Origin of the sequence: Oscillatoria nigro-viridis PCC 7112 (genome assembly GCF_000317475.1) — a bacterium.
Taxonomy (GTDB): Bacteria; Cyanobacteriota; Cyanobacteriia; order Cyanobacteriales; family Microcoleaceae; genus Microcoleus; species Microcoleus nigroviridis.
In genome coordinates this window covers 6511915-6569585 of record NC_019729.1, presented here as the reverse complement: position 1 = coordinate 6569585, position 57671 = coordinate 6511915, and the positions used below count along the sequence as shown (strand labels likewise).

47 protein-coding genes and 1 pseudogene (2 of these 48 only partly in view) are annotated in these 57671 nt (G+C 45.2%); 20 read left to right on the top strand and 28 right to left on the bottom strand.

Going from position 1 to position 57671, the window contains the following annotated elements:
- The 3 genes in view from OSC7112_RS27450 to mntA are tightly spaced (at most 60 nt apart) and all read right to left on the bottom strand, a layout consistent with a single transcriptional unit that may run on beyond the window.
- A protein-coding gene (locus OSC7112_RS27450) for a hypothetical protein (RefSeq protein ID WP_015178943.1) crosses the window boundary here: on the bottom strand, positions 1–2295 show its 5' portion. The gene continues 447 nt to the left of window position 1, outside the view; only the first 2295 of its 2742 coding nucleotides appear in the window; it begins with the start codon at positions 2293–2295; its stop codon lies off the left edge, out of view.
- 60 nt (positions 2296–2355) lie between these two features.
- Positions 2356–2784 carry a type VII toxin-antitoxin system HepT family RNase toxin gene (hepT, locus tag OSC7112_RS27445; protein ID WP_015178942.1) on the bottom strand — a complete coding sequence of 143 codons (429 nt, stop codon included), beginning with the start codon at positions 2782–2784 and terminating at the stop codon, positions 2356–2358.
- A complete protein-coding gene (gene mntA, locus OSC7112_RS27440; RefSeq protein ID WP_015178941.1) occupies positions 2781–3236 on the bottom strand; it encodes a type VII toxin-antitoxin system MntA family adenylyltransferase antitoxin in 456 nt (151 codons plus the stop codon). Before mntA ends, hepT begins: the two co-directional genes overlap by 4 nt.
- A gap of 424 nt (positions 3237–3660) precedes the next feature.
- Between mntA and OSC7112_RS27435 the strand changes: the two genes are divergently transcribed.
- A complete protein-coding gene (locus OSC7112_RS27435; protein ID WP_015178940.1) occupies positions 3661–4512 on the top strand; it encodes a helix-turn-helix transcriptional regulator in 852 nt (283 codons plus the stop codon).
- A 173-nt stretch (positions 4513–4685) separates the two neighbouring features.
- On the opposite strand, the gene OSC7112_RS27430 is transcribed toward OSC7112_RS27435, so the two are convergent.
- A complete protein-coding gene (locus OSC7112_RS27430) occupies positions 4686–4901 on the bottom strand; it encodes a hypothetical protein (RefSeq protein WP_015178939.1) in 216 nt (71 codons plus the stop codon).
- A 264-nt stretch (positions 4902–5165) separates the two neighbouring features.
- Between OSC7112_RS27430 and grxC the strand changes: the two genes are divergently transcribed.
- Positions 5166–5480: a glutaredoxin 3 gene (gene grxC, locus OSC7112_RS27425; RefSeq protein WP_015178938.1), complete on the top strand. Its 315-nt coding sequence runs from the start codon at positions 5166–5168 to the stop codon at positions 5478–5480.
- A gap of 121 nt (positions 5481–5601) precedes the next feature.
- Here the strand turns inward: grxC and menD are convergent, their stop codons facing one another.
- Positions 5602–7539: a 2-succinyl-5-enolpyruvyl-6-hydroxy-3-cyclohexene-1-carboxylic-acid synthase gene (menD, locus tag OSC7112_RS27420; RefSeq protein ID WP_015178937.1), complete on the bottom strand. Its 1938-nt coding sequence runs from the start codon at positions 7537–7539 to the stop codon at positions 5602–5604.
- A gap of 73 nt (positions 7540–7612) precedes the next feature.
- Between menD and OSC7112_RS27415 the strand changes: the two genes are divergently transcribed.
- Positions 7613–7912, top strand: coding sequence for an antibiotic biosynthesis monooxygenase family protein (locus OSC7112_RS27415; protein ID WP_015178936.1), 300 nt, complete (start codon positions 7613–7615; stop codon positions 7910–7912).
- A 52-nt stretch (positions 7913–7964) separates the two neighbouring features.
- Here the strand turns inward: OSC7112_RS27415 and OSC7112_RS27410 are convergent, their stop codons facing one another.
- The gene (locus tag OSC7112_RS27410; protein WP_015178935.1) at positions 7965–9398 is read right to left on the bottom strand and encodes an isochorismate synthase; all 1434 of its coding nucleotides are present in this window, start codon (positions 9396–9398) and stop codon (positions 7965–7967) included.
- Between the two features lie 449 nt (positions 9399–9847).
- Here OSC7112_RS27410 and menA point away from each other — a divergent pair, with 449 nt between their 5' ends.
- From menA to OSC7112_RS27380, 6 genes are all read left to right on the top strand, one after another.
- Entirely contained in the window at positions 9848–10744 is an 897-nt protein-coding gene (gene menA / locus OSC7112_RS27405) for a 2-carboxy-1,4-naphthoquinone phytyltransferase (protein WP_015178934.1), read from the top strand.
- Between the two features lie 142 nt (positions 10745–10886).
- The gene (locus OSC7112_RS27400) at positions 10887–11132 is read left to right on the top strand and encodes a hypothetical protein (RefSeq protein ID WP_015178933.1); all 246 of its coding nucleotides are present in this window, start codon (positions 10887–10889) and stop codon (positions 11130–11132) included.
- 5 nt (positions 11133–11137) lie between these two features.
- Positions 11138–11548 carry a retropepsin-like aspartic protease family protein gene (locus OSC7112_RS27395; protein ID WP_015178932.1) on the top strand — a complete coding sequence of 137 codons (411 nt, stop codon included), beginning with the start codon at positions 11138–11140 and terminating at the stop codon, positions 11546–11548.
- A gap of 27 nt (positions 11549–11575) precedes the next feature.
- Complete coding sequence (gene menH, locus OSC7112_RS27390; protein ID WP_015178931.1) at positions 11576–12376, top strand: 2-succinyl-6-hydroxy-2,4-cyclohexadiene-1-carboxylate synthase; 801 nt, start codon at positions 11576–11578, stop codon at positions 12374–12376.
- An 11-nt stretch (positions 12377–12387) separates the two neighbouring features.
- Positions 12388–13524 carry an o-succinylbenzoate synthase gene (locus OSC7112_RS27385; RefSeq protein WP_015178930.1) on the top strand — a complete coding sequence of 379 codons (1137 nt, stop codon included), beginning with the start codon at positions 12388–12390 and terminating at the stop codon, positions 13522–13524.
- A gap of 83 nt (positions 13525–13607) precedes the next feature.
- Positions 13608–15029, top strand: coding sequence for a 2-succinylbenzoate--CoA ligase (locus OSC7112_RS27380; RefSeq protein WP_015178929.1), 1422 nt, complete (start codon positions 13608–13610; stop codon positions 15027–15029).
- Between the two features lie 126 nt (positions 15030–15155).
- On the opposite strand, the gene OSC7112_RS27375 is transcribed toward OSC7112_RS27380, so the two are convergent.
- The 4 genes from OSC7112_RS27375 to OSC7112_RS27360 all read right to left on the bottom strand — a co-directional run bounded on the left by OSC7112_RS27375 (position 15156) and on the right by OSC7112_RS27360 (position 18887).
- On the bottom strand, positions 15156–16127 hold the full coding sequence (locus OSC7112_RS27375) for a putative 2-dehydropantoate 2-reductase (protein WP_015178928.1): 972 nt from the start codon (positions 16125–16127) through the stop codon (positions 15156–15158).
- A 191-nt stretch (positions 16128–16318) separates the two neighbouring features.
- A complete protein-coding gene (locus OSC7112_RS27370; protein ID WP_015178927.1) occupies positions 16319–16744 on the bottom strand; it encodes an acyl-CoA thioesterase in 426 nt (141 codons plus the stop codon).
- Between the two features lie 153 nt (positions 16745–16897).
- Positions 16898–17344: a tellurite resistance TerB family protein gene (locus OSC7112_RS27365; protein WP_015178926.1), complete on the bottom strand. Its 447-nt coding sequence runs from the start codon at positions 17342–17344 to the stop codon at positions 16898–16900.
- 238 nt (positions 17345–17582) lie between these two features.
- Positions 17583–18887 carry an ATP-binding protein gene (locus OSC7112_RS27360; RefSeq protein WP_015178925.1) on the bottom strand — a complete coding sequence of 435 codons (1305 nt, stop codon included), beginning with the start codon at positions 18885–18887 and terminating at the stop codon, positions 17583–17585.
- Positions 18888–19013: 126 nt separating this feature from the next.
- Between OSC7112_RS27360 and OSC7112_RS27355 the strand changes: the two genes are divergently transcribed.
- Positions 19014–19337, top strand: a complete 324-nt coding sequence (locus OSC7112_RS27355; RefSeq protein WP_015178924.1) for a TMEM14 family protein — start codon at positions 19014–19016, stop codon at positions 19335–19337.
- A 167-nt stretch (positions 19338–19504) separates the two neighbouring features.
- Here OSC7112_RS27355 and OSC7112_RS27350 read toward each other — a convergent pair whose 3' ends face one another.
- Entirely contained in the window at positions 19505–20530 is a 1026-nt protein-coding gene (locus OSC7112_RS27350; RefSeq protein WP_015178923.1) for a hypothetical protein, read from the bottom strand.
- A gap of 77 nt (positions 20531–20607) precedes the next feature.
- Between OSC7112_RS27350 and OSC7112_RS27345 the strand changes: the two genes are divergently transcribed.
- Positions 20608–22020 (top strand): hypothetical protein, encoded by a 1413-nt coding sequence (locus OSC7112_RS27345; protein ID WP_015178922.1) that lies wholly within the window; start codon positions 20608–20610, stop codon positions 22018–22020.
- A 243-nt stretch (positions 22021–22263) separates the two neighbouring features.
- On the opposite strand, the gene OSC7112_RS27340 is transcribed toward OSC7112_RS27345, so the two are convergent.
- A complete protein-coding gene (locus OSC7112_RS27340) occupies positions 22264–24807 on the bottom strand; it encodes a serine/threonine-protein kinase (RefSeq protein WP_015178921.1) in 2544 nt (847 codons plus the stop codon).
- Positions 24801–25208 carry a hypothetical protein gene (locus tag OSC7112_RS27335; RefSeq protein WP_015178920.1) on the bottom strand — a complete coding sequence of 136 codons (408 nt, stop codon included), beginning with the start codon at positions 25206–25208 and terminating at the stop codon, positions 24801–24803. The genes OSC7112_RS27340 and OSC7112_RS27335 overlap by 7 nt, the downstream gene beginning before the upstream one ends.
- Before the next feature lie 622 nt (positions 25209–25830).
- Here OSC7112_RS27335 and OSC7112_RS41315 point away from each other — a divergent pair.
- Both OSC7112_RS41315 and OSC7112_RS41310 read left to right on the top strand, forming a co-directional pair.
- Positions 25831–26103, top strand: coding sequence for a glycosyltransferase family 2 protein (locus OSC7112_RS41315; RefSeq protein WP_041622761.1), 273 nt, complete (start codon positions 25831–25833; stop codon positions 26101–26103).
- Positions 26104–26144: 41 nt separating this feature from the next.
- The gene (locus OSC7112_RS41310) at positions 26145–26309 is read left to right on the top strand and encodes a hypothetical protein (protein WP_223300704.1); all 165 of its coding nucleotides are present in this window, start codon (positions 26145–26147) and stop codon (positions 26307–26309) included.
- A gap of 149 nt (positions 26310–26458) precedes the next feature.
- Here the strand turns inward: OSC7112_RS41310 and OSC7112_RS27325 are convergent, their stop codons facing one another.
- The 10 genes from OSC7112_RS27325 to OSC7112_RS27285 all read right to left on the bottom strand — a co-directional run bounded on the left by OSC7112_RS27325 (position 26459) and on the right by OSC7112_RS27285 (position 47418).
- Positions 26459–28744, bottom strand: coding sequence for an FdhF/YdeP family oxidoreductase (locus tag OSC7112_RS27325; protein WP_015178918.1), 2286 nt, complete (start codon positions 28742–28744; stop codon positions 26459–26461).
- A 244-nt stretch (positions 28745–28988) separates the two neighbouring features.
- Entirely contained in the window at positions 28989–34196 is a 5208-nt protein-coding gene (locus OSC7112_RS27320) for a WD40 repeat domain-containing protein (RefSeq protein WP_015178917.1), read from the bottom strand.
- A 530-nt stretch (positions 34197–34726) separates the two neighbouring features.
- The gene (locus tag OSC7112_RS27315) at positions 34727–35086 is read right to left on the bottom strand and encodes a hypothetical protein (protein ID WP_015178916.1); all 360 of its coding nucleotides are present in this window, start codon (positions 35084–35086) and stop codon (positions 34727–34729) included.
- A 351-nt stretch (positions 35087–35437) separates the two neighbouring features.
- Positions 35438–35596: a hypothetical protein gene (locus tag OSC7112_RS40250; protein ID WP_190274278.1), complete on the bottom strand. Its 159-nt coding sequence runs from the start codon at positions 35594–35596 to the stop codon at positions 35438–35440.
- A gap of 106 nt (positions 35597–35702) precedes the next feature.
- Positions 35703–36395 carry a response regulator transcription factor gene (locus tag OSC7112_RS27310; protein WP_015178915.1) on the bottom strand — a complete coding sequence of 231 codons (693 nt, stop codon included), beginning with the start codon at positions 36393–36395 and terminating at the stop codon, positions 35703–35705.
- Between the two features lie 205 nt (positions 36396–36600).
- Positions 36601–37428, bottom strand: a complete 828-nt coding sequence (gene map / locus OSC7112_RS27305; RefSeq protein WP_015178914.1) for a type I methionyl aminopeptidase — start codon at positions 37426–37428, stop codon at positions 36601–36603.
- Between the two features lie 420 nt (positions 37429–37848).
- Positions 37849–39906 (bottom strand): hybrid sensor histidine kinase/response regulator, encoded by a 2058-nt coding sequence (locus tag OSC7112_RS27300; protein WP_015178913.1) that lies wholly within the window; start codon positions 39904–39906, stop codon positions 37849–37851.
- A gap of 7 nt (positions 39907–39913) precedes the next feature.
- Positions 39914–40639, bottom strand: coding sequence for a chemotaxis protein CheB (locus tag OSC7112_RS27295; protein ID WP_051041561.1), 726 nt, complete (start codon positions 40637–40639; stop codon positions 39914–39916).
- Positions 40593–41420, bottom strand: a complete 828-nt coding sequence (locus OSC7112_RS27290) for a CheR family methyltransferase (RefSeq protein ID WP_015178911.1) — start codon at positions 41418–41420, stop codon at positions 40593–40595. The genes OSC7112_RS27295 and OSC7112_RS27290 overlap by 47 nt, the downstream gene beginning before the upstream one ends.
- 181 nt (positions 41421–41601) lie before the next feature.
- A complete protein-coding gene (locus OSC7112_RS27285; protein WP_015178910.1) occupies positions 41602–47418 on the bottom strand; it encodes a HAMP domain-containing protein in 5817 nt (1938 codons plus the stop codon).
- On the opposite strand from OSC7112_RS27285, the gene OSC7112_RS40245 reads away from it, so the two are divergent.
- Positions 47417–47554, top strand: coding sequence for a hypothetical protein (locus OSC7112_RS40245; RefSeq protein WP_190274277.1), 138 nt, complete (start codon positions 47417–47419; stop codon positions 47552–47554). The genes OSC7112_RS27285 and OSC7112_RS40245 overlap by 2 nt on opposite strands.
- Positions 47555–47710: 156 nt before the next feature.
- Here the strand turns inward: OSC7112_RS40245 and OSC7112_RS27280 are convergent, their stop codons facing one another.
- Entirely contained in the window at positions 47711–49825 is a 2115-nt protein-coding gene (locus tag OSC7112_RS27280) for an FAD-dependent oxidoreductase (RefSeq protein WP_041622760.1), read from the bottom strand.
- A gap of 152 nt (positions 49826–49977) precedes the next feature.
- On the opposite strand from OSC7112_RS27280, the gene OSC7112_RS27275 reads away from it, so the two are divergent.
- The 3 genes from OSC7112_RS27275 to OSC7112_RS27265 all read left to right on the top strand — a co-directional run bounded on the left by OSC7112_RS27275 (position 49978) and on the right by OSC7112_RS27265 (position 52210).
- Positions 49978–50499, top strand: a complete 522-nt coding sequence (locus OSC7112_RS27275) for a hypothetical protein (protein ID WP_223300703.1) — start codon at positions 49978–49980, stop codon at positions 50497–50499.
- An 89-nt stretch (positions 50500–50588) separates the two neighbouring features.
- Positions 50589–51353 (top strand): HpcH/HpaI aldolase family protein, encoded by a 765-nt coding sequence (locus tag OSC7112_RS27270; protein WP_015178907.1) that lies wholly within the window; start codon positions 50589–50591, stop codon positions 51351–51353.
- A 188-nt stretch (positions 51354–51541) separates the two neighbouring features.
- A complete protein-coding gene (locus OSC7112_RS27265) occupies positions 51542–52210 on the top strand; it encodes a 2OG-Fe dioxygenase family protein (RefSeq protein WP_015178906.1) in 669 nt (222 codons plus the stop codon).
- Between the two features lie 72 nt (positions 52211–52282).
- Here OSC7112_RS27265 and OSC7112_RS27260 read toward each other — a convergent pair.
- Positions 52283–53651, bottom strand: a pseudogene (locus OSC7112_RS27260) (IS4 family transposase).
- A 721-nt stretch (positions 53652–54372) separates the two neighbouring features.
- On the opposite strand from OSC7112_RS27260, the gene OSC7112_RS41300 reads away from it, so the two are divergent.
- Both OSC7112_RS41300 and OSC7112_RS41295 read left to right on the top strand, forming a co-directional pair.
- Entirely contained in the window at positions 54373–54822 is a 450-nt protein-coding gene (locus OSC7112_RS41300) for an IS110 family transposase (RefSeq protein WP_223300700.1), read from the top strand.
- Between the two features lie 42 nt (positions 54823–54864).
- Positions 54865–55344 (top strand): transposase, encoded by a 480-nt coding sequence (locus tag OSC7112_RS41295; protein WP_223300699.1) that lies wholly within the window; start codon positions 54865–54867, stop codon positions 55342–55344.
- A gap of 135 nt (positions 55345–55479) precedes the next feature.
- Here the strand turns inward: OSC7112_RS41295 and OSC7112_RS27245 are convergent, their stop codons facing one another.
- Both OSC7112_RS27245 and OSC7112_RS27240 read right to left on the bottom strand, forming a co-directional pair.
- Positions 55480–55893 carry a nuclear transport factor 2 family protein gene (locus OSC7112_RS27245; RefSeq protein ID WP_015178905.1) on the bottom strand — a complete coding sequence of 138 codons (414 nt, stop codon included), beginning with the start codon at positions 55891–55893 and terminating at the stop codon, positions 55480–55482.
- Between the two features lie 76 nt (positions 55894–55969).
- Positions 55970–56788, bottom strand: a complete 819-nt coding sequence (locus OSC7112_RS27240) for a Uma2 family endonuclease (protein WP_015178904.1) — start codon at positions 56786–56788, stop codon at positions 55970–55972.
- A gap of 113 nt (positions 56789–56901) precedes the next feature.
- Between OSC7112_RS27240 and OSC7112_RS27235 the strand changes: the two genes are divergently transcribed.
- On the top strand, positions 56902–57480 hold the full coding sequence (locus OSC7112_RS27235; RefSeq protein WP_015178903.1) for a Uma2 family endonuclease: 579 nt from the start codon (positions 56902–56904) through the stop codon (positions 57478–57480).
- 28 nt (positions 57481–57508) lie between these two features.
- On the opposite strand, the gene OSC7112_RS27230 is transcribed toward OSC7112_RS27235, so the two are convergent.
- On the bottom strand, positions 57509–57671 hold the 3' end of the coding sequence (locus tag OSC7112_RS27230) for a helix-turn-helix domain-containing protein (protein WP_015178902.1). 1202 nt of this gene lie beyond the right edge of the window; the window shows 163 of its 1365 coding nt (coding positions 1203–1365); its start codon lies beyond the right edge, outside the window; it ends in the stop codon at positions 57509–57511.

The following is a 57671-nucleotide window of genomic DNA, read 5'->3' as shown; positions in this document are numbered from 1 at the left end:
TGACATGAGACTCCTCAGTAAAGTATTCAAAGGTTCTTTTATCCGAGACCAAACTGCCTCCAAGTTGGGGTCATCTTGTTCCCGCAGCAGCCAGCGCAGCAGGACGTAATAGAAACTCAAGGGACGAGTTGCCGCCCGCGCCAAGTCATACAAACAGTCATCTTTTTTCTGAATACTTGCCACCGAAATAGCTAGCTTTCCGATACAGCGCAGCCGTTCTAAAACTTGCTCTGCCGTTACTGCCGTGCGCCGTTCTTCCTTGGATAAATGACCGTTTCGCCGATACTGGCCGCTGCCTAATAGTGGCTGCAAAGATGACGGAATTCCTTCAACTTTTCCGAAAAAATCCCAAGTTGGTTCGACTTCCAGATTGGCACCCAAAACAAAGGGAAAACCCAAGTCAAAGGCCAAACTCATTTCCAACGCCAATCTGAGCGATTTTAGCAACGCCAGGGAGTTATTAACTTCTCCCCACAGTACGGGAATTGTCACCGTTGAGTTGATAAATTCAGGACGTTTTGGCAGTGCCAAGCCAACCATTTTGTTGGATTGAAAGACTATCTCGTTTTCGCGGTAAAGTTTAATTTCGTCAACTGTTACTGTCCCATCTTCATTTTGGGCTGCGGTATTCCTCAGAAAATTTTGCCAAATTATTCTGAGTTCAATACTCGATCCTTTTGGGAGGGCAAAGTGAAGATATAGCGGGTCTTGTTTGACAGAGTTCGGGAAATTTGCACCAACTGCCATCAACTGATAACCTAATGCCGATAAGTTATCTGCCCGCCGTTTGGGTTCAGCAATCATGCCGCCGGGAAGACGATTGGAAAAAGCTTGGACTTTGGTTCCCGGTGGCATTTTTGGGGAACTCAATTCGCCGATTTGTAGCGATGTCGTCCCCAAGGAACAGCGCTGGCGCGGGTTGGCTTCAACGTAGGCTGTGAGTTCGTTAAAGCCTTGCCAGTTCGCAGGTGTAGAAAAGTTGAGTAGTTGCCGAACGGCATTTACCAATTCTTCAGATACGTCTATCTCTTCGGCTTTGCCGCGCAGTTGAAATGAATCTTCTAAGGCGGCAAATACCTTTTCTAGCTTCTGTTCGCGATCGCCCTCAATGGATTTGGCAGCAAACAAACAGCGTCCGTACTGGGCGTTAAACGGTTCCAATGCTGCGCGCTGTTCTGGGGATAATCCGACTTGCGCGGCAATTCGATCCCAAACCTCCTTGGGGCTGAGTTCGGCGGCCCGATAGCTGAGGTAAGCGGTTTTTAGTCCTTCAGAAATGGCAAATTCATCGGCATTGGAAACTGGATGCAAGCCGACAGCAGCGGCTGCGGTAACGGCATTTTCTCCAGCATCTCCGCCATATTTGTCAATATCCTTGGCGACTTTTTCCACTTTGTAACCGCTGGCTTTTTTTAGCAGTAACTTATCTACTTCGTCTAAAGTTGCTTCGGGATTTTGTTGGATGGCTTGCGGGTCGATTTTGATGCCGTCTTTGGTGGCGTTCACGAGTTGTTCGACGTTGCTGCTAAAGACGCGATCGATCTTTTTTTGCCATTTTTGAGCGAGAATTAAGCTTAAATCGCCGTCGGGAAAGGCTTCTCCGACAAAAATTTGACCGTTGGGGTCAATGGCGAGAGTATGCAAATTGCGATCGTGCAAAACCTCTTCACAAGCTGACAGCAACAGCGAAGTCAGATAACCTCGGTCTTCGGAAAGAGTGACCTGAAACAACTTACTGTCACGCTGCAATGCAACTGTTAACTCATTTTCGACTTTGCGAATGCGTGTTTCTTCGTCAATTCCTAAGTCAAATAAGTCGCCCCCAATCAACATCGCGGCCCAACGTTTGATATTGGGGTCTTCTGGTAAAAAACGCATTGGATCGCTGGCGTTGTGGCCGGAATGGCGTTCTATCAGGCGGCGGACGAGTTCGAGTTCTTCATCAGTTTGGGCGAATTTGGAAACGCAAGCGCGATCGAGTTGTTGTAGCAAAAAAGGGCGATCGCGTGCCAACGTCTTAACATTGCGTCCGTCGTCTGCCAGCTTATTCAAATCGTGAACGGCAGTCGCGGCCAGAATACAAGCGCGTTTGTCATCGGGAACTCCGGCAATTTTGCTAACCGTTAAAACGAACTGACAAGCCGAATCGAGGTGTTCGGCAAGGGTGCGTCCTTGGCGAGTGCCATACTGTCCGTGATTGGTATGCAGTTGGTACAGTTTCGGACGAACTTCTGCAAAATAGCGCTCGTCTAAAGTTGTTGTTTCTTCGTCAAAAAGCAAACTTTTTGTGGACATAATTTTGCCCTAATCTGTTGATTTTTATGAGTTGTTCGCTGAATTGTTACTGGCTGTTATTCATTTTTTTTGAGAAATGTATTCAGCAACTTGCTCTATGTAAATCGGATAATAGATTAAAGCAACTTGAACGGAATTAAATAACATTACATAATCTATCTCTAAGTACCGATGAGCCAAAATGTTACGCAAACCTGCTGATTTTACTAATTCTTCACTAACTTCAGGTGTAATAATTCCATAGCTTCCAAGCTGAACAAAAGATTCTCGATTACTATCCGAGTTAACCTTCATTCCACGGGTCAGAATATGCTCGTTAATATCAACTGCTGCCTGAACTATCAACTCCATTATTCTTTCTGAAATTATTTTTGAATCGAAGCTAGCTAGATAATTTTCCAGGCTCATCGATTCAAAACGTCTCAATTCGAGCAGATACTCTCCAATAAATTTGAGTCTGGTTAAAACTACTGTTTTCTGAATACTCATACCGACCTCCAATCTTTGAGAAAATCATCAATACTCTGATAAAGTTGACGTTCCAGTTCTTGCAATTCCAGCTCGTTCATCAGATGAGTTTTGACAAATTGCTCAAACTGACCTGATTCTTGTTCATAAATAAGTTTGCCATCACGAGCAATAAAATTGGCAATCAGAGGGGAACAGCGATTCAATTCAACGACATCAATTTCATCGCTGTTAATGCTAAAAGCTTCACCCAAAATGCCAGGAACTTCAAACCATGCAAAGCCTCGATTATTGCAAGATTCTTCCCTAAGCTTTTCATCGTAAAGTGCGGCAAAATCCCAATCACTTTTTGCGTGAGTATCACCTCTGGCACGAGAACCAAAGAGAATTAGCATTTTGAGGTAAGGAATTTGTTCGGGAAGTTGTGAAGCAATTTCCTGAAGTTCAGTCAGCGTTGGGGAAATTTGGAGCATAGTTAACTTTTGTAGAGTAAACAAATTCGAGGACGAGGACAGCAAATTTTCTGTTGTCAGAATAGTTTGTCTCTAGCACTCTATCTTTACAGGGAGATGGGAAGAAAATTTTCCCCCAACGCCTCGCAAAATCGCATTACACCCGATTATCGCCGTTCAGCAACAATCGGTTTCGTGCTACTGCCGGCTCAGGCGGCGTTTCTCAAATTCAGTCCTTAACGCATAAAACCAAAGAAACCGGGTTTTTTACTCAAACTGTCGGCTAGAACGAAGGATTTTCCTAAAAAAACCCGGTTTCTGACTACCCATGCGTCCAGGACTGAATTTGATAGCCTTCGTTATCTCTGGGAGGTTTGTAATTGCACTAAGATTATATTTGCATTGAAAACCAAATATGTCAAGTATGTATTTACACTTTTGTTGAATGCCCCGCAAAAAAGAGACAATTACACTTTCAATTCCGGCTGGAACCAAGGAACAGCTAGAGGCGATCGCCCTTCGCCTCGGTATCTTATGGGGCAAAAGTCCCAGTGTGTCTGGGTTACTGGTCGCGGTCGCCCAACAAAAAATCGAAGTGGGCGAACCCTTTACCCTAAATTCAGTGCAGGTACAATCATTGAACAAAGCTGTCAAATTCCTCAACGACTCTGGCGAAGTCGAAGCCGCCCAGATCGTCATGGCATTACTTTTGGACAAAGCCAATCTGGAAACCCCTTTCCGGCAAAAGTTGCTCGAACAAGTCAACCAAACTGCCGAAGCGTGGCGGCTTCGACTCAATCAACTGATTGACGACCGCCAACCGTTCAGGCTGTTTTACCAGTCAGGCAAAGACAAAGTGAGCGAATTTACTGCCCGCAGTGCCAAAATTCGCCTCTACGACAAGCGCCTGTACCTAGAAATCTGGTGCGACGATGCTGACTCCAGAGAAATCCCGGAATTAGCTCACAATCGGTGTTTGCGCTTAGACAAGATTGTTAACTTGTTACCTGCAAGTGAAAAATGGCGCGAAACCATAGACTATCTAGAAGTACACTTACATTTTTTAAGGGGATTGGCTGGAAACTATGAATCCAAACCGGATGAAGATGTGGCAAATGAAATGGTGGGAGACCTGCGCCATGTAGTGAAGCGGGTATCCAGCCGATTCTGGCTGTTCCGAGAGGTGTTTCGGTACGGCAAAGACTGCGTGATTGTCTCGCCCCAGAATGTGCGCGATCGCTTCCAACAAGAACTGATCGACCTCTGCCGCCAGTACAACCTGGAAATCCGCGATTAGATCAAAAAAAAGCAGCCGGTAAAGGCTGCTTTGACAAAAAAACCGTTGTTGAGTTAGAGGAGAAAACTTTAAATCGAATTCAAATTACCGCTGTTTCCATTCCTGCCTGAGTTTCCACTATTTTTATCTACCGCTGACTCACCTTGCCTTCAGAACAAAACTTCAAATCCCCATTAGAATGCTGCTGAAAGTTCGTTGACCACTTTCACTCGGCCTCTGAGAACCGCCCGCAGCAAGCGGTTGACGCAGCCTCTCTCTTCGTCATTCAGAGAGTCGTCGAAGGTGGCGGCCATCAAACCGTAGCGATCGGCCAGAGTCAAAACGCCTGTATCCGTTACAGAAGCGAGGATTTCACAGATAGCGCCGGGGAGGAGTTGTACGGGGTGCATGGCAGTGCGGTTGAATTCGATATATTTATCATCTTCTGGTTTCCTCTAAATATCGGTGATATTAATGAGGCCGCGAAGGTGATTCTCTAGGGTGAAAGCCAGTGATCCGAGTAGAGTAAATGTGTGACTTGGGTCACAGTGCCACAGGTGGCCACAGGCAATTCCATCCCGCGCCGATTTTTGGGTAGGACGCGGGGCTGACGGCATTTCGCTAAAATGATCGTTAATCCCCCAACCAGTTTAATTTTTACCCCGGTACCGAAAATGCTTGACTTTCTCAATCCCATCTTGGGCCGCAAGCCCGATCGCATCAAAGCCAATGTTGAAATCTATACTTGGCAAACCTGTCCCTACTGCATCCGCGCCAAAACTTTGCTGTGGTGGAAAGGCGTAAATTTCACGGAATACAAAATTGATGGCGACGAAGCGGCTAGAAAGGCAATGGCCGATCGCGCTAACGGACGCCGCAGCGTACCCCAAATTTTCATTAACAACCAACACGTAGGCGGCTGCGATGACATTCACAAACTCGATGCAGAAGGACAGTTAGATCCGCTGCTAGCTCAACCAGCGGTTTAAACTGAGATATTGCAGCATTCCCAAGAACAGGCAAGATGCCTGTTCCACAAAGAGTGAATTTTCTGCTTGTGGGGTGGGCCGAAGATCCCGCCCGCGAAAGGCTTATTGACAAAATTCCTGACTACAAATCTTTGGCAAATTTACTTAGATTGTCTTGCCGCCATTTAGCATCCGATCGCCTGTCTGTTTGCAATTCTAAGACGCGAATCCCGCTATTTGGCAGCAAATTTAATTTTTCTTTGAACTGTCCCCAATCCTCAATTACCTCGTGTTTCACGCCATAAGTTGCACACAACAGAGCAAAATTGATCTGCTGCGGAGTGGCAAAAAACTCTTCAAAGGGCGGGTCAAATTTGGCAACGGGCAACATTTCAAAAATTCCGCCACCGTTGTTATTAATTAATACGATTGTCAGATGGCCTACAAATTTATTTTTCATTAAAAAACCGTTTGTATCGTGCAAAAATGCTAAATCGCCTGTTAACATGATGCTGCTTTGATTGCGGTGAGCAACTCCCAACGCTGTTGATAATGTGCCGTCTATACCGTTAGCGCCGCGATTGAAAAACGGCTTGATTTCTAAGTTGTTCTGCTTCCAGAAAAACTCTACATCTCGGACGGGCATACTGTTGGCAATAAATATCGGTGTTGCTGGCGGCAAAATTTGGGAAAGCAGCCAGGAAACTTTGGGCTCGATTATGTTGTTAATTGTTGCTATTTTTTTGTCGATTGTTTGTCTGACTTGGATTTCGGTGTTGCGCCAAAGTTGGAGGTATTCGTTTGAGGGTGAGGTTGGAACCCCCCCTAACCCCCCCTTATTAAGGGGGGGGACTTGAGTTGATTCGCCCTGGTTTAGGGGGGGGATTTGAGTTGATTCATCCTTGTTTAGGGGGGGGATTTGAGGGGAAATAGCAGGGGTTGCAGGGGCTCGATCCCCCCCTAACCCCCCCTTAATAAGGGGGGGGACTTGAGTTAATATAGTTGCGAGATTTTCTACGGAGGTTCGCAGGTGAATTGTTTGGCCGTGTAGCGGATCGAAGTTGTGGTGGCTGGGGTCGATTATGTAGCGTTTTGGTTGGGTTTTATCTAACCAGTTTCGCAGTTCTTTGCTTGTGGGTAAGTCTCCGATTTGAATGGCGATTTCTGGGGTTAATTTATCTGCTAGTTCGCGGTTTCGCAGGATTAAATCGTAGGTGGGAATTAGATGGGGGTTTAGTTGGGCGTAGTTTCTGACTGGGGATAATCCTTCTGCTAAAACTGGCCAATTTAAGTATTTGGAAATTTGCCCGATCGCACTACAGTATTTTTCGGCCAATTGGGGCTGTGCAACGCCTGCAATAATAATCCCCCGATCGCACTTTTGCCATTGTTGCATTGTACTTTCTTCTCCCCCCCTTAACAAGGGGGGGCTGGGAGGAGTAGAGGTTTCTGCGGCGAAAATCGGTTCTAATCCTGCAAAAAAATCTTCGGGATTGAATTGTGTTTCTAAAGCTTCTACAGCTATGTCTGGAACTGGTACAAGCGGGTCGCGAAAGGGGATGTTGAGGTGGACGGGGCCTGGTGTTGGAAATTGCGATCGTTCCCAAGCGTACACGATCGTCTGCCGCAGATAGTCTAGCATTCCTCTGGACGCAGAAGGTATCGCTAATTCGGCTTGCCAGTTCGGATAATTGCCGTATATTTTAACTTGGTCGATCGCTTGTCCGGCGTGACAGTCCCGCAGTTCTGGAGGTCGATCGGCGGTGAATATTAGCAGCGGAATTCGACTTTCTCTGGCTTCTATTATCGCAGGATAAAAGTTGGCTGCGGCGGTTCCAGAGGTACAAATTAGTGCGGTTGGTAAACCGGATTTTTTGGCGATTCCTAATGCAAAAAAACTTGCTGAACGTTCGTCGAGTATGGGCAGAGTTTCTATTTTGTTGTTCTGGGCAAAAGCTATTGTTAATGGTGCCGATCGCGAACCGGGACAAATGACGGCGGTAGTTAATCCCAACCGCTGCAAAGTTTCTGCTAATACGGAAGCCCAGACGGTATTTGTGTTGCGAAAATCTATTGGCATTGTTAAATCTGAGTAGCTCAACTTTGTATTGTGCTACGATATTATACCCAAATAATTGTCAGGATACATTTTTATGATTCTTGAGGCGGTTGTGCTGAATGTCAAATCTGGCTGTGAGGGGGATTTTGAGATAGCTTTTAGAGAAGCCTCCAGTCTGATAGCGTCTATAGATGGCTATTTATCTCACGAACTTCATCGCTGCACAGAAGTTCAAGGAAAATATCTATTATTGGTGAGATGGCAAAATTTAGAAGCTCATACAATTAAATTTAGGAATTCCGCTGAATATCAAGAGTGGAAAAGAATGCTTCACCATTTTTACGATCCTTTTCCCATAGTAGAACATTTTGAGGAAGTGAAAATTAAACATTAACACAGACTCAATCAATTAGCCAGACAACTCTACATTCTGTAAATTAGCTGAATTAAACTAAAGCATTTAAAAGTGCTTGTAATTTCAGTTGAATTTCTGCTAGTTCTTTTTCTGGTTCCGAACCGGCAACAATACCAGCACCAGCATAAAGTATAGCCCGATCGCCGTCGATTAAAGCCGATCGAATGCCGACGGCAAATTCGCCGTTGCCGGTGCGATCGATCCAGCCGAGGGGTGCTGCATACAAAGAGCGATCGCAGCTTTCGCAGCCGCGAATTTGCTTGAGGGCAATATCTCTCGGTACGCCCGCCACCGCTGGGGTTGGATGCAGTTGGGATAAAATCTTTAATAAATGAATATCACGGGGAATTCTAGCCCTGATGGGCGTCCACAAATGCTGAATGTTTGACAGTTGCAGCAGTCTCGGTAGTGGAGAAAATTCGGGATTGATACCGAGACTCGACAGGCGATCGACTATAAAATCAATTACCGCTAGATGTTCTCGAATATCCTTTTCGCTGTTGAGTAAACCTTTGCCTAAATTCGCATCTTCTGATTCTGTTTTTCCCCTCGGTGCGGAACCGGCTAAGGCATCTGTTACTAACTCATTTTTGTGAACGCTGATTAAGCGTTCTGGACTGGCACCGATAAAATTTTGACCTTGGCCGTTACTGGTGGAAAATACGTAGCAACCGGGATAAGTAAGGCGCAAGTTGTTTAAGGAATTTATTAAACTAAAAGGGGTTTTGGAAATGACATTTATTGCTTGGGACAAAACAATTTTACTGAAATATTGAGACTTTATAAATTCTAAAGCCGACGTGACAGATGTTTTAAATTGAGCGGCATCATTCACAGGAATTTGTTTTAAAAATATCGAACTGTTTCTCAGAAAAGTTATTTTTTTGTAAGGAATAGACGCAATTTTATCAAAATTTTTCCAAATATTATCCGTAATAATTTTAATATTTAGGTCGCGGTTTATGATGGCATTTGCAACAATTGTGCAACTATCTTTCAAGCGAGTAATCTGCCATTTTGGTAAAAATACGAGACCAGGGGGAAAGTAAGAATTGGTGGCGACATTCTCATCGAAAAAAGCAAAGCTACAAAAAAAGTGCGGCCCGCTGAAGGGCAAGCGTTCTGTACCGATGGTAATTGTTCGGGCAAGACAAGATTGAATAAAATTTTGAGCGAGGGTAAATCGATCGGTTCCGGCTACTGTTAAATGGATGGTCGAATCTAGGGCGGCGATCGCAAAACTGTTGCCGGAAATCGGGTCTCTTTTTTCAAAGTAAAAGTGCCGCTGGCAAGGTTCGGAAATCTCTTGAAGTACAACTAGCGGATCGACGGGGGCAATCTCCTGAGAAATACTAACTATCTTTGTTTGATCTTTGTCGGTTAAAGACTGCTGGCAATCTAACAGAAACTGATGCAGTTGATTGCGGTCTTGTAAAAGATTAGCGCGGTGCGGTATTACTGTCATGAAAGCGAGAATAGCAGATTTGTCAGAAAGAGTGCGGTTTTGTCCCGCTAGAACCCCTATTTCGATCTAAGCACGGGAGGGCGATCGCAAAACATGACCTTTCGAGTTTCCCGGAAAGTTTGGGCTCAGCGGCGGGCAAAAAACAGACGATCCTCTTCGTTGGCGTAGCCCCCGTAGGGGCGGGCTTTCCTTCGGATCGCGAAAGCTAACGCCAACGCGCGATCGATCGAAACATTTAGACATAAAACTTTAAGATTGAGCGACTCAATCTCGACTTTCAGGCGATCGACCCCGCAGAGGTTTGCAGACGGGCATTACCGGGCGCGCCATCGCCCGCAAAGCCTCTCAACGGATGCCCCCCGGGCACTCAACCCGATACAGAGTAGAGTTTCTTCACCAATAAAATTGTAAAATTACTACGCTGCTATCAATTGAATCAAGTTTGTGTAATGACAACAAAGTTAATTGAACGTCCAAATAGTAAATTGTGGCTGGCGGCAATCAAGCCGCCCATGTACAGCGTTGCGGTGATTCCTATTTCAGTAGGAACTGCAATTGCTTTTGCCGAAACTCAAACGATTAATTGGTCAATTTTTTCGACATTTTTAATTTCAGCCATTTTGATTATAGCATGGCTGAATCTCAGCAATGATGTATTTGACTCGGAAACAGGCATCGATAAAAACAAAGCGCATTCTCTAGTTAATTTAACCGGAAATAAAACTTTAATTTTCGGGCTGGCAAATCTGTTTTTAGCAGTGGGAGTGTCGGGAATCTGCGCCATAAGCTGGTGGCAAAAAGACCCAACAGTAATTTTGCTGGTAGTTTTGTGCTGTGCTCTCGGCTACACTTATCAAGGGCCTCCGTTTCGTCTTGGCTATCAGGGTTTAGGGGAAATCATCTGCTTTTTCACCTTTGGGCCGCTAGCCTTAGCCGCTGCTTATTACAGTCAAACTCAAACTTGGTCTGCCACTAATTTTGCGGCTTCGGCAATCGTGGGAATTACAACGAGTATCATCTTATTTTGTTCCCATTTTCATCAAGTTGAAGACGATTTGGCGGCCGGCAAAAAATCGCCGATTGTTCGACTCGGTACGAAAAAAGGTGCTCAGTTGTTGCAGTGGTTGTGCGGCAGCGTTTATGCTTTGACTGTGCTATTTGTGGCTTTGGGAATGTTCCCAATTTGGACGCTGTTGATTTTTGGGAGTTTGCCATTTGCGATCGACCTTTGCCGCCATGTCACAGACTATCACGACCAACCGGGAAAGGTCAGCAACTCTAAGTTTATCGCAGTTACTCTGCATTTTTCGAGCGGATTGCTGCTGGCGTTGGGGTTTGTTTTGTAGATCGGGCGATCGAGAATCACGGTAAAATGGAGGTATGGTTTGCTAAGTTGAGAGAGTTGGTGGAGTTTGGTGACTTCTCAAAATCTTGTTTAATTCAGCAATCCGTACCTCATATTGAATCGTAAAAAAGGAGAATAAAAGCATGAGTACGCAAACAGAAATTGACAAAATCCTGAGCCTAGAAGAAATTATCCACTTATATCCTAGCGAGTGGGTGCTAATTGCTTACACTGAACTGGATGAGGATTTGAATGTACTTCGAGGTGAAGTTTTAGCACACTCACCGGATCGCGATTTGCTTTACAATAATGCTTTGTCAAGGAAGGGAAAATCGGTGGCAATAGAATACACCGGCCCTATCCCTGAAGACTTAGCAGCTATGTTGTAACAAAAATGCCAGATTATCAAAAAGCTTATCGCTTATTGCGTCACGGACGAAATTTGCTCGCGGTGCAAGCAACCATTGGTGGAAATAATGGTGACGCTACTGAGTATCGGGTGCGTTTATTGGTGGATACGGGAGCCAGCTATACAGTATTGCCAGTTAAAACATTAGAGGATTTGGGTTACGATACGCGCAATCCTCTACGCAGGCAAGAATTAGTTACAGGTCAAGGAAGAATCTCTGTTCCTGTAATTAATGTATCTTGGTTTAATTGCGTGGGTCAACTAATAGAAAGTTTTGACGTATTTGCCCACGATATACCGCCAAATGTTCGTATAGATGGTCTTCTGGGTATGGACTTTCTCATTCGTTTTCACGCAGTTATCTCTGTTGGCGATGCGGAAATTAGATTTCAGTAAATACGGCAATTATAGTAAGAATTGTATATGGAGAGATTTAAAAATTATCAATTTCACTATTCCTTAAATGGTAACACAAATCAGCAGACAATTTTATTTTTGCATGGATTCACTGGAAAATTTCAAGATTTTAGCAGCGTCATTTCCTTACTATCTAAAAGTTATTGCTGTCTAGCAGTTGACCTTCCCGGTCACGGAGAAACCAGAGTAATCGGCGACGAAAGTTGCTACAATATGACCAATACAGCCCAAGCATTAATCGAGTTATTAGATGATTTACAAATAGACAAATGTTTGTTGTTGGGCTATTCAATGGGCGGCCGATTGGCACTTTACATGACATTACATTTTCCTGAAAGATTCGAGAAAGTAGTGTTAGAGTCAGCCTCTCCGGGATTGAAAACAGAAAAAGAGCGATCGCACCGCCTGCAAGCCGATTTACAGCTAGCACAAAAGCTGGAAAATAGCAATATTAAAGATTTTTTATTCAACTGGTACGATCGCCCTTTATTCAAATCTTTAAAAAACTCTCCCAACTTCGACAAACTCATAGAAAGCCGCTTAGCAAACAATCCCTTAGAGTTAGCCAAATCCCTCCGCAACATGGGAACCGGCAACCAGCCCTCTCTCTGGGAAAAACTCTCACAAAATCAAATCCCTATCCTCTTGCTAGCGGGAGAATATGATGATAAATTTACAACTATAAATACCGAAATTGCCAAATTGTGTCCGGCCGCTCTTCTGGAAATTGTACCAAAAGCTGGTCACAATATCCATTTGGAAAATATTGATAAGTTTGTCACAGTTGTGAGACAATTTTATGATTAACTAAAAAACTAATGCTTTATCAATTCGAGTTTCGCACTTATCAGCGAAAATTTAAGCGACCGCTGCAAACAAGTCACGGAATTTGGGATATTCGCGAAGGAATTATCCTGCGGCTTGTTGGCGAAAATGGTCGAATTGGTTGGGGAGAAGTTGCGCCTTTGAGTTGGTTTGGGTCCGAAACTTTTGACCAAGCTTTAGATTTTTGTAACTCGTTGTCGGCTAATCTTTCAGAAGAGATGATTTTTGCTATTTCCGCCCAATTGCCGGCTTGTCAATTTGGCTTTGAGTCAGCAGTATCAAACTCTAGATCCCCCCTAATCAAGGGCGGGCACGGGGGCACCGCCCCTACTAAGGGGGGGACAAGAAATATTCTCAAAGTCCCCCTTACTAAGGGGGATTTAGGGGGATCTAGACTTCGCCTAAAATCGACATTGATTGCGGGTTCAGTCTTAAGCAGTCACCAATGGATACAGGCTGGGAATGAGGAAGAAAAAAATCGGTTCAGCGGTTTATTGCCAGCAGGTGAAACAGCTTTGCAGGCTTTACCAATACTTTGGTTAGACGGATATCGCACGTTTAAATGGAAAATTGGTGTTGCTGCAATTGAGGAAGAATTAAAGATGTTTCAGCAGCTAATCCAAGCAATGCACAATTTGTGCGATCGAGAATCGGCATTTTTGCGGTTAGATGCCAACGGGGGACTCAGTTACTCGCAGGCTACAACATGGCTGGAAGCTTGCGACAAGGTAAAAGCAACTCCCGACTTTTCTGCAGACATTGAATTTTTGGAACAGCCGCTGCCAGTAACACAGTTTCAGGAAATGGTAGAATTGAATGCTATTTATGCAACTCCGATCGCCCTTGATGAATCTGCCGCCAACCTCGATCGCATCCAAGAATGCTACAGCCAAGGCTGGCGGGGCATTTTCGTCATTAAACCTGCGATTGCTGGTTCTCCATCCCAACTGCGAAAATTTTGTCAAACTCACAATATAGACGCTGTTTTCTCATCAGTATTTGAAACCGAAATCGGCCGACAAGCAGCATTAAATTTAGCAACACAATTGTCTTTAAATAAGAGAGCACTCGGGTTCGGCACCGATTCCTGGTTCGATGACAATCATTCGATTTTAGATTTTAGATTTTAGATTTTAGATTTTAGATTACTCCCACGACTAAATCAAGCGGGTTAGGTAATTGTTTTGAATCGAGAAACTTGGTGAAAGCATCTATGGCAACAAATCTAACAGTAAATATCCTGGATATCGCGTCTGGATTCCCTGATAATTGGCTTATCGGTTGTGACAGTCGCGAATTTGCCCGAATTGTCGATCGGCTATTTCAAGAAATCACCCAAAATCCCGCACAAAAAACACCCCCAAAAATTTGCCTCGCCGAACCAGAACCAGTGCAATTTCTTGCCAGTTTCACCGCCGCCCGCGCCACCAAATGCCCGATTTTTCTGTGCAATCCCAACTGGGTAAAACCAGAATGGGAACAAGTCTTTGATTTAGTCCAACCAGACATATTTTTAGGACAATACCCGCTTCCCACCACTCCCTATATCCCAGTCCGTGAAGGCGGACTTCGTTTGTATAGCCGCGAATTCCCTTCGCAGACTAAAAGCGGTTTTGATACAATCATGATTCCCACCGGCGGTTCTTCAGGAAAAATCCGTTTTGCCATCCACACTTGGGAAACACTAACGGCATCTGTACAAGGTTTTCAACAATATTTTCAAGTTGACAAAATCAACTCTTTCTGCGTTTTGCCATTATACCACGTCAGCGGTTTAATGCAATTTATGCGTTCCTTTACTAGCGGCGGACGACTGGCAATTCAGCCATTTAAAGAATTAGAAAATGGTAAAATATGCGACATCGAACCAGAAGAATTTTTCATTTCTTTAGTTCCAACTCAACTGCAACGGCTGCTGCAAAACCCAGATACAGCTAATTGGCTGGGACGGTTTCGGGCCGTACTTTTGGGCGGTGCTCCCGCTTGGCCGGAACTTTTAGAAACAGCTAGAAACTATCAAATCAAATTAGCGCCCAGTTATGGCATGACCGAAACCGCCTCGCAAATTGCTACACTAAAACCCCAAGATTTTCTCGCTGGCAATAACAGTTCCGGTCAAACTTTACCGCACGCTCAAATAACTATTCGCAGTGCCAATGGCGATATTTTGTGCGACAATCAAATCGGAAATATTGCGGTAAATGCTAAATCTTTGGCGTTGGGTTATTATCCTGAACAATTTGGCGTTAGCCAATATTTCCAATTAGACGATTTGGGATTTTTTGATAAAAATAACTACTTAAATATCGTCGGACGCAGCAGCGACAAAATTATCACAGGTGGAGAAAATGTATTTCCGGCGGAAGTTGAAGCCGTTGTGCGATCGACTAATTTAGTTGCGGATATTGCTGTAATTGGCTTGCCAGACAAAGATTGGGGTCAAGTCGTTACGGCTATCTACGTTCCCGCTAATTCCGAAGTTACTGTCAAAAATCTGCAAGCGGCAATAGAAGATAAATTGAGCAAGTTTAAGCGACCGAAATATTGGGTAGTCGTCGAACAATTGCCGCGCAATTCTCAAGGCAAAGTCAATCGAGAACAATTGCAAGAAATTGCGATGTGTCATTGCCGGTGAATCGAGAGTATTAACCGGATTTGACATTAATTCCTGTAGGGGCGGGTTCACTAATATCTACAACACCAGTGAGAAATCTCACAAACCCGCCCCGGCCCGGCCCAATTCCCAATTCCCAATTCCCAATTAGTGCAAACCTAACAGCCTTCTCGTCCTCTCTGCTTCTTGTCTTTGAACGTCCACAAACTTCAACATTCGGTAAAGTACCTCTATTTGAGGCAACTTAATACCTGCTTGCTGTGCCACCCGTATCGGATTACCAAAAATCGCCTCAACTTCTAGGGGCCGCGATTCATCATAATCGATTTTCATGCTCGTGCGGTAAGGCTTCATTTTCTGAGTGTATTCGAGCATTTGTGGGATAAAGTCATCGGGAATAATGCGATCGCAACTTTTGGCTCCCGCTACCACTTCCCCCATCATTTCCTTAACTAAAATCAGAGTATCGGGATTAGCCATCAGTTCGTCAGTTCTCGCATCCAACACTACAGACAGCCCGTTATAAGGAATATTCCAAACCAGCTTTTTCCACCTTGACAATAGCAAATCTTCGCTCATTTTAATAGGAATATGAGCACGTTTAAAATCCTTAGCAATTTGGTGCATTCTATTAGTAATACCGATTGCTTTGTAGTCTTGGGCATATTCTCCGAGCGTGATAGTGCCGTAATCTAGATGGCAGATGTGACCGGGGCCAACTTTATAAGAACACAAAAAACACAGCCCGCCAACTACTCGTTCTGCACCGACTATTTTAGCTACTTCTGGTTCCGTATTCAATCCGTTTTGCAATACTAAAACCGCGCCGTTATCCTTTAATAAAGGAGGCAAAATTTTGGGCAACAAGTGATTTTGAGTTGTTTTCAGCGCTACAATTACTACGTCGCACTGAGGCATTTTGTGCGCGTCGTGGTAGGCGCGGACGTGGGGGAGGGTGAAGTCGCCTTCGGGAGACTCGACAATCAAACCGTGTTCTTTGACGTAATCGTAATCACTACGAAGCAAAAAATTGACTTCTAAACCTGCTTGTTGCAGTCTAGCACCGTAGAATCCCCCTAAAGCTCCCGTGCCCACAATGGCATAATTGCGATTTGACATACTATCAAAAACTCCGAAAAAATTCTCAACCTAAAAGAAATTAGACCCCGATCAAAAACGGATACCGTGCCGCGTACTTAAGTCGCGATCGGTCCCAAATTTTAGACCAAAGTTGAAACTCCCAGATTCAATGCTGCAAGTAAATCTAAAATCGACTGACTGTCATTCCCTGCTATTATTTAAAGATAAAACTAATCTGAAATCTCAATTTCAAATTTCCTCATCCACTGCATCAAGTCTTCCGATAGCTGTTTTCTATTTCGGCTAACTGCATCGATGCAGACGTGCTTAGTCAGAGCTTTAGCAGCGCTTCTTCCTGCAACTTCCTCAGAAAATACTTGATAGGCAATTTCAAATTCATCGCCAGTAACTTGTTTGGGCGTCAATTGAATTATCAGCCGATCGCCCGCAAACATTGGGCGATAAAAATCTACACTAGCATGAATTATGGGAAAGGCAACCTCGGGATTGCTGAAAAATGCTTTGAGATTGATTCCAGATGCTGCTAGAGATGCCTCGTAAGCTTCGTGGCACATCGCCAAAACGTTAGCAAAGTAAACGACTCCAGCAGCATCGGTATCTTGAAAGCGGACAGTGCGGGTGTAAGTGAAAGGCATTTGAGGTAGTAACGGGCGATCGCAAATTCGATCGCACTTTTACTAACCATCATATCGGTAAACCCGCACTTATGGAGAAGTTATCAGCTAAGTAAGCAGGCGCTAATTTTTTATATTGTAAAACTCGCTCTACTCACTCCTCCCCCTGATTTCTTAACCTTTGTTCTTAATCAACATCACGTCTATAATCTTGAGGGCAATATCTTCGGAAATTCCCAATGCACTGTAAAGATCGTTCAAAAGTTGTTCTTCTTCTTCTGAAACCTCGCCATCTGCTAAAGCGATATCAGTTGTGACAGCAAAAACTGTTTCTTTAAGTTCGTCGGGAAGCGTTGCCAAAGCGGCATTAAACAGTACCTCAACTCCTTGCCGTTGCATAATCATCAGCAGGCGATCGAGCATTTTTCTCATCACGTCATCGGGATAGCTGCGGAACAGTTGCATCCGAGATAGCGTCATGCTAATCGCTTTACTTTCGCTGTCATTGATGTAACCGTCGGCTGCTACAGCAATTAGCGCGATCGCCGCAAATGATTCGGCAGGCCCTAACGTTACTTCCGTTTCTTGGCGAGTCTGCGATACTTTATCAAATAAACCCATGATATTTTCCTCATTATTTAGTGGTCGATTTATGGAGTCAGGATGGGTTCTGGCTCTGGATGTTTCTTTGGGGATTTTGATAATTATATCAAATTTTTTTAGTCATTTATTATCAATAAAATTATGAAAAACTTAAGAATTTTTCTTTCGCTCTTAGGCGCTGCAGTGGCGGGTTTATTCAGCTCATGAATTGCCTTCCCATATTTCAGGTAAAACCCGCCCTCCCAGCGCAGACGATCTACTTGTGAAAAATGGCTAAATCTGCTTTCAGGAAATCAACAAACTGCCGCGCAGTCCTGCCCGATCGCCCGTTGCGACGAGTTGCCCATTCTTTAGCGCGGTGTTCCAAATCCTCAGCAGCGAGTTTGATTCCAGCAAGTTCTGCCAGATGTCGGACAATTGTTAAATAAGTGTTTTGATCGGCCGGTTCAAAAGTTAAAGTCAAGCCAAACCGATCGCTAAAGGAAAGTTTTTCCTGCACAGTATCCCAAGCGTGAACTTCGTCTCCGTCGCGGGGGCGAGGCCTGTCGTCAAAAAACTCTCGAATTAAATGCCGCCTGTTAGATGTAGCGTAAACTACCACATTTTGAGAGCGAGCAGTTACATTCCCCTCCAAAACAACTTTCAGAGCTTTAAAAGCATCGTCATCTTCCTCAAAGGAAAGGTCGTCCACAAAAATAATAAACTTTTGAGGAACTCCCCGCAACTGCTCGACAATTAGCGGCAAATCTTGCAAATCCGATTTAGATACTTCAATCAAGCGCAGATTGCGAGATCCAAATTCATTTAACAGCGACTTCACCAAAGAAGACTTGCCCGAACCGCGGCTGCCGTACAGCAATACGTGCAAAGCCGGATAACCTGCCAGCAAAAACTCCGTATTTTTCACCAAAGCATCCCGCTGCCAATCGCAGCAAACCAACTCTTTTAAAGTTATGCCATCGGGATGCGAAATATTCGCCAACTCCCCTCCCCGCCACGCAAAAGCGCGATATTCGGCAAACAAACCCGTGCCAAACTGTCGGTAATAAACGGCTAAAGATTCCACCGCGCTCGACCATTTTTCTAGTTTCCCGTGCAGCGGCAAATCTCCCTGTTCTGCTACAGTTTCTGAATGCCAAATCGGAGGCACTGCGTCAAGTTGACCCGCTACCCGCACCCACTTGCTCAACTGTTCGCTGCTGCATTCGTAAATATTTTGCAGCACTTCTAAATCATGTCGGGCGGCCTCCACCAAAGCGGGCGGCAAACTTGCAAAATCTGTTTGCTGTGCTCGGCGTGAAAAGGGGTTTTCGTTTTTGAGAATTTCGGAAATCAGAGAATCTTTCCAGGTTAAATTTTTAGCAGCCTGAAGTTTGAACCAGTTCCCGTAAGCTACCTGACATTCCAAACCGCTGACTTCGCTGTGGTGAAGGGCTTGCAGCAAATCGAGAAAAGCTTGACCTGCGGGGCTTTTGAGAACTGATTGGTACAGCAGCAGGGATGCTGCTTGGCGCTGGAGGTAACGGATTTGGGCGATCGCACCAGAAGTTAGGGCTGACATAATGGCAATTGTATAACGGTTACATATCCTGACTGGCTTTAATAAATTTTCTAACAATTTGTGACCGCAATTGCAGGTCTCGCTGTATAAACTTAGATGCAAAGAGTGAAATCTGGAGGATTAAAAATGAATTTAGGGACAGCAGCGGCGATCGGCTACGGCATTTTAACACTGGTTGGCGGCATCATGGGTTATATCAAAGCCAAAAGCCAAGCCTCGCTCATTTCCGGCTTGACTAGCGGTTCGCTGCTAATTTTTGCCGGCACCGCCCAGCTTATGGGACAAAGTTGGGGTTTAACATTAGCAGCAGCCATCTCCGCTGTTTTAGTAATAGTCTTTATTGTGCGCCTTGTTAAAACTCAAAAATTCATGCCGGCCGGAATGCTAATTTTAGCTAGCTTAGCGTCTTTGGGCGCGATCGTTTACGAAATCAGCGGTCAATATCAATAATCTGTTGACTGTTGACTGTTGACTGTTGACTGTTGACTGTTGACTGTTTTTAGTGGTCAGTGGTTATTTGTTAATTGTTAGTTGTTCGTTCTAATAACCAATAACCAATAACCAATAACCAATAACTACTAACAAATAACCACTGACCAATGACTAATGACTAATGACTAATGATTGATGACTGCATCAACATACTGCTGAACTTCCCTGAGTTGCTGCCGCTGGCATTCGATCCAATCTTTTTCCGCCGCTCGCTGTTCTGGCGTTTCTTTCTGATACCGCGCCTGCTTCTCTAGAAAATTATTGTAGAATTTAATCGCTTTTTCAACTGTTTGAATTGCCAGTTTCATGCGCTCCTCGAAAATTGCTATAATCACATTATCCAGGATTAATTCAATCACTTTACAGGAATATTCAAAATCGACCAAACTGATTCCCATCTTGCTTTTATGAACCAGAGTTTCTACAGGTTCTTTCAGCGTTTCTTTAAAACTCTTCATATAAGAATCCGGCAAATATTTCAGTGGCTCCGTAAACTTCGATACAATCTCCCTGCCTATTGATTGTAGTCGCTCTCTAAATTTATACTGAGTTTTTAGGTCGAAGCATTCAATACAAACTTCTATTTTTTCTATATCAATAGATTGTAATTCTTGAAAAATTAAACTTAGTTCATTCTCCATAATTACAATCACTCGCTCTGCCTGGGAATCCACTTCATTCCGCAACTCTTTGTGCAAATTATCTTTGTCAAAAAAACCAATAGTATTTCTTTGAAATCCTTGAGGGTTTTTATCCCACAAAAACCACTGATTTTTTAACTTAGTAGCCTTGTCGCTCCAAGATTGGCGAACTTTAACAACAGCATCATATTTTCCCTGTTTTCCTAAACTGCGAATTCTCACATCGCATCCGCTTAGTTCGCCAATTTGCTCCCAGACATCAACAGGCGATGCTCTAGCAATTCTCGGCTTGCTATTCCAGACATCCTCAGCCTGAGATACATCTTTGAAACATACCTGAAGTAGCCCCTTGAGTCTGATGGCAGATTGCTTAATTTCGTCAATACAAGGTTCCACATCTAAACTGAGTTGGGTAGCTGACTGTTTAATCTCCACGGATTGATATTCGTCTGCCAACAATCGATCGCTAAACAGGGTAATAGCCTGGAATGCCTTGAGATACTCATTCATTTCCTCTCATCCCTCGTTTCCCTAAACAGCATACAATACAGAACATCTGCCTTTTTGAATGGAAACTGAGCCACAACATGGATTATATATTCACCCCTGCAACTCAGGCGCGACTCAATAGCGGCAACCTAGTACAGCCTGCTGCAAAAACAGGAAAATTGCTCCCGGCAGCTAGAGATCCGGTGACAGGGGAGTTTGTGGAAATTGCAAAAATCTTTTATCAATCAAGAAGTGAAACTCTATCCTCGCGCACAGTTATAGGATTGCTCGCACAGTTAGTCGGAGGTGGCCCCATACAGCCGCTGATAGCTCCCGTGTACGTGACACAGGCGCCGTTGCAGGTTGCTCAAACTCATCAGGGGTTTCAAAAAATATACAGAATGCTTAACTCTCTGAAAATTAATTTGGCCGTGATGCAAGCGACTGCTGCTGTCATTGGTATTGGCGCTGTATCCAGCACAGTTTTGTCAGCAGTAAACCTCAACCAAGTATTAAAAATCCGAGCAGAGGCAAAGCACCAGAAGCTAAAAATTAAAGACGGATTTATCGATCTCAGACACATCCTCAAAGATAGGGGAGTAGAGGTGATCCAGCAGATTTTTAAGGTGGCGCACGACTCAAGTTTTGAAATGCACCGCCAGAAACTGGTTAACGGTTACGATATTTTTTCTAAAGCTATCAAACGCTGTCAGTCAGCCCTGACAGTGCCAGATATTAAACTTCGGAATTCCGAAATTAATAGCGGGCGGGATATGCTGTTTGATGCTTTAAAAATTTATGATAATCCTAGTTTGTTGGAGGATCTCTGTTCTGCCGGAAAGCTCAGGCAAATGGAATGTGTTTGGGCGATCGAGCAGGCGATCGGGGTCACGTTTCACTTGCAGCGCGCCTACGATATGGTGAGCGATCGCCTGCGGGAACTCCAATCAAAAATTTGTCAAAATCTTCTAACTGTTGTTAAAGGATGTCAATCCGAACCCGAACTAGATTTTTTATTTCCCGAAGTTACTAGGATTCTCGGTCATGATTTAAGTATAATAGAATTTTGGCAAAATGAGGTTGATTGGATGCAAACTTTGTCTCCAAAAGAGCAGCACCAGTTAGCTAGTTTAGATAAACTCACCGGCGATAGTTTAAAAAGCAGCGTGTACACTACATTCGCGGTATTAGCTGCGGAACCTTCACTTTATGAAAGTTTAAAGCAAAAGTCTCACTTTCTATCCTTGCGCGACCAGCTAACCTTCGCTGTGTCGCCGGAAATCCGCCGGAGATACGAAGTTTATGTCAGCCAGCAGGCGATCGCTACTGGCTATCAAGCTTTAGCTGCCTCGAATTGGCAAGAAATATCCGATTTAACTGTGGCTAACCTCTACTACTTTTTTCAAATCCGAGAGAACTCAACTGAAAATTATCCAACTGAGGACGAACTCGAAACGCCTTATTGGCACTTTCCCCCCACCTTAAAAAACGAGCTGAACTATACCAGTTAAATGACCAATGGCTAATGATATCATGTACGATCTAGCGATTAAAAGGGCGGGTTTTTGAGATGGGAGATTGTTGGCAGATATTTTTGGTGAGGGGAGCCCCTACCGTATTAGGGGTAATCGACCGGAATTGATATTACACCAGTTCCTCAAAAAAAATGCAACGGTAGGGAAGTTCCCAAGCATTATGCAGTAAGTCAATCCCATCTAAAATCTCAAATCTAAAATCTCAAATCTAAAATCGTATTACCTCAACCACAACTTAATAGTATTGTCTTTAGAACCGCTAGCAATAGTTTTACCATCGGGACTAAAAGTCACCGCATAAACCTCATCGGAATGTCCCGTCAAAGTATTCAGCAATTCTCCCGTAGCAAAATCCCAAATTTTAATAGTTTTATCCTTGCTCCCGCTGGCAATAAACTTCCCGTCCGGGCTGATAGCAACCGAGACAATATCGTCAGAATGTCCCTTGATAGAGCGAATTAAATCTCCTGTTTCGAGATTCCAGATTTTAATACTTTCATCGTAAGAACCACTAACAATTGTCTTGCCGTCGGGGCTAATAGCAATTGACCTCACCGGCTCGCCGTGTCCCTGAAGAGTTTTTAGCAACCTCCCCGTTGCTACATCAACAATTGTAATTGTTTTATCCTTAGAAGCGCTAACCAAACTTTTTCCATCTGGAGTGAAAGCAACAGAATAAACAAAATCTGTATGGTCGGGTAAATTCTGAATCACACTGCCAGTTGCTGCATCCGAAATCTTTGTGGTTTTGTCTCCGCTACCGCTAGCGACAAGCTGTCCGTCGGGGCTGAGAGCGACAGACCAAACAGAAGCACTGTGGTCGAGACTGCGAATCACTTGGCCTGTTTTCAAATCCCACAGCATGACTCGCCAAAAACCGGTTCCAGTAGCCAGTTTCGTACCGTTGGAGTCAAAAGCAACCGACCAAATTGTCGATGAATCTCCTGGAAAAGTGCGGAGCGACTTGCCTGTAGCTAAATCCCAAATTTGGATGGTTTTGTCTTTAGAACCGCTGGCTAACATTAAGCCGTCTGGACTGAAAGCAACAGACCCAACGGCATCTGAATGCTGAGCGAAATTTTTGACTTTGGCGTTCTTCCACCGCAGACCTGATTGGCACTGTTCCTGTAACTTCTGAGCGGACGAATAGCTGCTGGAAGTGTTGGCAATTGTTGGTATTTGGCTGATGCAGCCTTCATAATTGCTGGCTTTATAAAGAGCTTCAATTTGATTGATCTGTTGGGATTCTTTTTGGGCTCGCTGCTGCCATTCTTGCCACTTGAGATATCCGTAAATTCCGCCGATCGCAGCTAAGATAGCCGCCATTGTTGCCCCGGCGAGATAAGGATTGAATTTGCGAGTTTCTTTGGGGACAATCGCTGCTGTGCTGGCGATCCTCTCCGTTAGCGCAGCCCCCGTAGGCGCGGGCTGCGCTAACGAGAAATCGGTTTTTCCGTTGAGATTTACCTGCGGGGATACGGCCGGACTTGCCTGCAATTCCAGGTGAGGGGCGCTGCTGGCTGCTGGCCCGCTGGGGTTGCGGTGTCCCTCCAAAACTGTGGAGATCGCCTTGTACAATTTAGCAAATAAAGATTTAGGAATGACTAATTCTTCGATTTTCGCGGCATCTTCGTCGGTAAGCCCTAAAACTTGCTGCAAGCGTTTTAATTCGTCGCGAGTTTCCTGAGAAAAGGGATATTCTTGCTGCATTGCTTCTTGCAGTGATTGTTCGTAGCGTTCGCCTTTTTCCCTGTATTTCCGGTAAGGGTTCAATACCTCATCTTCAATCGCCTCTGCTTCTTCTGGCAGCAATTCCAAACTGACGCGCAGTTCATCTAATATTCTCCGACCGACGACCGTAATATCACCCCGGCTGCTGCTGCGCCGATCGACTTCTTCGCGATATATTGTTAGCTTGGGAATCCGCGCCCGCGAGCGATCGCCAATTTTCCTCAAATCTGCTAAAGCTTCCGCCGCCGACTGGTACCTCTCCCGAAAATCGTAGCGCACCATATTGTCCAAAACATCGGCCAGCGCTTGGGAACACGTGGCTAAATGCCGCCACACAATTTCGCCTTTATTAGAATTTTTCAAATCCCGCAGTTTCGGCAAATCATAAGCCGGCAAACCCGTCATTGCTTGAATGCCAATCATTCCCAAAGCGTAGATATCGCTGTTGAGTTGCGGGTTGTATTGAAATTGTTCGATGGGCATATATTCCAGCGTGCCAATCCGCACAGTTACCGGCGCTTGTCTTTGAGCGATGTGAATTTCTTTCACCGAGCCAAAGTCGATTAAAACTAACTTGTTGTCTGAATAGCGGCGGATTAAATTTGCAGGCTTAATATCTCGGTGAATTACCCCCTGTCCGTGTACGAACACTAAAATTTCTAACAGTTCCTTCAGCAAAGCAATCATTTTTTCTTCGCTTAGAGGCTTGCCCGGTACAATCTCCGTTGATAGCGAGTGACCGGCAACAAAGGATTCAACTAAGAAAAATTCTTCATTTTCTTCAAAATAAGCGAATAGCTGAGGGATTTGGTCGTGTTGACCGAGCTTTTCTAGAACTTCTGCTTCTTTTTGAAAAAGACGGCGCGTAGTATTAATTAATTTCGGTTCGGTAGTACCGGGACGCAGGTGCTTGACAAAGCACTGCGGTTCTCCCGGACGGCGAATATCTTTGGCAAGATATGTTTGTCCAAATTCTCCTGTTTCTATGACTTCAATGATTTGATAGCGTCCATCTAAAAGTTGGCTCACCATGATAATAACGCAGCCTTTTTTTGGTTGATTTTCGCAAGAAACAGTTGCACTGTTGAGTCAGTTATATAGCCTTTTTCAGGTAAATTAGGTGTTCCTGGGCCTTGGCAAAACAGGGCATTGGGCCTTGGCAAAACAGGGCATTGGGTATTCGGAATAGTTGTTTCTTTCCTTCTTCTTTCTTTCCTTATTCCGACTTCCATCGGACGACTTCCCTCTGACTTCTTTCCTTCTGACTTCTTTCCTTCTGACTTCTGACTTCTGACTTCTGACTGAGATATTGCACCATTCTCATTTACTTGTTTAGGAACAGGCAAGATGCCTGTTCCACAAGAAAACTCATTTTTTGTGGAACGGGCATCTTGCCCGTTCTTGACAATGGTGCAACATCTGTGTTCTGACATACTTTATCTTTTCAACATCTGCAAAGCTTGATATCCCAACAAGAAAAAACCCAAAGCGCCGAGTACCGCTATCGTGTTCGCAAACACATCGGCTGTAAAAAATTCGCCCATTGCACTCTCCTCTGACAACTGATATCTATCCTCGGCTTTTCGGTCGCTGTCTGGGTGAGGGGTCTTGCCCCTCGCTGCGGGCGAGCCGAAAGATGCTCACAAATTATAGCAAAAGAGGCGGTCAATCGATTTTAGATTTTAGGTTTTAGATTTTAGAGTGAAGCATTGACTTGCGCGAGATGAATCCGGGGGCTTGTATCCTGGATGCTTGATTGTCAATCGATTGCGCGATTTTAGATTTTAGATTAAAGAATTGAAGCATTGACTTGCGCGAGATGAATCCGGGGGCTTGTATCCTGGATGCTTTCGGTCAAAATAACTTTTCGGGCGATCGACTAGCTTTTTGTTTTAATATTTTTTAATATTTAGGGAGACAAATCGTGTACCGAAATTTTGAGGTCTGTTCGCTTTGATATTGTTAACCCTGCTAATTTTTTCTCTCGTTGTAAGTAGAGCTTACACTAAGAATTTGCGCCCATCTGTCGAAAATGCGCCTTGAAGCGACAGAAGTTTGGCTAAGCTGTCACCGGAGTCCGCCGCGCAGTTCCCTAAAGTTTCGGTAATCGTACCAGCATACAACGAGGCAGAGAATATTCGGGATTGCGCGATCGCCATGAGGGAGAGTACACCGCTGTCTGCGGACAACTTAGAGGTTTTAATTGTAGACGATCGATCGACAGACGACACCAAGGCGATCGGTCAAACCCTGCAACAGCATCTCAACGACCCCCGCCTAAAAATATTAGCAGGTCAGCCGCGACCTGCCAACCAATTACCTGGTTAACTATTTGTTTATTTGTAATTGTAATTTGGCAGCATTACAATTTGCGCCGCTTGGGTGCCGAGATTTCTGACTGTCCAACGAAATACTGGTGGTTAGGAGGTTTGGGAGGTGCGTTAATGGCCGCGATGGCGATCGGTTCTGCGATCAAAACAGAAACCAGTTGGGGATGGACTTGGCGCGGTAGAACTTTGCAAATTAAGAGTTAATTAAGACTTGCAAATGGGCAGGCAAGATGCCCACCCCACAAAAAATCAACTCGTTGTGGAACAGGCATCTTGCCTGTTCTTCAAAATCATCTAAAATGTGAGTTATAGAAGAAATAAGGCAGAGCTAATCATAACATCCCTTACATCCCTTACATCCGTTGCCGAACTTCCGCGTATACAAAAGCAGGTACGCGCTTGTAAGCAGGCGTGCCCGATCGCCTTTCAATCTCCGGGTTAAAAATCACATTAACTTCAGGATAAAACATCAAAGCAGCACCCTCACGAACCGCCCCGTAAATCACCTCGACATTTTCCATTTTCCCCACATTTCCCTGCACCGTCACGCGCTGATGTTCTTGAAAACCCACATTTTCTGCATCCGCGCGGTTCATCAAAATGCAGTTGCGGTGCGGCATTCCCCGGTATTTGTCCTCAATTTTGTAGACGACAGTATTGTGCTGAGAATAGCTGCGTCCCGTCATCAAGGCCACAACTAAACCCCGCACCGATTCCGATACCCCAAACTCTTTCGCTTCCGGTAATTTCAGCTTAGGTAAAGGCGCGACAAACATCTTCGCTTTCCCAGACTCTGTAGGGAATTTAGGTTCGGTAAAAATGCGACCGCTGATGGTAAATTCCTCTTGAGTCTCATCAATTGTCGCTATTTTTTCATAGCCCGGAATAGTTTTAGCAATCAATTGACGAACGTATTTTGTGTCTTGAAGTTGGCGCCAATCAACGGGAAAATCGCCGTGAATTCTGCTGGCTAATTCTGTCAAAAATTGTACTTCGGGAATCAGATCGGCATTTTTGAGATGAGTTTCGCCCTCATCATTTAAACGCACAAAGTTATTCCCAGATTCCACCGTTGTTTTGTGGGGATTTTCAAAGCGATTCAGCACCGGAATCACAATTGTATTGTGCTTTGCCAATCCGTGAAAATGCCCTAAATTCGGTTTGGTTGCGAGGTAGATAACGGTTTCAACATTGCTTAAAGCGCGTTTTGCCTGCATTGAATCGGGATTGGCCCCATACAAATTACCGCCCAGACAGATTAGGGTATCGACTTTGCCTGCATCTGCTGCTTCAATGAGCGATCGAGTTTCGTAACCCTTAACAGAGCTCAGGGGACGATTCAATAACTTTTCTAAAGCTTGTTGAATTTCTTTTTTCAGCTTGACAGTCACGCCCATAGAGCCGAATCCTTGGACGTTTGAGTGTCCTCTCACCGGCATTAATCCCGCCCCTTCTTTGCCGACATTTCCAGTCATCAAGGCTGTGTTGGCGATGCTGAAAACGTTATCTACACCGTTATCGTGTTGGGTAATTCCCATCGCCCAACCAAAGACAACGCGCTGTGAAGTGCCGATAATTTTGGCGGCTGCCTCAATTTCTGCGCGGGAAACTCCGCAGGTTTCAGTAATAGTTTCCCAATCGGTTTCGCGGGCGTGCTGGACTGCTGCTTCCCAGCCTTCTGTATGAGCTTGCAAATAGCTTTCGTCCAGCAAACCTTGTTCGATTAAAGACTTTTGAATGCCGACAAATAGCGCCGTATCGCTGCCGGGAATTGGCTGCAAGTACAACGAGGAAATATCGGAACCGGGGATGAGCGACTTGACGGGAAATGCGGGAGAACCAAACTTGACTAACCCGATTTCCATCACCGGATTGATTACAATTATTTTACCGCCTTTGTCGCGAATTTTAATTAACTCGTTCATCAAGCGGGGATGGTTGTAGGAAGAATTGCTGCCCGCGAGCACGACGCAATCTGCTTCCTTCAAGTTTTCTAGACTCACTACCGAGGTGCGGGTGGCAAACATTTCGCTTAAGCCGGTTGTCGAGGGAGCGTGGCAGAGATCGGAACAATCTGCTAAGTTATTGGAACCCATCGCCCGCATCATCAATTGCAGCAGAAAAGCCGCTTCGTTGGAAGAGCGGCCGGAACTGTAAGAGGCAACTCTTTCGGGGGTTTTGCGAAAAGCAGCTTCGGCAATTTGATAAACTTCTTCCCAAGAAATGCGATCGTAATGAGAGGAACCAGCCCGCAAAATCATCGGAAAACTCAGCCTTCCCAACCTATCGGCTTCCATTGAAGTTAATTGCTGGAGTTCTGCAATACTCTGCTGTTCAAAAAATTGAGTTGAGATAGCTGGCTTGATTTCAGCGGAGATTGCTTCGACGCTTTTCATGCAGCGCTGAAGTTTTTCCCCCTCTTCATTTGTAAAACCTCCTTTCTGCCCGCCAGTGCCCCAAGAACAGGACAAACAAGCACTTTTGTGCAGCAAAGTTTTCCAAAGTTTTGGGCCTTCCGGGGACAATGTATGTTCTGCCCAATATTCTATTACGGGCAAACCGCCACCTATCTCTGGTGTTTCCTCGTTTGTCTCGTTGAAGGGCGGGATTGGTTGGACATTTTGGGAGTTGACATCCATGCGGTTTACCTTTTGTTTGAATGGCGGGTTGATGTGCGGTTAAGTTTATTAGTCTAATTTACTGCAAATTTACTACACAAAAAATTCCTCAATAGATAGATGTTTTAAGAATACCCGGCGGTTGAAACCGCTGTCTTATCTTGCAAAGGTCTTTTTAATTAAATTTTCGGGCGGGGTAGAAGCCCACCCCACAAGAAAAAATAATTTTTGTGGGATGGGCTTCTAGCCCGTCCTAGCTTACGGTTTATTTCCTCTTATTTAACGCCTGTTTCCCAAACCCAAGACACAGCAGTCGATCGCCCTCAGCAACATTCGGGTCATTCTGCAAATAATCTCCCAACCACTCGCAACTCCGAGCAATGATATTATTCAGTTCCAAATTCTCCACAGCCCACAGAATTACAGTCCTATCGCTGCTAGCAAAAGCCAGAGTTTTGCTGTCCGAACTAAAAGTAACGCTCAACACCCGATCGCTCGATTCCAAAGTCTTAGATAGCAGCGCCTTCTTGCCGTCAAAATCCCACAGCTTAACAGTATTTCCCCCACTCGCCGCAATCAACTTGCCGTCGGGACTAAAACTCACGCTTTCTACAGTATCGCTGTGGTCGAGTTTTTCAGTTAAATTGGCAACCTTTCCATCAAACTCCCACAAGTAAACTTTTTTGTCAGCGCAAGCAGCAGCAATAGTCTTACCGTCGGGACTGAAACTAACATTTTTAACGCTGTCCTGGTGGTCGAGAGTTTTCAGAATTTTTGCCGACGAACCGTTAAATTGCCACAGGTAAACTCTCTTTTCTCCGGTAATTTCAAAAGCCTTTTTCTTACCGCTTGCCTTGTCCTCAGCAGCGGTAGCAGTAGCAATAGTTTTGCCGTCGGGACTGAAGCTAACGCTAATTACTGGATTGCTGTGATCGAGTTTGGCAAACAACGTTGCTTTAGCACCGTTCCAGCGCCAGAGGTACAATTTGCGATCGGCACTTGCGGCGGCAATTATCTTTCCGTCTGGACTAAAACTCACGCTTCTGACAATGCCGCTGTGGCTGAGAGTATCTAACAGTTTGCCGTTTAAACTCCAGACTTTCACCGTTTTGTCATCGCTCGCCGAAGCAACTGTTTTATCATCAGGGGAAATGCTCACCCAGGTAACAGAATCCTTGTGACCTTCTAAGATTTTGAATAAACTGCCGTCAGCGTGCCAAAGTCTCACTTTTTTGTCCCCGCTAGCAGAAGCAATTGTTTTGCTGTCAGCACTAAAACTGACTTTGTAAACCCAGTCTCCGTGTCCCGATAAAATCTTATTCAGCGGAGTGCTGTCCGGTTTCCAAATTTTCACTATTTTGTCCTTACTTGCGGAAGCAATAGTGCCGTCGCCGCTGAAACTTACGGCCCTCACGTCGTCTTGATGTCCTCGAAAAGTGTTGAGCAAAGTGCCGCTGCGACTCCAAACTTTCACCGTATCGTCTGCACTGCCGGTGACAATTTTTTCGCCGTCGCGACTGAAACTCGCGCTGACAACTTCATCGTTGTGTCCTTTGAGAGTTCTGATTTCCTCACCGTTTCGGTTCCAAATTTTGGCTGTGGTATCGGCACTTGCCGAGACGAGTTCTCGACTGTTTGGACTGAACTTAACGCTGTAAACAATGCCAGAATGCTTGGTTAATGTTTTGGGATTAATTTTAAATTTCTGGGTTTTACTTTCTCGGTTCCAAAGTTTGACAGTTTTGTCAACACTTGCTGAGGCAATTGTTTGCCCGTCGGGACTGAAACTGACGCCGAGCACCCAGTCTTTGTGTCCCGTTAAGGTTTGCAGCAATTTTTTGTTCGCAAGGTTCCAGATTTTGACGGTGTTGTCGTGACTGGCGGAAGCTAGGGTTTTGCCGTCGGGACTGAAACTGACGCTGGTGACGATATCGCGGTGGCCGGATAAAATGCCGATGGCACTTTTGTCGTTATCTACTTGCCAAATTCTAATTGTGCGATCGGCACAACCAGTAGCGATCGTTTTCCCATCCGGACTAAAACTAACACTCGTCACGCTATCTGGGTGATTGAAAGTTTTTAATAACTTACCTTCTTTGCTCCACAATTTAACAGTTTTGTCAGCACTTGCCGAAGCAACTGAATTGCCGTCTGGACTGACACTCACATCCAAAACAAACTTGCTGTGCTGCTCGAAACGGTTGCGTTCTTGTACCCCGGAAACTGCTTGTCTGAGTCTTTCAGCAATTTGATTTTTAGTGTCCACAGGCAGCGCTGTACTTTTCAGAGAATCACGACCAATTTTGATACTATTTTCCAACACTCCTAATTGATTTTTTTCATTAGAAAGCACCAAAGCTTCCGACGCCGAATTTAGGGCATCAGTGCGACTTTTTTCGGCTTCTTGCCGCGCGCTTTCTGCTAATTTTGCTTGCTCGAATGCCATTCCCGAAACACCTCCGAGTACAAGCACTCCTAGAACCGCCGCCCGCAATTGCCATCTCCGAGATTGGTAAAGTTGAGCTTCCGCTTCGTGCTGTTTGTCTCTAGCTTGGCGCTGTTTGTCTCTAGCTTCCGACAGCAAAGCATCTCGCTCTCTGTCTTTGCGAATTTGTTCAATTTCATCTCGGTTAATTTGGTTTTGCTTTCGCAGTTCCTCAAATTCTGCCTTTTTATCTAATTCCTGCTGCTGGCGGATGAAACTAACTAGATAGTCGTGAACGAGCTGGTAAAGCTCGGCAGGCAGTTCCGTCCACCGAAAAACTAAACCCGATTTGACTAACAGTTCTAAGACTAAATCTAATTTGTCAGCTTCGGCAAATGTCGCTAAATTTGAGGCTAATTCGGCGCGGGTTTTTAGGGGACGGATCTCATCTTCATCTGTGAGCAAATACAAAACTCTGCGCGCCGCAACTTCATTTTCCGGGCCGCAATCTTTGATGACTTCTTCAAGAAATCTTTCGACTAATTTTTGTTGCGGATTGTTGCCGAGTTCTTGATATTGAGCTAAAGTTCTAATGTCCTCTTGTTGCAGTTGAGCGCCGACAAGTTGTAGCTCGATCGGGCGGACTTCTCCCAATTCTCCCGCTAAATCTTTGACTAATTCTTCGATCAGCTCCGGTTGTAAGTAAAACTGCGCTCGCTCAGTTAAAGTCCGAATTACCGATCGCGCATCGACTAGCGAAAAATTTCCCAAATAAAACAGAATGTTTTTGCTGAGAATGTCCTCCAAAATATCATTGTTGACGAATCCTGTCTGGTTTTTGGGTCGGGAAAATTCCAGCAAATAGTGCAGGTAATCTTCCCGCAAACACAGGACGACTTTTAAGTATTTGATTTTCAAGCATTCCCGCAAAAAATCAAAAAATATTTGTCTTTCCGCTGGCTCTTTCCACACGAAAAAAAATTCTTCAAATTGGTCAAAGATCAGAACAGTCACTAAATGTTCGGAATTTCTTTGCAGCTCCTTGATAATGTTTTCGTATTCGATCGCCTGTTGTTGTATGATTAATTCTACTGGCTGTGAATGCTCCCTTCGAGCCTCATTATTCCCAGTCGAGTAACCGTGAAATCCCGAAATAAGATTTCCCTTGAATTCGCCCGCTTCTACTGGAAAATCTACCGGAGCAGTTTCTGCTACTGCTTCGGTAATTTCCGGCTCGAATATTTCAGCTTTACCAGCAGATAACTGTCTGGTCAATTCCCGCGGCCAGTTGTTGTAAACTTGCAGCACTATCGGCAAAACCGTCCGCATTTCTATTTTTTTTTGTTTGAGAGCCGGTACTAATCCCCCGGTGACTATTGAACTTTTGCCAACTCCAGACTGACCGTAAATTACTGTCAGTTTGTCGGGGGTATTGTTCATCCTATATATCAAGCGGTTGAGGTCTTCTTCTCTGCCGGAAGCAGTAATTTCGTCAGCAATAGTAGCAGCGCCGGCAACAGTTTCGGCGACTGGATTAACCGCTTCTCTGTGCGGCTGCAACTTTCCGGCTCCAATAAAAGCTCGGAACCGATACGTATGTTCCACCGCTCGATAATCTTGCTTAATTTGAAATGCTTCGAGATATTGTCCCCGCTGAAAATAGAGCGATCGCAGCATTTCTAAAACCCGCAAATACAGTTGCGGGTTGTAGCAGGCTTCGGTTTCCGAGCGAGCAAGCTCTAAATGCGCGATCGCCTCCTCCACCTCACCCAACTGACTCTGAGCCTCTGCTAAAATTAACAGATACAAGCCTTGATGCTGCGACTTTACAGGGGTTCCCTGTCCCGTCGCTTCTAAATTTGAGTTGAGAACGTCTAGAGCGATTAAAGCCCATTCTTTCGCCCCTTGCCAGTTCTTTTGCTCTAAGGCTACTCTAGCCAAAAAGCCGTAATCTTGAGCCAAATTAACTGCTGAATTTTCCATATTTTCATGTAACCTCCGAGCTTTGATAGCTAAATTCCAGAGTGCATCCCAATCTTCTAAATGCTGCAATACTTCGCCAAGTTGATTGATGAATATACCAACGGCATCCGGCCGTCCTGCCCGTTCTAAAACATCAATACATTCCTGAAAATAATTCTTAGCTTCCGTCCAGTAAGGACGGTTGCCTCTGCGGTGTTTTTCTGCTTGGAAGCGGTAGCAAAGACCGATGTGGAATAGGATAATTCCCTCTAACACTGGTGCAGGATGAACGGTAAATAACAAATCGCTAAATTCTGTTTTGGACCCTATAAATGCTACTTGATGCTTCCAAAAACTGAGACTTTTACGATACAATTCAATAGCTGCAGGGATGCGGTGACAAGCATATTCGTGCCTACCGCGAATAAATTGCAAACTCGCTTCAATAGCGGGTTCTAACCTGATGTTGCAAGTTTGCAAGTCTTGGCTAGCCGACTCTAGTTCACTCAAAGAATTGGCTCCGAGAATGGCAGAATTACTTAAACGCCAATTGCCGCTTTCTAAAATGTTGGAGAAAAGGCGATCGGCACTTTGGCCCAGGAAATCCACCAAGTCGTCGGGGCCAATCACAAATTCCACAGTTGTCGTCCAAGTCTCGATATCTGTTACTAACCGAATCAGTTTTTTTAATATTTTGTCTGTCACCCACAGCACCACCGGAAAGGGAAAATTATTCCGAAATTCTTCCCTCACGTAGTTGGTAGAAGTTAGCACCCGATCGATCGCGCTTACCGATTCCAATCCAAACACCATTAAAGCTGGCGGATGGCTATGGCTGCAAGAAAGTTTGGTTTCTATCGTCGTGTAAAGAGTTTTAACAGATGGCGGGAGGACAATTTCTCGAATCTCGATACCAGACTCCTCCCGCAATTGCCGTACAATTTCCTCTCTCATCGCACTGTAATTGCACCGCACCAAAATCAGCGAAAATTGCCCCTGAGACATCGAGAGAGTCCGGGAGAGAGTTTGCAGCGAACTTTTGTTTTGCTGTGCTGCGGTGTCTTGCTGGCAGTGCGAATTAATCATAATTAATATTGGAAACTTTTTCTCAGGATAGGTGCTGTTAACTGCCGAAAAAAGGAAGTTCGGCAACGGATTATTTAACGGATGTAACGGATGGAAGTTCGGCAACGGATTATTTAACGGATGTAACGGATGTCATGGGTGTAACAGATGTCAGGAATCGATCGCAGGGTCAAGTGCAATTAAGAACGTCCTAACCGTTTTGGCGTTTGATCTAAGTTTACTTTTACCCGTTTTTCCGTTGGCAAATCACAGCGAACAATCACATGATTAATTTTATTTCTGCCCTTGTGGGCGATTTCCAATCCCTGGGAACTATCAATTAGTTAAGTTTATTTTAGCCTGCATACTTATTATTTTAGCCGATCGCCTTAAAGCATACCCAAAAGATACATACTCTGTTATTCGCATATTCCCAGCAAAATCAACCTGATTTTACTGAAATCTTGATAATTGCTCGAATTCTACCCAGCAAAAGAGTCTTTGTTTGCGGGGCTCCCAGCCATCGCCCAAATCGCACAAATCCGATTCCGTTATTCGCATATCGCTGAAATCCGGCATTCCTTGCTTGACTGACCCCTTGCCGCACTGAGATAAACTACCGGCGGCGGCTCATCAATTACAGCTTGAAGATTTTTTGTCATAAATTTACTAATCTCCATATCTAAAGTAGCTGTAAAATCAGGTTCATCCCAATCCTCGCTTTCTTCAATGCTGATGGTTGTTGGTTGCCCCATATCAAAATCTAGTTCATCGCCAAAATCCGAAACTTTCTTAATTGGATCTATTTTCTGACCGGTATCAGCGGCAAAAGCTTGAGTTGTATTGGCTATTAGTACGATCGGCAGTGCTGCTATGGCACTTATTGTTTGTCGCGCCGTGATTTTCCTCATGGTATCCTCCTGGTATAAACTAAATTTTGGTGCTGCTATACATTCAACATCTGCGGCTACTTGAGAGCGCTGTGAGTCGATTTGAGATTTGAGATTTGAGGTTTGAGATTTCCTCCACAGATGAATCTGAGAGCTTGAACTAGGGTCTAAAATTGTTGGTAACTTACCACTCCGGCAGTTCGCAAGTATCCGTTTTTGAGCAGAGTCATTAATTAATAGTGGCTGGCTTTTCCATAGGATATAACCTTATCTGTGACTCTTCGCGGCAAGTTTGCTGAACGGATCATATCCGGTGAACTGTTTGCCTTTCTATTTACTACGTGAAAACTCTTAAACAGTCAGGTTTTCTCGTTAAGTAATTCCCCGGCGTTTGCGAGTGTTCATCTCAGACTCCAAGCAAAGTGGGTGAGAAGTTCGATCGCACACCAGTTTTCGCACACCAGTTTTCCCACTCCCGCGCTCCCACCAGCAAGCTGATGTGACATACCACAGCCACCAAATATCTGTCAATACTTATATCTTAACATTTTTAATTTTTTGCATAATTCTCGTTACCAGGAAGAGCCTGGTAACGCAGCTCGGCGAGGCAGAGCCTCCAGCCCAGTCGAGAGGGCTGCTATTTCGTCAAGCCGTGTTCGAGAGCGAAGCGAACCAACTCAGTACGGCTGTTAGTACCCGTCTTGCTAAACAAACGGCTGACGTACTTTTCCACATTGCGGACGCTAGTTTCCAAGCGGCGGGCAATTTCCTTATTCATCAAACCTTGAGCAACCAAATCCAAAACACTTTGTTCTCGCGGAGTCAAATCAATTTTAATCGGCGAAGGACTTTGGGCGATCGAACTCCGCCCGCTCAGCAAAGACTCAATTCTCGCCATTTGGCTTGTCAAAGCAGCAATATCTGGACTTTCAGAACTTTCGCTCGTCTCCTTAGCAGCCGCGCGGCGGGCCAGCAAATTGGTTACTATTGCTACTAATTCGTCGGGATCGAAGGGCTTAGAAAGATAAGCATCGCAGCCTGCTTGATAGCCTTGAATGCGATCGCCCGTCATCCCCTTAGCCGTCAAAAACACCACCGGCAAAGCCTTATAGCGAGGATCTTCCCGCACTTGCTTGAGAAATTGATAACCGTCCACCTGGGGCATCATAATGTCTGAAATCACCAAATCGGGATTGTACTGCTGCAAGAGTTCCCACCCATCCCGAGCATTACTGGCCACCTCAACCGCAAAATCGCTATCTTCCAAATAAGCTTGTACTGCTTCCCGCAAGCCCGGTTCATCATCTACCAATAATAATCGTGCTGACATAGTTGTTACCCTTACGCTTTACCACTATTTTTAAATTTAGCCGAATTTAAGTCTTATTGTCACTCCATCCCTCGAAGGAAGTTAAAAAATTGTTGTTCAACTCAAGAGCTTTGAGTTAGGTTTTGATCTAACGATTAAAAAGTTTTTAAATCTTTAATTCAAAACTCAAAACTCAAAACTCAAAATTATTCTTGAAGCGTTCCACTTAAACTTTGGAACGATCGGTCAAAATTTCATAGCCAGTTTCTGTCACCAACACAGTATGCTCAAACTGAGCCGACATAGCATTGTCAACCGTTACAGCAGTCCACTTGTCAGAAAGCGTCCGAGTGTACTTAGAACCGGCATTCAGAATCGGTTCGATCGCCAATGTCATGCCCGCTCGCAATTTCACGTTCGGCATTTCCCGGGTGCGGAAATTGAAAACCGAAGGTTCCTCGTGCAAATTTCGCCCGACACCGTGGCCGGTAAACTCCTCAACGACGTTAAAACCGTTGCTTTTGACGTGATCTTCGATCGCACCAGCCAGATCGAGCAAATAGGCTCCCGCCTTCACTTGTTCGATGCCTTTGTAGAGAGCTTCTTCTGCGACTCGGATTAATTTTGCCGATTCGGGAGTCACTTCCACAACTGCGATCGTGATGCAAGAATCGCCGTGAAAACCTTGGTAATATGCCCCCGTATCTACCTTGAGAACATCTCCTGCCCGAATTACTTTTTTGGCGCTGGGGATGCCGTGAACAACTTCGTTATTAATGCTAGAGCAAATCGATCCCGGGAAACCGTGATAGCCTTTAAAACTCGGAGTTGCCCCCATAGCACGGATGCGTTTTTCCGCATAAGCATCCAAATCAGCAGTAGTCATTCCCGGTTTCACCATTTGGGAAATTTCTTTGAGTACCGTTGCAACGATTTTCGCGGCCTGCCGCATAATTTCGATTTCGCGTTCCGACTTAATTTCAATGCCTCGACGCTGTTTTTTGACTTGGGGTGCTTGAGTTGGGCTAGAAAGCAGACTGCTAAAAATATTCATGTATTGATTGGCGGGTAATTTTGTACTTTGACAGCAGGTAGAAGCAAAAAAACGGCGAATATCCAGTTTTTTGTGGAAAAACGGGTGTCTTGTTGCGAACTGTCGATCGCTTGTCCTTTTAGCTAGCTTAATATTTTTCTCACTAATCGGCACGGGATTGGGGGGTCAATCGATTTTAGATTTTAGATTTTAGAGGCGACCCCACGAATAAATACGTTCGGCAAGTTTCATCGGATACAGGTTTTTTATTTCTGGACGGATGAATCCGGGGGCTTGTATCCTGGATGCTTGATTGTCAACAAAGCGGTTTCAACCGCCGAGCCCGTTGGAAAGCACCGAAGAACACTATTGTCAATCAGCCTTCACGGGCAGGCTCTCCTGCCCAACCCCTACTCCCCACAATAAAATCTAATCTTCGCTTCACAGGCATCTTGCCTGTTCTTGAGCATCGTCCAAGATGTGAGTTGGAGCGGGATTTCCGAGCATTCCTGTGAGGTTAGCAATTGCGACAATTAACTTATTTATGTCAACTGGTTTAGATAAGTGCATCTGAAAACCCGCTTCCAGCGCTTGCTTGCGCTCTTCCTCTCTCGCGTAGGCCGTCAGAGCGATCGCAGGCATCTTTCCACCCCTGAGCACTTCCATTTCTCTCACCCGCCGGATCAACTCGTAGCCGTCTGCTTCCGGCATTCCAATGTCGCTCAGCAGCAGATCCGGCCAATAACTCTCCAGTGCAGCTAGAGCCCCGGCCACCGATGCCGCCGATCGCACCACAGATCCTTCGTCTTCGAGTAAAGCAATCAAAAACTCCCGCGTGTCATCGTCATCATCCACCACTAGCAATTGCAAATTAGCCAGAGTGGGGAGAACCTCTGTCGCGTCATTGAGGTGTGACCAATCATCGTCAGCAGCGAGGGCGTTCCTCTGTGCAAGAGGTAAAGCCACCGTAAATTTCGCACCCTCGCCCGGATTATTCTCTGCATACACCTTACCGCCGTGCTGTTCCACCAAGTGACGGACGATCGCCAATCCCAGTCCCAAACCCCCGTAAGACCTAGTTGTGCTGCTATCAGCTTGGCGGAAGCGATCGAAAACATAAGGCAAAAAATCAGGAGCGATACCAATGCCGCTATCAATTATCTCAATTTGAGCTTCCTCGCCAACTGACTCTAACCGCACCTGTACTTTACCCTCTGGCGGACTAAACTTAATCGCATTTGACAGCAAATTCCAGACAATTTGCTGCAAGCGATCGGGATCGCCGATAACTTCACCTACATTGGGACTGCACGTTAATTCTATGACTATTGATTTTTCCTCAGTCAGCGGCTGCAAAGAATCTATTGCCAGCTTGATCGCAGATTCCAACCGAATCGGATGCTTATTTAAATTTAGTTTCCCCCGCAGAATCCGCGAAACATCTAAAATATCTTCAATGAGTTGCGCTTGAGATTTAGCATTGCGCTCAATTGTTTCTAGGGCTTTCTCAATAGTGTCTCGGTCAAATGTTTTGCTGCGAAGCAGCCTAGACCAGCCGAGAATTGCATTTAAAGGAGTACGGAGTTCGTGAGAGAGAATAGCTAGAAATTCATCCTTCATCTGGTTAGCTCTCTCCGCTTCTTGCCGCGCTACTTGTTCGCGGATTAGTCTGCTGCGTTCTTCCTCTGCTTGCTTGCGGTCTGTGACATCTCTAACCGTGCCCACGTGACCGATCAGTTTTCCTAAATCCGAAAACATTGGCGACGACTGCACGTGAACCCAACGCACATTTTCGCTACCAGCTAATCGAAACTCGTTAGAATATTCCTGGCTTTCGTTAATCCAAGCTAACCAATCTGCTACTACGCGATCGCGATCTTCTGGATGAACTTCCCGCTGCCAAACCTCTGCCAAACTTTCCTCCAAAGTTAACCCGCAAATCGCTTGACAACGCGGGTTGATGTAAGTACAGCGGCCTTCAACGTCAGCTAAGTAAATTCCCAGTGGCGAACAAGCACACAAAGTGCGAAACCGCTCTTCACTTTTACTTAGTTCACTATTAACCGCAGCTAACTGTGTTGCTTGCTGCTTCACCTCGACTGTTTTTTGGAACAATTCCACAAATACCTGCACCTTCGAGGTCAATATTTCCGGTTCCAAGGGTTTGAAGAGGTAATCCACCGCACCCAGAGAATAACCTTTAAACACGTGGGTGTCATTACTGCTGAATGCTGTGATAAAAATAATCGGAGTCGCTCGCGATCGATCTCTAGAGCGAATCAATGTTGCTGTCTCAAATCCATCCATTCCCGGCATCTGCACATCAAGCAAAATTACCGCAAAATCTTCATTAAGCAGACATCTCAGAGCCTCCGCGCCCGAATTAGCTTGTACTAAATTATAAGAGGGGCTGTTGAGGATAGCTTCTAGAGCTACCAAATTTTCTGGGCGATCGTCAACTAAAAGGACATTTACTCGATGGGGGGACTGCATATTCATAATTTTTTTAATCTTTAATTCTTAGCAAATTGACTAAACAGGGAGCGATTTTAGAGAGGGGTAAAATCCAGTCTACTTCAACATTTGCGATCGCCGACGCTGGCATGATCGGGCATAGAGCTGAAGCCGGTTCCTCCACGAATGTCAATCCTCCCTCAGCTTTAATTTTTGCCAGCCCTTTACTGCCATCAGAATTAGCTCCCGTTAAAATTATGCCGATCACTTTCTCCCCAAAGGCATCCGCAGCAGACTCAAACAGCACATCGATTGAGGGCCGCGCGTAGCAGACAGGAGCCTCAGTTGATAGTGCAAATGTAGGAGTTCCGCGATTGGGGATTGGGACTTTTGAATTATGGATTGACTCCACTGCCACACTCCCCGATTCTGTAAAGTCGTTTCCATACAGGCTAAACTCCTCCTCAGAGGGCGATTCTATTAGCAAGTGATAGTCAGCAGGAGCCAAGTAAACCCGTCCAGGTGCGAGCTCCTCTTTGTCTTGGGCCTCTGTGATTTGGAGAGAGCTTTGCTTTTGTAAAAAATCAGTAAGCCTATTCTGAGAACTCTTATGGCGGTGTTGGACAATAACTACAGGCAAAGGAAAGCTTTGTGGCAAATCTGCCAGCAGCACAGTCAGAGCCTCTAGCCCTCCCAAAGACGTGCCCACGACCACTATTTCAAAATTTTTTTTATTTAATTCTCCGGTATAGTTTATCACTACTTTCAATTGGTTCATAGTATTTTTCATAAGGTGTAAAAATTAGAGACTCCTGATGTCCTAGTCCTAACACTCCAAACATTCCCAGGCTCTCATAAAAAAGCTTGTGTACCCGCTCTTGGAGGTGTGAATTGAAATAAATCAGCACATTACGGCACAAAATAACATTAAATTCATTAAAAGAATTATCCGTTGCTAGGTTGTGGTGAGCAAAGACAATATTCTCTTTAAGTGAAGAGCGAAAAATTGCATTTTCATAGGCAGCAGTGTAATACTCAGAAAACGCTTTCTTGCCTCCCGCTTGGTGGTAGAGTTGCGTATATTCTTGCATTTGTTTCAGCGGGAATATCCCTGTTTTTGCTCTTTTCAAGACTAATTCATTCATGTCTGTAGCGTAAATCCGACAACGGTCATACAGTCCTTCTTCTTGCAGCAAAATAGCCATAGAATAGACTTCTTCTCCCGTTGAACATCCAGCGTGCCAAATCCGAATAAAAGGATAAGTACGCAGCAGCGGCACCACTTTATTTCTGAAACTAATGTAAAAGCTGGGATCGCGAAACATCGCCGTTACATTGACAGAAATGTCCAGCAGCAAACGGTCTAGGTAAGCAGGATTGTGCAGTACCTTTTCCTGAAGTGCAGAGACAGTGGTGAGCCGTTCCGAGCGAATAGTGTTCCAAATACGGCGCTTGAGAGAGGCAAGAGCATAATTGCGAAAATCAAATCCGTAATAGCGAAACATTCCCTCTAGTAGGAGTTGAATTTCGATTGTTTCCAGTTCATGGCTTTCGGACATTTTTAATTAGTTATTGGGAATTGCGAATGGGTAAACAGGGCATGGGGCAAACAGGGCATGGGGCATGGGGCAAACAGGGCATGGGGCAAACAGGGCATGGGGCATGGGGCATTGGTAGCACCTAACAAATAACTACTGACTACTGACTACTGACTACTGACTAATGACTAATGACTTCTTCCTATCGATAAAGCCAGACACGCAGCAGCGAGAGCAACTGTTCGGTATCAACAGGTTTGGTAATGTAGTCAGACGCCCCAGCTTCGATACATTTTTCCCGATCGCCCTTCATAGCTTTCGCAGTAAGAGCAATCATTGGCAAGGAAGCAAATTGAGGAATTTTACGAATTGCTTGCATTGTTTCGTAACCGTCCATCTCTGGCATCATCACGTCCATCAACACAATATTTATCTCAGGCGTATTTTGCAATTTAGCAATGCCCTCTCTGCCATTCTCAGCATACTCAATTTTCATTTTATGGCGCTCCAGCATACTTGTGAGGGCGAAAATATTCCGCATATCGTCGTCAACAATCAAGACTGTTTTGCCCGCGAGCGTCGAATCTGTTTGATACAATTGCTCGAGCATTTGGCGCTTCGGTTCCGGCAAATTTGCTTGAACCCGGTGCAAAAACAAAGCTGTTTCATCTAACAAACGTTCCGGCGAGCGCACATCTTTAATAATGATTGTTTCCGCCATTCGCTTCAGTTGAGTTTCTTCGGTTCTCGTCAACTCTTTGCCCGTGTAAATAATCAGCGGCAGACTTTTCAAAGTCGGCTCTTGCTTGATCTGCTCGATCAGTTCAAAACCCGTCATATCTGGCAGTCCCAAATCGAGTACAACGCAGTCAAAATGCCCCGATTTTAAAGTTGCTAGCGCCTCTGCACCACTCCCCACAGCCGTGGTAGAAACATCGTGATTGCCGATTAAATCTACAATACTGAGACGCTGTGTTTCGTCGTCTTCCACGACTAGCAAATTCTTCACAGGCCGCTCCACAAACCCCTTAATATCAGTCAAAGCTTTGCTCAAAGCTTCGCGGCTGACAGGCTTTTGTAGGTAGGCGATCGCCCCTAACTGCAAACTGCGCTGCCGCCCTTCTTCAACTGATACAATGTGAACCGGAATGTGGCGCGTAGTTGGGTCGTGCTTCAAGCGATCGAGAACTGTCCAGCCATCCATCACAGGCAAATTTAGATCCAGCATAATCGCAGTTGGCTTGAACTCTCGCGCCATCGCCAAACCGATATCGCTCCGCAAAGCCACCAAACCTTTAAAACCCTGTTCCTGCGCCATATCCAACAGAATCCGAGCGAAGTTTACATCATCCTCGACAATCAACAGCACGCGATCGTCGATCTCGACATTTTCCCGATCGTCAGCGATAATCGGTGATGGATAAGGAGCGATCGGCAAGTTGAAATTCGGCGAAGGAACTGCTGAAGAAATAGCAGCCGGCAATTGAGCCGTTTGCTTGCCCCTTCCCGATTCCCCATCGTTCATTATTCGCGATTCTTGGTAAGTTTGCGGCAGATAAAGCGTGAACCTACTACCCTCACCAAGGCGACTCGTCAATTGAATTTCTCCCCCTAACAAATTAGCGATTTCTCTACTAATTGACAAACCCAAACCCGTGCCCCCGTATTTGCGGCTAGTGCTACCATCAGCTTGTTGGAAAGCCTCAAAAATAACCCGGTGTTTTTCAGCAGAAATTCCAATCCCCGTATCGCTAACTGAGAAAGCCAAAACATTAGGGGAACTCGTTAAACTTTCTTTTTCTACACTCCACCCTCCCCGCGCTACTTCGACCCGCAATTTTACCTCACCTCGCTCTGTAAACTTAAACGCATTAGAGAGAAGATTCTTCAACACTTGTTGCAGCCGTTTAGCATCAGTATAGAGCCCTTTTGGCAACCCAGCCTCAAGCTCGATTTTAAAACTCAACTTCTTATCCTGGGCGATTTGGCGGAAAGTTCGCTCCAAATGATCTCGCAACTCCGCAAACAACACTTGATCGATTTCCACCGACATCGTGCCTGATTCAATCTTAGCAAGATCCAAGATGTCATTAATCAGCCCCAGCAAGTCATTTCCCGCCGAGTAAATTGTGCGCGTGTATTCAACTTGTTTCAGAGTCAAATTGCCTTCAGTATTGTCAGAAAGCAATCGAGCCAGAATCAACAGCGAATTCAGCGGAGTTCGCAACTCGTGAGACATATTTGCCAGAAACTCCGACTTATACTTAGAAGTTAGAGCCAACTGTTCGGCTCTTTCTTCCAATAACCCCCTCGCCTGTTCGATATCTCGATTTTTCCGCTCAACTTCCTTATTTTGCAGCGCTAGCAATTCAGCTTGTTCTTCTAGTTCTTCATTCGTTTGTTGCAACTCTTCCTGCTGCTTCTTCAACAGTTCCTCATTCGTCTTCTGCAACTGCGCTTGCTGTTCTAGCCGCTGGTTAGTGTCCCTTAGTTCCTTTTGCTGAGTTTGCAACTCTTCAGCCAAAGATTGCGCCTGTTTCAGCAACTCTTCCGTCCGCATACTCGCCGCAATTGTATTTAAAACAATGGCGATACTTTCCGTCAGTTGGTCGAGGAATGTCAAGTGTATTTCGCTGAATCGGCGGAACGAAGCTAACTCGATTACTGCCGTCACTTCTCCCTCAAATAGTACAGGTAAAACCACGACATTCAGCGGCGTAGCTTCTCCCAGACCCGAGCTAATTTTCACGTAGTTGTCCGGCACTTCAGTCAACAGTATACGTTCCTTTTCCAGGGCGCACTGTCCTACCAAACCTTCGCCTAAATGGAATCTATTTCCTAACTGTTTGCGTTCCCGATATGCGTAGGTACTTAACAGTTTGAGAAACGGATCGTGTTCCACAGCTTCCATCATAAAGAAGACGCCATGCTGAGCAGAAACCAGCGGCGTTAATTCTGAGAGAATTAGTTTAGAAACAGTTTCTAAATCCCGCTGACCTTGTAGCATTCGAGTGAACTTAGCGAGGTTTGTTTTCAGCCAATCTTGCTCTGTATTTTTCTGCGTAGTCTCCCGCAGATTGGCAATCATCTGGTTAATGTTATCCTTAACAATCGCAACTTCTCCTTCAGCGGCGACGGAAATTGACCTCGTTAAATCGCCTCGGGTAACAGCAATTGCCACTTCGGCGATCGCGCGCACCTGAGTAGTCAAATTCGCCGCCAATTCATTCACATTATCCGTCAAATCTCGCCACGTCCCCGCCGCGCCCGGAACCTTCGCCTGACCGCCTAACTTCCCTTCAATGCCAACCTCCCGCGCCACCGTACTAACTTGATCGGCAAACGTCGCCAGCGTATCAATCATCTCATTAATCGTATCTGCCAGAGTCGCAATTTCTCCCTTAGCTTCCAGCATTAATTTCCGCTTCAAATCGCCATTCGCCACCGCCGTCACAACTTTAGCAATACCCCGCACTTGCGCTGTCAAATTTCCCGCCATCGAGTTTACATTGTCGGTTAAATCCTTCCAAGTTCCCGCAACTCCTTTCACCTCAGCTTGACCGCCCAATTTACCCTCAGTTCCCACCTCCCGCGCCACCCGCGTCACCTCAGAAGCGAAGGAATTAAGCTGATCCACCATCACGTTAATAGTGTCTTTCAGTTCAAGAATTTCGCCTTTGACATCAACGGTAATTTTCTTAGACAAATCCCCATTTGCTACCGCTTTCGTCACTTCCGCAATATTCCGCACCTGCGCTGTCAAATTCCCCGCCATCAAGTTAACATTATCAGTTAAATCTTTCCAAGTTCCCCCGACACCCCGCACGTAAGCTTGCACGCCTAATTTACCTTCCGTTCCTACTTCCCTCGCCACCCGTGTTACTTCAGATGCGAAGGAACTCAACTGATCCACCATGATGTTAATCGTGTTTTTCAGTTCGAGAATTTCGCCTTTGACATCTACGGTAATTTTCTTGGATAAATCGCCATTGGCCACAGCCGTTGTCACTTCAGCAATGTTGCGGACTTGGGCTGTTAAATTCCCCGCCATCGAGTTAACTGAATCCGTTAAATCTTTCCAGGTTCCTGCAACTCCCCGTACTTCAGCTTGCACGCCTAATTTCCCTTCGGTTCCTACTTCCCTAGCAACCCTAGTTACTTCCGACGCAAAGGAATTTAATTGATCCACCATCGTGTTGACGGTGTTTTTGAGTTCAAGAATTTCACCTTTAACATCTACAGTAATTTTCTTCGACAAGTCGCCATTAGCCACAGCAGTCGTAACAGCAGCAATATTCCGTACTTGTTCTGTCAAACTACCAGCCATAAAATTAACTGAATCCGTTAAATCCTTCCAAGTTCCTGCTACGCCTCGGACATCTGCTTGACCGCCGAGTTTACCTTCGGAGCCCACTTCTCTCGCCACCCGCGTGACCTCAGATGCGAAGGAATTAAGCTGATCTACCATCACGTTAATGGTGTTTTTCAGTTCTAAAATTTCGCCTTTAACCTGTACCGTAATTTTTTTAGATAAGTCACCGTTAGCAACAGCCGTCGTCACTTCCGCAATGTTGCGAACTTGGGCTGTTAAATTCCCGGCCATTGAGTTAACTGAATCCGTTAAATCTTTCCAAGTTCCTGCAACTTCCTGCACTTCTGCTTGTACGCCTAATTTCCCTTCCGTTCCCACTTCCCTCGCCACCCTGGTTACTTCAGAAGCGAAGGAATTTAACTGGTCAACCATCGTGTTGACGGTGTTTTTGAGTTCGAGAATTTCCCCTTTAACATCTACAGTAATTTTCTTGGATAAATCGCCCTTTGCCACAGCGGTTGTCACTTCAGCGATGTTCCGCACTTGTGCTGTCAAACTGCCTGCCATGAAGTTAACGCTATCAGTTAAATCCTTCCAAGTTCCGGCAACTCCTTTAACTTCTGCTTGACCGCCGAGTTTGCCTTCGGAACCTACTTCTCTCGCCACCCGCGTTACTTCAGATGCGAAGGAATTTAACTGATCCACCATGATGTTAATCGTGTTTTTTAACTCCAGAATTTCACCTTTAACATCTACAGTAATTTTTTTAGATAAGTCGCCATTTGCCACAGCGGTTGTCACTTCCGCAATGTTCCGTACTTGTGCGGTAAGATTACCGGCCATCGAGTTAACTGAATCCGTTAAATCTTTCCAGGTTCCTGCAACTCCCCTGACTTCAGCTTGTACGCCTAATTGACCTTCCGTTCCCACTTCTCTAGCCACCCGTGTTACTTCAGATGCGAAGGAACTCAACTGATCCACCATGATGTTAATCGTGTTTTTCAGTTCGAGAATTTCGCCTTTGACATCTACGGTAATTTTCTTGGATAAATCGCCATTTGCCACAGCCGTTGTTACTTCCGCAATGTTGCGGACTTGGGCTGTTAAATTCCCCGCCATCGAGTTAACTGAATCCGTTAAATCTTTCCAGGTTCCTGCAACTCCCCGTACTTCAGCTTGCACGCCTAATTTCCCTTCGGTTCCTACTTCCCTAGCAACCCGCGTTACTTCAGACGCAAAGGAGCTCAACTGGTCTACCATTGTGTTAACAATTTGCGCTGTTTGGAGGAATTCTCCTTTGAGGGGTCTGTCTTCTATTTCTAAGGCGATAGTTTGCGATAAATCTCCTTTTGCTACGGCCCGAATTACTCTGGCGGTTTCAGAGGTTGGTTGCACTAAATCTGTAATTAAGGTATTGACAGAATTGACGCTAGCTGCCCATGACCCCTCGGCGCTGCCGATGGTGGCCCGCTGGGCGATTTTGCCTTCTTTACCGACAACTGTGCCGATCCGATCGAGTTCGGCCGCCATTCTCTCATTGAGCTCGATAATTTCGTTCAGTTCGTCAGCAATTTTCCCCGCTAGACCGGTCTGGTCTATGGGCATCCGAACTGAAAAGTCCCCTTTTTTGACTGCCACTAAGGTTCTGAGTAACTGTTTGGCATAACCATTATTGGAATTGGGGGTTGTTATCTGTGCAGTTGACATGACCGTTACCTTTGACGAGTTTGAAGGGGAAGGGGGGAATATTTTTGAGATTATTGATATTATCCGACTAAAGCAGTGTTTGATTGCTTCTATCGAAAGATGGATGACAAATAGCTGTTTATCAGCTACTTTGTAGTTGGTTATTTTATACTGGTTAGCAAACTATTCTTGGTAACCAGTTAATTGTGGGGTGTCAGGAACAGGGCTGGAAGCCTGTTCCACGCTGTTCCACAAAGAGTGAATTTTATTGTGTGGCGGGCAGGATGCCCGCACTACAGATTACCAAATGCAATTATTTCCAATTTTGCCACGAACTATTGAAAATAGAAGTACCCGGAAAGGCGATCGGATTGGCATTTTGTTGCAACCGCAACTGCAACACTTCCAAGTTTGGCTCGCGGGCCGGCAATTCGTCCACTAATTCATAAGGGAGAATCCCTTTTTCTAGGGAAAAAGCAGCCGTAACTCCCGCCGCCGCACCGGCAGACCATTCAAAAGAATGGACTCGATAAGCAGCGGCCGCTGTGTGGCTAACAGCAATACTTTTACCTGCCACTAACATATTGTCAATTTTCTGGGGAATCATTGCCCGCAGCGGAATTTGGAAGGGATAAGCTTGCCCTTGACCTTTGCGAGTGCCTTCCCGTTCGGTATTTCCCGGTGCTTCCGGCGGACTGTTAGTCATGCAGGGGTGAAAGTCGATCGCGTAATGACCGATACCCACAGAATCAGGATAAATCGTAGCGCGCGATCGCGATTTTGTATCCTCAACAGATTGACTTCCCACAGCCAAAGCCGGCGCGTTCAAACCACCCACAGCCAACCACAAATTGCGATACTCTTCCTCCGACAAATTCTGGCGGTAAAAATCAGCCGTAAAGTCAGTGCGAGACATATCAACTTCCCACACCGTAAAACCTTGAGGCTGATTGAAACTGGGCCGCCCAATAATGCGCCGGCCCTCCCGCATATAAGGATATTTAGAAAGTCCGTGCACCGTCCCCATCGGCGAATCCAACCCGCTCAAAAAACGATTGTTTGGATTAGGCTTTTTGACTCCCTCTCCTAGCTGCGAGTCAGTAGTTCCTGTTACCAGCCAGTAGAAAAATCCTTTGGCATTTTCCTCTCCCTTTCGCAAAGTTTCCGTTCGCAAACCGCCCATCCATCCCCCCGGTTGCAGTTGACCTGATTCTGCCAACTGCTCGCGAGTATAAATTAAATTATCCTGGGCAGAACCGGGGCGATAGTCATTGCCCCAAGTCCAGTTTTGCATTGAAATATCTCCCGGATAAATGGGGAATTGCTTCGGGTCTGAAGGTCGCTTTTGATCCGGTCTCATGCTCCTGATTTGGCGGTAGGTGAAAACTAAAGGAAAGCTGGCCAATCTCTGCAATTCGTAGCTGTAGTAAGGAGCATATTGTTGATAAAAAGACGGCACTTGATGCTGCTGCGGTTCCTTCGTTGCCTGCATCGCAAAGGTGTAGGTAAAACCTTGAGTGCAGTAAGCGTCGCCGGTGGGGCTGGGGGAGGAAGGTTCCAGAGGGGAACGCGGGTCGATTCCGAGGCGGTAGGGAACATCCGCAAGTCCGATCAATTCCCCTGTTTCAGTGGCATCTACAACGTACCAATCAGCACCCCCCCTTTTGGCAGTAGGGGGGGAACTTGTGGAATTCCCCTCCCTTCTGGGGTTAGGGGGGGTTCCAGATGATTTAGGAATAAACCGAATAATAGTTTTATTAAAACGCGGAGAATTTTCGTAGCGATAGGCATCTTCGATAGTTTGAGAAAGAGTTTCGGTGTTGAGTGGTGGGGTGTTGGCGGCCGGTTTGTGTTGAATGGCGATCGCACTTTTAATTTGTTGACCCCCAACTGCATTCCCCGCCACAGCAGGAGTAATTGCTAGTTCTTTAATAACTGTATTGGGAAACCATTTCAGCGTGCCTTTACCTTTTCTAGCGGCATCCTGCAAGATGTTAAATAGAATTTTGTGACCGTCGTAGGGCATGAAACACGAATAGCTAACCCAACAGCCTCCGGGATTTAGCCGGCCGTAATGTTCCTCGATCCGCCGCCGCAATTCTAGGTAGCCGCGGGGGTAAAATAAGAGCGATCGCTGAGTCTCTCTTTCATCGAGTGCGGAAGTTCCCTGGGAGGAAATTTGACCGCCTACCCAGTCAGTAATTTCAGTAAGGCAAACTGTGCGCCCAGCCAGCAAACCTTCGTAAGCGGTAGCAGCGCCTGCGAGCCCGCCGCCTGCTACTAGAATGTCGCAAGTTTCTGCAGAGTCGGGATTGCGGGGAGGTTCGGCAAATACTGGGGAAATGCTCCCTATCGCGGAAATGATGCCCAAGGTGAGGCTAAGGATCGATCGACCTTTGAGCAAAAATAGATACTGTCGAAGTTTCATCGGAGATTGTGGAATTAATTTTGACATAGCGCGAAAAACACTCATCCCATCTAAATGTTTATTTTGCAGTATACTGGTATTTCGCGGTGTTGTCAGGGAAAACTTTTTTAGAGAAGAGGCATTAATACCAGCAAAAACTATCGATCTGCCGGATGAAACTTATGCTCAAAATTGTCAAAATCTTTAGGTCATTGATTCCTTTTGAAAGTTTAACAATTACCACCAGTTTAACTTTTTCTGAAGTTGTGTCTAGGGTGGACGAAGTTGTCACTAATCCCCAACTTTTTAGAGTAACTCTACCCTTTGGCACGCCACCTGCAAAACCCTATGAAGGAACAATTTATGGCAAGAAATTCAAAATTAATCGCATCATCATCGGTCGCAATTTATTTATCCCAATTATAGAAGGAGATATCCATACTCAAAACTTCGGTTGTTACATAAAAATTCGGATGAGTTTAAATAAAATAGTTCTAGGATTGATGATTCTTTGGCTGTGGACAACGGGCAGTATTGGAATGTTTGCTTTATTTGCTTGGTTAGTAGAACCATCCGTGGGAGCGATATTTATACCAATTTTAGGAATGTTTATTGTGGGCTGGCTTTTGTGCTTGATTCCCTTTAAGATAGAAGCAAAAGCAGCAACAAAATTTTTGTCTGTTCTGTTAACATAAAGTAATTCATCACTACAATATTTGAGCTGTATTGTTAAAAACAATCTGGCTTCATCGGCTGTAAAAAAATCAATTTTCCGGGATTACCCATGCGTCAAAACCAACTGAAACAAAAAATTAAACAAGGCGAAACAGTCCTCGGTTTATTTATGAACTGCCCTTATCCCGCATTCATAGAAATCTGCGGTCACGCTGGATTTGATTTTGCCGTTATCGACATGGAACACGGGCCCCTGCACCCGCTTGCTGCTGAAGATTTGTGTCGCGCCGCCGACTGTAGTGGAATTGCACCCATTGTTCGCGTCAGCAAAAACGACGGGCCGCAAATTCAACGAGCTCTCGACATCGGCAGTGCAGGCGTTCAAGTACCTCAAATTGAAAGCAAAATCGATGCCGAAACCGCTGTCCAAAGTGCTAAATACAGTCCTCTGGGCACGCGAGGCCTTTCCTTCGCTACGCGGGCAGGACTTTACACCGCCGCAGGTACAAATATCACTGACAAACTCAACGAAGAATCCTTAGTTGTGATTCATGTTGAAGGCAAAGGCGGCATCGACAACCTGGCAGAAATTGTTACTGTGCCAGAGGTGGACGTGATTTTTCTAGGGCCTTACGATCTGTCACAGTCGATCGGCATTCCCGGCCAAGTCCGCGATCCCCGAGTCATCGACATGATGCAGGAGGCAGTGCAAACCATCCGCAAAGCAGGCAAAGCCGCCGGTACTTTTGCCGAAAACCCCGAAATCGCCCAGCAGTGGATTGATGCTGGCGTTCAGTACGTCGCACTTGGGGTCGATGTTGCCGTTTTCCTGCGGGCCTGTCAGTCGCTGGTGAAAGCAGTCGATCGATTTTAGATTTTAGATTTTGGATTTTGGATTAAAAGAAGAACCAGCCCCCGGATTCATCTTGCAAGCTTTACGATATCTTTGCAATTTTTGTAGTGCCTTTTACGACACATACAAAAATCCTGCGCTAGAGTAGAAGCATACACCTCCTCAAGGCAAAATTAGGGAGGGGAGCAAGGCTTCAGGGAGTAAAATCTATGAAAACCGTATTAGAATCCATTCATTTGGATTATGCCTTCATGTTTACTTTCAAAAAAGTAAACTCGATTAAGCTAGAAGGTTTCAAGGAATTTTTTGACGATATGCCTGTCGATCCCTATGTGAAAGGTAAGTATCGTTCGAGAAGATTATCGCGGTTTGCAGTCAACGGAAATGAGTTAGTTAAGTTACCTCACGGCTATTTGTATCAAAGCAAAACATACAATCCGCTAGTGGGTGATATCAAGCGGGAATTTGCCGAATTGGACGATCGGCTAATCGCCCTCGATAATTTCAAACAGATGATTTTTGCTTTTTTCGATTCCTGCAAAATTCACCCGGAAGCTGAAATCGGCATCCATCAAATCAGGACAACTTGTTCGCCAAACAATTTCGGCAACCCCGCACCGGAAGGCATTCACCAAGACGGTACAGACTTTATCGGGATTTTCTCAGTTGACAGAACTAATATTGTAGGCGGGGAAACGCATTTGTACTTGGCTAAAAAAGAGAAGCCTGTTTTTAATAAAATTCTGCATCCGGGAGAATTGCTGTTAGTTAACGACCACGAGTTTTTCCACTTTACTACACCGATTAAACCGGAATCTGAAGGAGTGGGAACCAGGGATGTCTTTGTGCTGACTTCTCCGAGTTTGCTTTGCGATTGAGGAGAGTTGAGCAATTGGGCGTCTTTCGTTAGTCGTGAGGACTTTACTCCAATGGCACTGAAAAAGGCTTAATCACACCCTCCGTTTAGCTTTCAAGACAGAACGAGGTTCCTGCATTCGAGGATACGGTTTCGGCCTGCGTTTCAAAACTCTAGGTTCAGAACGCTCAGGTCGAATCGTGAGTAAATTAGTTGCCACCTGTTCCAAAAGTAATTGACGCCATTGTCGCTGTTGGCGTTTTCCTGTAGTTGCCAACAGCGTCAATAACAGATTAAACTGCTGCCTAGTTGATTGGAATGAGAGTTCAAAAACTGTATTTTTTGACGAAGATACAGCCTGCCACATAATAGTACGCAATAAAGTGTAAGCTAATAAGTGTGTCCAAATTTCTTTTCTCACCATCACCGGAGTTTTAGCTGTTAACATCTCCATTTTTAACGTGGTTTTGAGATAGCGTAAATTGACTTCTGCTGCCGACCAACGAAACCCATATAAAGAAGTCAATTTTTCAACAGTGTAGCGTTTGGCATCCACTAATGTTGTCACTATAATGATACGCTCAGATCTGAAGCCGCGGCGCTTAATTCGTAAGCATACTTCCCGGACGATGAAACTAGACGGCAATGCCTCAAATTCCTCACAAGTCATGTGGTTAGGACACTGTTTGGGTTTATTCCAGACAACTTTGTGGTCGCCAATTCCCAACTTTTTTCCCCGTCTAAAGTCTGTTTTACGGAGATAATTTTTGCGGAAAACAGCGTCTGCTCCTTGCTGTTTTACCAAAACTAAATCGACATAATTACCATAAGCTTGATCGGCTAATATCACATCTTCGGGTACTAAATCTGCATAAATCAAACGGCTCATCACAATCTCACTGGTTGCCAAGGATGCTATGACAGCCGATACCACAGCCCCAGTTAGTAATGAAAAGAGTACCACTATTTTAGCGATGGGAAATCCACACCCTGGTTTTTGATTGCTGTGTTGTGGATACTCGGCTTGATTGGCAGCAGTATCACTCATCAATACTGTTGTTCCGTCTAATACCCGCACCCGTCGTCCACACCATTGTTGTTAAGCGAGGAACTTCCTTTTCTAGGGCCTCTGCGACTATGGGTACTAACTGTTGAACGAGTTTTTCTGGTAGTCGCGAACTCGCTTTACTATATGCCCCGGTGTCTGAAGAAGGAGGCTTGGCTCTGGCTGCACTCAGCCACGTACTCATCCGCTTCACGGCTTGACTTAAACTTTTGTCGGGATCGAGTACCTGGGATACCATCGCCCACAAGGTGACTACCGGTGTGTAGATGCTTTGGTAGTAGGTGATCTTCTCATTCGCTAGAAGCTCACCTACTAAGGAATCTGGCAGCAGCTTCTCCCAAGGTGAGGCAACGCTCTGCAAAAATTGTTGTTTGAGAATAGACGCACGGTTTGGCATAATGGAGAGAGATATTTTGGTTTGTAAGGCAATTATCTATGTATATCTTGCCTTACAGATTTTTTTTGCTCACTTTTTCAGTGCCATTGGACTTTACTCCTCTCTCTGGCGTTTACTCAATCATGACTCAAGTCCTTACTACAAACCTTTCGTTCGTAGTGAGGACTTTATTTGTCTTTCTGGCGTTTAGTCATATCATATCCGATCGAGTGACCGCGATAAAAAGGGCGGGTTTTTGAGATTGGAGATTGTTGGCAGATATTTTTCGCGAACCCGCCCCTTGTATCTTAAAAGAGTGAGCTAGCCGATCGCCACATCCATAGAGCGATCGAGCTGACAATCGGACGATCGAGCTGACAATCGGACGATCGAGCCGACAATCGGACGATCGAACCGACACTCAGGTGATCGAGCCGACACTCAGGCTCAATCGCCGACAAGCAAAGCGAATCTAAAGAAACAAGGAAAGTTTTGTACAAAAGGTTCTGTAACAGGCGAAAGTGCTGTGATTGGACATCAGCAATCGGTGAAGTTGGCCCGCCCCGAGTGACTAAATAAGTCTGTTGCGTAGATAAGCTCCCATTACTGATGACAGGCGCACACAAATACTGGACAGTATCTGAGGCTCTCGATCTTCTGATCGGGAAAGCCTGCATTAACAAGGCTAGTCTTTAATTGCCTGTCGGTTCTTTCATAAATCGGAGTATATTGGGAGCCAAAAATGACATCAACAGTCTTAGGTGTAGACATCAGTAAAAGAGACTTTCACGTCTCATTACTGAAAGAAAGTCGTGCCACCAAACCCCAAAATTTTACCAACAATATTCAAGGGTTTGAGAGTTTACATAACTGGCTGAAAAAACACAATGTAGTCGAACTCCATGTTTGCATGGAAGCTACTAGCATTTATGGAGAAGCCTTAGCTGAATTCTTGTATGGAGAAGGATTTCAGGTGAGCATAGTCAATCCAGCCCGAATTAAAGGGTTTGCCAAAAGCGAACTTCTGAGAACTAAAACCGACTCCGTAGATTCCGCATTAATTGCTCGTTTTTGTGCAGCAATGAAGCCGAATTTGTGGACACCAACCGCACCGGAAGTTAAGGAATTACAAGCTTTGCTGCGGCGGCTCGAATCAGTCACAGAAATGATGACGAGCGAACAAAACCGTTGAGAAACAGCTACGCCTACAGTTGCTGTCCTTACCCAGGAACATTTGGAGTATCTCAAACAGCAACAACAACTAATCAAAAAACTGATTAGCGACCATTTTGACCAACATCCACATTTAAAGCAACAGCGCGATCTCTTGACCTCAATTCCTGGAATTGGTGAACAGACAGCATCCGTATTGTTAGCTGAAATTCGTGATGTTTCCGACTACAACAATGCCCGTCAATTAGCGGCTTATGCGGGTTTAACACCCTGTGAACGCAGTTCTGGGACTTCGGTTAAAGGCAAGACTCGTTTGTCTTGTACCGGCAATGTCAGACTGCGAAAGGCATTGTATCTGCCTGCGGTAGTGGCGATGCGTCACAATCCGTTACTCAAGGCGATGAGTGACCGATTATTGGGTCGTGTCCAGGTCAAGATGCAGGTGATTGGCGCTTTGATGCGAAAGTTAGTGCATTTAGCTTTTGGGATTTTAAAATCCCAAAAGCCTTTCGACCCCAATTATTTGACTGCTACCCCTTGACAGTTCAAGACAGTATCTACCATATTAGGGGTAATCGACCGGACATGATATCAATCATGACTAAATTCCTGACTACAAACCTGCATATTTTCCTAAAAAACCCGGTTTATGCCTCTAGCAACTCACAGATAAATCCTATCGAAACTTCCGTTCAGATTCTTGAATGGGAACATCATTAATGCTGGCTTCACGTCTTCGCATTAACCCATTTTCGGCAAATTCCCACTGTTCATTACCATAGGCGCGATACCAGTAGCCAGAATCATCGTGCCACTCATACTCGAAGCGAACAGAAATCCGATTATCTGTAAAACTCCACAGTTCTTTCTTTAAACGGTAATCTAATTCCTTTGCCCATTTTCGTCTTAAAAAAGCCTTGATTTCTTCCCGGCCGCTGAAGAATTCGGCACGGTTTCGCCACTGAGAATCTTCCGTATAAGCTAAGGCTACCCGTTCTGGATCGCGGCTATTCCAGGCATCTTCAGCAGCTTGAACTTTGGCTTTAGCCGTTTCCAACGTAAAGGGCGGTAGAGGTGGTTTAGTTTCCATCAGCTTTGTTTTTTGTGATTATAAAAGATCAGGTGCGGGATGCTCGCGCTACAGAGAGAGTTTTGGGACTTTGATATCAATCCTCAGCATCGGGATCGATTCCCATTGCTCGCAGTCGCTCCGCTAACTGAGTGACTTTTCGCTCTGCTTGTTCGGCTCTTTCCCGTTCTTGTTCGGCTCTTTCTCGTTCTTGTTCGACCAGGGCCCGCTCAATTTCAACTTGTTCGGAGCCCGTTAACAGCAAATTCCCCTGCGAATCCCACCACCGCAGCCAAAGCAGTTCTTGATTTTGATAGCTTCCCTGCCACAGTCCCAATTCTACTTCTAGTACAGGAATGGGATAGTGACCGCGTTCGTTTGGCTCCATCCTTCGATACACAAAATCTATCAGGTGATAGACTTCTAAATTGCCAGTTCTCATTTCATAAATACCGTAGTAAGGAATGCGGATAATTCTCTCGTACACCCAAAACTTACCGGGTTTAGTGGTGGTACCGTCGGCCGCCACTGTCAGGGGAGTACGATCGCGCTCTTCCTCTCCATTACCGCTAGCAAATTCTAAAGCAATGAACGGCGCCATGTGTTCCCGCCAAAGTACATAAGAACGGCGAAAACCGTCAAGTGTTGCCGGTACATTCGGCACGTAAAACCAATCCGGTGCTTCGGCACCTCGCTCTGGCGGGTCAGTTTCTCGCCAGTAAATACCGCAATCTTGCCCGATCGCATATTGTCCGTCTGGATGCAGCCGCTCTACAACCGGCCCGATCGAATCTGTCAGAATGATGCTCTGAGGATGCTCCTGAAAATTTTTCACAAATGTACCGTCTTCGTCTGGCAATTGCGTGTGGTCGGGGAATGCAGGAGGCAGACCTGTAGCAGTTATTGTCTCGTTCATCGTCTTTTCCGTGCAGTTATTGTTCATTGTACTGCGAAATTTGAGAGGAATCTGATTGGAAAATTTAGCTAATATTCGCTAATATGGAAAAGCGAGCGTAAAAGGTAATTCTGATGGTTGTCGCAATTTCTAAAGCAGGATTGGGTAAAGGTGCGGCCTTCCTGTCAAACGTGACATGGGAGACTCTGGAAAAGTTGGATGCAGATTTGGCGGACACTGGGGCGCGCTTAACTTATTTGGATGGGTGTTTAGAAATTATGGCTCCTTTATCTGAAGAACATGAAGAACCTAAAAAAACTTTAGGTCAACTTTTAGAAAGTTATATGCGGACGAAAGACATTCGTTTTTATGCGCGTGGTAGTACAACTATCGGGATGAAGAAATTAGGCGCGCGGAAGGAACCAGATGAGTCTTACTGTTTGGGTACGCGCAAGTCAGTTCCAGATTTAGCGATCGAGGTAACAGTGACGAGTGGTGGAATTGATACGCTGGAAATCTATCGTCGGGTGGGAGTGCAGGAGGTTTGGTTTTGGGAGGATGGGGTAATTTCGGTTTATTGCTTGCGTTCTACGGGATATGAGTTGGTGAGTAAGAGCGAACTTTTGCCGGAGTTGGATTTGCGATCGATCGAGTTTTATTCGCGGATGGCGGATCAATATGATGCGGTGAATGCTTTTATGCGATCGATGTAGAAGTTGAGAAGTGCTATGAAATTACGATCTATATTTTAGACTGAATGTATGCTTTGAATACAGGATTAATGAGAAACATCGATCGCGCTTCTACTTGCACTTTTTCAACTAAGCTACGTCTGGTTAAAGATTGGATGACTTGCCACAATTCAGCTTTGGACAACCCACTATCAGCAGGTTGTCGTGAAATA

Bases quoted from the DNA above. Each gene is read 5' to 3' on its own strand.
- hepT (WP_015178942.1), bottom strand. From the start codon at position 2,784: ATGAGTATTCAGAAAACAGTAGTTTTAACCAGACTCAAATTTATTGGA.
- mntA (WP_015178941.1), bottom strand. From the start codon at position 3,236: ATGCTCCAAATTTCCCCAACGCTGACTGAACTTCAGGAAATTGCTTCA.
- OSC7112_RS27435 (WP_015178940.1), top strand. From the start codon at position 3,661: ATGCCCCGCAAAAAAGAGACAATTACACTTTCAATTCCGGCTGGAACC.
- OSC7112_RS27430 (WP_015178939.1), bottom strand. From the start codon at position 4,901: ATGCACCCCGTACAACTCCTCCCCGGCGCTATCTGTGAAATCCTCGCT.
- grxC (WP_015178938.1), top strand. From the start codon at position 5,166: ATGCTTGACTTTCTCAATCCCATCTTGGGCCGCAAGCCCGATCGCATC.
- menD (WP_015178937.1), bottom strand. From the start codon at position 7,539: ATGCCAATAGATTTTCGCAACACAAATACCGTCTGGGCTTCCGTATTA.
- OSC7112_RS27415 (WP_015178936.1), top strand. From the start codon at position 7,613: ATGATTCTTGAGGCGGTTGTGCTGAATGTCAAATCTGGCTGTGAGGGG.
- OSC7112_RS27410 (WP_015178935.1), bottom strand. From the start codon at position 9,398: ATGACAGTAATACCGCACCGCGCTAATCTTTTACAAGACCGCAATCAA.
- menA (WP_015178934.1), top strand. From the start codon at position 9,848: ATGACAACAAAGTTAATTGAACGTCCAAATAGTAAATTGTGGCTGGCG.
- OSC7112_RS27400 (WP_015178933.1), top strand. From the start codon at position 10,887: ATGAGTACGCAAACAGAAATTGACAAAATCCTGAGCCTAGAAGAAATT.
- OSC7112_RS27395 (WP_015178932.1), top strand. From the start codon at position 11,138: ATGCCAGATTATCAAAAAGCTTATCGCTTATTGCGTCACGGACGAAAT.
- menH (WP_015178931.1), top strand. From the start codon at position 11,576: ATGGAGAGATTTAAAAATTATCAATTTCACTATTCCTTAAATGGTAAC.
- OSC7112_RS27385 (WP_015178930.1), top strand. From the start codon at position 12,388: ATGCTTTATCAATTCGAGTTTCGCACTTATCAGCGAAAATTTAAGCGA.
- OSC7112_RS27380 (WP_015178929.1), top strand. From the start codon at position 13,608: ATGGCAACAAATCTAACAGTAAATATCCTGGATATCGCGTCTGGATTC.
- OSC7112_RS27375 (WP_015178928.1), bottom strand. From the start codon at position 16,127: ATGTCAAATCGCAATTATGCCATTGTGGGCACGGGAGCTTTAGGGGGA.
- OSC7112_RS27370 (WP_015178927.1), bottom strand. From the start codon at position 16,744: ATGCCTTTCACTTACACCCGCACTGTCCGCTTTCAAGATACCGATGCT.
- OSC7112_RS27365 (WP_015178926.1), bottom strand. From the start codon at position 17,344: ATGGGTTTATTTGATAAAGTATCGCAGACTCGCCAAGAAACGGAAGTA.
- OSC7112_RS27360 (WP_015178925.1), bottom strand. From the start codon at position 18,887: ATGTCAGCCCTAACTTCTGGTGCGATCGCCCAAATCCGTTACCTCCAG.
- OSC7112_RS27355 (WP_015178924.1), top strand. From the start codon at position 19,014: ATGAATTTAGGGACAGCAGCGGCGATCGGCTACGGCATTTTAACACTG.
- OSC7112_RS27350 (WP_015178923.1), bottom strand. From the start codon at position 20,530: ATGAATGAGTATCTCAAGGCATTCCAGGCTATTACCCTGTTTAGCGAT.
- OSC7112_RS27345 (WP_015178922.1), top strand. From the start codon at position 20,608: ATGGATTATATATTCACCCCTGCAACTCAGGCGCGACTCAATAGCGGC.
- OSC7112_RS27340 (WP_015178921.1), bottom strand. From the start codon at position 24,807: ATGGTGAGCCAACTTTTAGATGGACGCTATCAAATCATTGAAGTCATA.
- OSC7112_RS27335 (WP_015178920.1), bottom strand. From the start codon at position 25,208: ATGTCAGAACACAGATGTTGCACCATTGTCAAGAACGGGCAAGATGCC.
- OSC7112_RS27325 (WP_015178918.1), bottom strand. From the start codon at position 28,744: ATGGATGTCAACTCCCAAAATGTCCAACCAATCCCGCCCTTCAACGAG.
- OSC7112_RS27320 (WP_015178917.1), bottom strand. From the start codon at position 34,196: ATGATTAATTCGCACTGCCAGCAAGACACCGCAGCACAGCAAAACAAA.
- OSC7112_RS27315 (WP_015178916.1), bottom strand. From the start codon at position 35,086: ATGAGGAAAATCACGGCGCGACAAACAATAAGTGCCATAGCAGCACTG.
- OSC7112_RS27310 (WP_015178915.1), bottom strand. From the start codon at position 36,395: ATGTCAGCACGATTATTATTGGTAGATGATGAACCGGGCTTGCGGGAA.
- map (WP_015178914.1), bottom strand. From the start codon at position 37,428: ATGAATATTTTTAGCAGTCTGCTTTCTAGCCCAACTCAAGCACCCCAA.
- OSC7112_RS27300 (WP_015178913.1), bottom strand. From the start codon at position 39,906: ATGAATATGCAGTCCCCCCATCGAGTAAATGTCCTTTTAGTTGACGAT.
- OSC7112_RS27295 (WP_051041561.1), bottom strand. From the start codon at position 40,639: ATGAACCAATTGAAAGTAGTGATAAACTATACCGGAGAATTAAATAAA.
- OSC7112_RS27290 (WP_015178911.1), bottom strand. From the start codon at position 41,420: ATGTCCGAAAGCCATGAACTGGAAACAATCGAAATTCAACTCCTACTA.
- OSC7112_RS40245 (WP_190274277.1), top strand. From the start codon at position 47,417: ATGACCGTTACCTTTGACGAGTTTGAAGGGGAAGGGGGGAATATTTTT.
- OSC7112_RS27285 (WP_015178910.1), bottom strand. From the start codon at position 47,418: ATGTCAACTGCACAGATAACAACCCCCAATTCCAATAATGGTTATGCC.
- OSC7112_RS27280 (WP_041622760.1), bottom strand. From the start codon at position 49,825: ATGAAACTTCGACAGTATCTATTTTTGCTCAAAGGTCGATCGATCCTT.
- OSC7112_RS27275 (WP_223300703.1), top strand. From the start codon at position 49,978: ATGAAACTTATGCTCAAAATTGTCAAAATCTTTAGGTCATTGATTCCT.
- OSC7112_RS27270 (WP_015178907.1), top strand. From the start codon at position 50,589: ATGCGTCAAAACCAACTGAAACAAAAAATTAAACAAGGCGAAACAGTC.
- OSC7112_RS27265 (WP_015178906.1), top strand. From the start codon at position 51,542: ATGAAAACCGTATTAGAATCCATTCATTTGGATTATGCCTTCATGTTT.
- OSC7112_RS41300 (WP_223300700.1), top strand. From the start codon at position 54,373: ATGACATCAACAGTCTTAGGTGTAGACATCAGTAAAAGAGACTTTCAC.
- OSC7112_RS27245 (WP_015178905.1), bottom strand. From the start codon at position 55,893: ATGGAAACTAAACCACCTCTACCGCCCTTTACGTTGGAAACGGCTAAA.
- OSC7112_RS27240 (WP_015178904.1), bottom strand. From the start codon at position 56,788: ATGAACGAGACAATAACTGCTACAGGTCTGCCTCCTGCATTCCCCGAC.
- OSC7112_RS27235 (WP_015178903.1), top strand. From the start codon at position 56,902: ATGGTTGTCGCAATTTCTAAAGCAGGATTGGGTAAAGGTGCGGCCTTC.